Raw genomic sequence first — 56,488 nt, 5'->3', positions numbered from 1 at the left:
GGCTCTTCGCTGGCCCGCGCCCTGGTCCGGGTCGGCCATGAGGTCACCGTGATCGACCGGGACCCCAGCGCCTTCCTGCGTCTCGGCGAGGACTTTCCCGGCGAACGGGTGGTCGGCGTCGGCTTCGACCGGGATGTGCTGACCCGCGCGGGAATCGAGCGGGCCGACGCGTTCGCCGCGGTCTCCTCCGGCGACAATTCCAACATCATCTCCGCGCGGGTGGCCCGGGAAATGTTCGGCGTGCAGCGCGTGGTCGCGCGCATCTACGACGCCAAGCGCGCCGCCGTCTACGAACGCCTCGGCATTCCGACCATCGCCACCGTGCCGTGGACCACCGACCGCTTCCTCACCACGCTGATCGGCGATGGCGGCACCACCACCTGGCGCGATCCGACGGGCACCGTGGCGGTAGCCCAGTTGACACTGCATGAGGAGTGGTACGGGCGCACCGTGCGCGATCTGGAACGCAATGTGGGTGCCAGGGTCGCCTTCATCATCCGGTTCGGTCAGGGCCTGCTTCCCGAGAGCAAGACCGTGGTCCAGGCCGACGACATCGTCTATGTCGCAGCCACCTCCGGCTCCGTCGGCGAGACCGTCGCCTTGGCCGGTAAGCCCCCAGCAAGCGAGGACTGAACATGAAAGTGGCGATCGCCGGAGCCGGAGCCGTCGGCCGATCGATAGCCAAGGAGCTATTGCGCGGCGGCCACCGGGTGATGCTGCTCGAGCGCCAGCTCGACCACATCGACCCCGCCGCCATCCCTGATGCCGTCTGGGTCCATGCCGATGCGTGCGAACTCGCGCTGCTGGAGGACGCGGGTCTGCAGACCTACGAGGTGGTCATCGCCGCCACCGGCGACGATAAGACGAATCTGGTGCACAGCCTGCTCGCCAAGACCGAATTCGGCGTGCGCCGGGTGGTGGCGCGGGTCAACGATCCACGCAATGAATGGCTCTTCGACGCATCCTGGGGCGTCGACGTCGCGGTGTCGACACCGCGGCTGCTCGCCTCGCTGGTGGAAGAGGCGGTCTCGGTCGGCGATCTGGTCCGCTTGATGACGCTGCGGCAGGGTCAGGCGAATCTAGTCGAGATCACCCTGCCCAGTGATACCGCCTTGGCGGGCAAGCCCGTCCGCACGCTCACCCTGCCGCGCGACGCCGCCCTGGTGACGATTCTGCGCGGCGGCCGGGTGATCGTGCCGCAGCCCGACGACCCTTTCGAGGGCGATGACGAGCTGTTGTTCGTGACCTCCGTGGAGGCCGAGGAAGATCTGCGGGTGGCGCTGGCCACGCACGGCATCAAGCCCTGACACCCCGGCAAGGCTGATCCGGATCAGCGCCTTGCCTACTTCAGGATGCGGCCGCGAGCTTCGCGCGCAGCCTGTTCAGCGCGCGATGCTGCATCACTCGAACCACGCCGGGACTGGTGCCGATGGCCTCGGCGGTCTGCGCCGCGGTCCAGCCGAGTACGATCCGCATCACCAGTACCTCGCGGTGCGCGGGCGCCAGGATCTTCATCAACTCCCGGGTCGCCTCGCGACGTTCGGAGGCGATCGCCCACTCCTCGGGACCGGCGGAGGTCGATGCCGTATCGGGCAGCTCGGCGACCGGGTACATCGGGTGCAGCTGCGAACGCCGGAATGCGTCGGCCACCTTATTTGCCGCGATGCCGTAGACGAAGGCCAGGAACGACTTGCCCTGATCGCGGTAGCGCGGAATGGCGTTGACGGTGGCCAGCAGGATCTCCTGCACCACATCGTCGGCCGTGACGTGCAGATGTGCGGTATTGCCAAGGCGCGCACCGCAATACCGGCGCACGAGCGGATGGACCAGCCGGATGATCTCGGAGACCGCCGCACGGTCGCCCGCGGCCGCCGGAGCGATCAACTTATCCAGTTCGCCCGATACCCGACGGCTCTCCGACAGAGCCGGGTTGTGGTGGGCTTGATTCTTCGACAGTGCCGCAATGCTGTGCTCGGTAGCCAACGTCCGAGTCCTTCCTCGCCGATCGTGCTTTTTCGCTTGCACTGATCGTCTGATGAACTCGATCGCCCAACCAGGCACCCCAGGGTGGGTACTGCACCACCTCCGGCGGCGATTCGTTAACACCCCAGCGGAATTGGGGCGGGAATTCCTACGCCGTTCCGGCGGCCGTACCCCGGCTGACCGGCAGATGTCCGGCCCGGCGCACCGCCCATACGGTGACGGCCAGCGCGACGGCGGTCAGCGGCCAGCCCATGGCGATGCGCGCGAAGGCCAGCCAGCCGGTGCGATCGGTGTCGTAGAGCTGGGACTGCACCAGATAGCGGGCGCCGAACACGATCACCCAGGTGGTGGTCGCGAGATCGTAGAGGCGCACGACGCGACGGTCGGAGCGCCATTCGGTGCCGTGGCCGTTGAGCACACCCCAGATCACGCCGACCAACGGCCAGCGCACCAGCATCGACACCAGGAACACCCCGGCGTACACCAGGCTGGTGTAGATGCCGAACAGGAAGAAGCCCTTCGCCTCCCCCATCCGATAGGCGATGAACGCGCAGATGCCCACCCCGAGGAAGCCGGAGATCGCGGGCTGGATCGGGCTACGCCGCACCAGCCGCCACACCAGAATCGCGGCGGCCACGCCCAATGCCGACCAGATCGCCGCGGTGAGCCCGGCAAAGGTGTTCACGGGCACGAAAACCAGCACCGGCAGCGTGGAGTAGATCAGCCCGCTGAAGCCGCCCAACTGCTCCAGCAGGGTTTGTTCGACCTCTTCGTTTTCGGCGTCTACAGAGCGATCTACGGCATCGGACGGGCCCGCGCCGATCGGCTCACGACCTGCGGTGTGGATCTCGGCGGCGTTCTCGTTGCTCGATGGCATACGTCAGCTGTTCTCACGCAATTCGTAGTAGGGGTTGTAGATCACCTTACGACCATCCCGGTCACCTACACGACCTCGGACGAGGATCTTGCGTCCCGGTTCGATACCGGGAATGCGGCGGCGACCGATCCACACCAGACTGATGGCATCGGTGCCATCGAAGAATTCTGCCTGGACACTGGCGCCGACGGACTTCGGACATGCCTCGACACTGCGTAGTCGGCCGAGCATGGTCGCTTCGTCCCCACGCTGACAGTCCGAGGCCCGGCAGGCACCCGACGCATCGGCTGATTCGGCGAGTTCCTCGGCGTCCAACTGATCGATATCCTCGGTCAGCCTGCGGCTCAGACGGCGAAAATAACCTGAGGCGGCTGATGACATTTGACGCTCTCCTGCGTGGAGCAAGACGACGTGGGTCACACGCCATCGTGGTTGTTCCGGTGACGACCGGCTTAAGGCCGTATACCCGCCACTGTAGATGGGCAACCCTCCCCCCGCTACGCTCGGACCGGTGTTCGACTCCCCACATTTCGCGCCGGATCGCGGCGCACGGGCCCCGATCGCCGTGGCGTTGCCGGGAACCGGATCGGATGCCGATTTCGCCCGCCGCGCCTTCGGACCGGCTTGTGCGGCACGCGGAATCGAATTCATCGCTGTCGAGCCCGACCCGCGCGGAGTGGTTGCCGGATATCGGGCGGCGCTCGATGCGGCCGCTGGACGCGGCCCGGTCCTTGCCACCGGGATCTCCCTCGGCGCGGCGGTCGCGCTCGAATGGGCGGCTGAACAGCCCGGGGCAGCAATCGGCGTGGTGGCGGCGCTCCCGGCCTGGACCGGACCCGACACCGCCACCTGCCCGGCCGCACTCAGTGCCGCCGCCACTGCGGCCCAGTTGCGTGCGGACGGGCTCGACGCGGTGGTCGAACGCATGCGTGCGAGCAGTCCGCGCTGGCTCGCCGACGCGCTCACTCAGTCCTGGCATTCGCAATGGCCACGGCTGCCAGAGGCACTGCAGGAGGCCGCGGACTACAAATGGCCCGACGCGGAACGACTCGGCACAGTCGAGGTGCCCGTCGCCATCGTCACCGCCGTCGACGATCCGGTGCACCCGGTGGCGGTCGCCGAGGAATGGGCCGACCTGATCCCGCGCGCCGAGTTGATCCGAATCACCCTCGATGAACTGGGCGCGAATCCCGCGATTCTCGGATACACGGGACTCGCGGCGGTCTAGTTCAGTCCGAGCTGCTGCATGGCCGAGCCGTCCGCGCCGCGGCGCGGCTCATTCGGCATGCGCGGCGGGACCAGCGGCTGGGCTGTGGGCTGGACCGCGGCCTGCTGGGCGGCCATCGCCTGCTGCTGGGCCTCCACCTGCGCCTGATGCGCGGCGGCCAGCTGCTCGGCCAGCTCCGGCGGCAGCACGACGGCCAGCGGCTCGCGCACCGGCATCGGATCGTCACCGCGCCGAATCACGGTCTCGCTCAAGATCGCTCGCGCGGCCCGCACCAGCGGCGCACTCTCATCGGCGGCGCCCTGCGGACCCGCGGCCACCAGGCGCACCATCCACCGCGGACCGTCCACCCCGATGAAACGCAGGTCCGCGCCTTCGGTGATGGCGAGTAGTTCCCGGCCCCACGGTCCGGTCTCCACCGCGACCCTGGCACCGTCCTTGCGTAGCGATTCGGCGAGATCGGCTGCCACCGAACGCCATTGGCCCGCCGACTTGGGCGCGGCATAGGCCGCGACGGTGATCCGACCGTGTTCGGTCGCCATGTGCACCGCCTGCGGCGTGCCGTCCGGGGTCATCTCGACCTGTAGTTGGCCGCCCGGCGGTACCGGCAGGATCACCGAACCCAGATCGAGGCGCTGACCGGAGACATTGTCCAGCAGCTCGGCCACTTCGTCGTAGTCGTAGGGGCCGGATTTGGGCATTTCCACGACGTCGTCATCGGCGTAGTCGGCGGCGTCGTACTCGGATTCGTCGTATTCGGGTTCGTCGTCGTAGTGCCGTACGAGGTACTCAGCCGGGACGATCGGATTCTCGTCGGTGATCGGATCGATGATGGGGTTCTCGTCGGTGATCGGCTCATCGTCGTAATCCGTATCGCCGTAGGTGGCGTACTCGCCGTACTCATCGGCGTACTCGTCGTCGTAGCGCTCCTCGACGTATTCCTCACGTCCGCCGGACTTGCGTCTCTTTCCGAACATTCCCGTCATGCCTCCTTGCCGAGAGTGCCCGCCTCGTCGGCCGAGGCGGCCAGACTCGCATGGCCACCGCTCGACCCGTAACCGCCCGCACCCCGCGTGGTGTCGTCGAGTGCCTCGACCTCCACGAAATCGACCAGTTCCACCCGCTGCACCAGCAGCTGCGCGATCCGATCACCGCGACGCAGTTCAATCGGGGTGCGCGGATCGTGATTGATCAGGCACACCTTGATTTCGCCCCGATAGCCCGCATCCACGGTGCCCGGCGTATTCACCACCGACAGACCGGTTTTCGCGGCGAGTCCAGACCTGGGATGGATCAGGCCGACCGTGCCGACCGGCAGTGCGACCGCGACACCGGTGCCGACCAACACGCGCTCCCCCGGTTCGATGATGACGTCCTCCGTAGTGCACAGGTCCACGCCCGCGTCTCCTTGGTGGGCACGCGTTGGCACGGGAATGCCGGGATCAAGCCGCAGCAAAGGTATGGATGAAAGGGCGCTCATGACTGCGCCTCGCTGTCGCTCGGCTCCATCATGACCGCCCAGGCGGCTGTGTTGATTAATCGCTCGCTGCGCTCGCTCACATTGCCCGAGCCTACGCGTACGCTCCCGACCTCAGTGAATTAGTGTTGAGTCGTGTCGGACCAGCCCAACCCAGTGACTATGGACGAACAACAGCGAAGCTTCGAACCCTATCGCGAGCGCCTATGGGTGCCGCTGTGGTGGTGGCCCATCGCGTTCGCCATCGCCGGGTTGCTGGCCGCCGAAATCCATATGGGCGCACCAGGTCTGCGCGCCTGGTTGCCCTACGCGTTGCTGTTTCCGGTGCCGGTGTGGGTGCTGTTGTGGCTGAGCCGTCATCGGGTGGAAGTCGCCCAAGACGGCTCCGGTATCCGCGAACTCCGCGCCGATCGCGCGCATCTGCCGGTGAACTTCGTGGCCCGATCGGCCACGGTGGCCCCCACCGCGAAGAGCGCGGCGCTGGGCCGCCAGCTCGACCCCGCCGCCTATGTCCAACACCGGCCATGGGTGGGGCCGATGGTGCTACTTGTACTCGATGACCCGGACGATCCGACGCCGTACTGGCTGATCAGTACGCGCCGGCCGGACCGGGTCTTGGCCGCGCTTGGCATACCTGGCTGAGGCCGGGCGTGCCGAGCGCGGGCTGACCGTTGATCTCGGCTCGAGATCAGATCTCGCGCCGCAGATCAGGCTGCGCAGTCCATGCAGATCAGCTGACCGCCACTTTCACTGGCCAGCCTGCTCCGGTGATGGACCAGGAAACAGCTGGAACAGGTGAACTCGTCGGCCTGCTTCGGGATCACCCGAACTGTCAGGACTTCCTCGGACAAGTCCGCGCCGGGAAGCTCGAACGACTCCGCGGTATCGGATTCGTCGATATCCACGACGGCGGACTGTGCCTCGTTGCGACGAGCCTTCAGCTCCTCCAGCGAATCTTCCGACACCTCGTCGGATTCAGTGCGCCTCGGTGCGTCATAGTCGGTTGCCATGTCGTCTTCCCCTCGTCCTTACTCCGTATATCCCGGACCGGGCCACTCACACCGATTCCTTGGAATCGGAATGACCAGCACCGCCCCGCCGGTGGTGCACGTCACACGTACACCGGTCCCCTATCAGGGCGGATCATGCGGACCCACCTTTGATAGCGCTCGGTAAACGCAGGACATGCCCTTCTTGTTCCCGCGACCGACCACCGATTCGGGCTGCGGTGTTTCGATCTGGGCCGCCAGACAATAGCGGACCCCAGAGCAAAAGTCGCAATCAAAACACAGACGATTCGAAACTGAGCGGTAATCGACACCAACCGTGAACTCGCCGAGACCTTACGCACGTATTTACCCACCCTGTATTTCCCTGCCCCGGCCGACTCCGTCGGCCTGCCATCCCCCAGTCGGGAAACGTTTTCGTAGAGTGTGCACGTGGTTTCACTCATCACCGAAGGCAGCGCAACGGATCGAACGGGTCAACCCTTCGTCCGGCGACGCAACCAGCCATGGTTGATCCTGGTCGGCGTCCTACTCCTGATCTGCACCGTGGTGTGGATCAAGGCCCTGACCACCGAGGACAGCAGCGGAACCGCGATGGCGTGCAATTCGCCGAGCCCGGCCACCGACGCGAAATCGCCCCAACCGGCCCCGTTGGGTCAGCGGGTCGGCCAATCGCGACTGACCGACGTCGAACCAGCGGCGCTGGCCTCGTCCAAGGTCCGCGTGCTGAACGCGAACAACAAGAGCGGTCAGGCCTCGCACATCGCCTCGGCGCTCGGTGATCTCGGCTTTGCCAGTGCGCCCGGGCAGCAATTCGGTAACGATCCGGTCTATGTCAACGGTGACCTGACCTGTACCGGCCAGATCCGCTTCGGCGTGAACGGCCGACCGGCCGCCGCCTCGGTTCAGCTGGTCGCGCCGTGCGCAGAACTGATCGAGGATCAGCGCAACGACGACACCGTGGACCTGGTGCTCGGTGCGGTATTCGGCGAATCGCTGCGGCCGAGCCCCGACGCCGAGGAAGTGCTGAAATCGCTGAAGAATCCGGCGCCTGGCGGATCCCCTTCCATCGATCCCAAACTGTTGTCAGCGGCGCGTACGGCGCGCTGCTGACCTCTCCTGAACCGACCTTCATCGCCCCGGTGTGCCGCTTCGGCAGACCGGGGCGATCCGTTATTTCAGGCGTCCGGGATCGCGGTGGTCGCGCCGACGCGTTCGAGCAGTTCGGTCAATTCGTTCGCGACGCCCGGTGCGGCGGCGAGGACCAATTCACCTGCCGCACCGGGGCTGGTCGCCGCGGGCAAGCGCAGTTGTGCACCCGCCTCGGCGGCGATCAACGCGCCCGCGGCCCAGTCCCAGGCGTTGAGTCCGTGCTCGTAGTACGCGTCGATGCGGCCCTCGGCGACGAAACACAAATCCAGTGCCGCCGCGCCGAGACGACGGATATCGCGGATTTCCGGCAGGATCCGCGCGATCAATTCCGCCTGCCTGGCCCTGCGGTGCTTGCCGTAGGCGAACCCGGTGGACACCAACGCCATGGCCGCTGATCGCACCGGTGTACAGCGCAAATGCTCCACCGTGCCGTCACCGGTCACCTTCGTGGCTCCCATCCGGACCGCGGCGCTGTAGGTCGCCGCTCGCGCGACATCGACCACGGCACCGGCGATGGGGTGTCCGTCGCGTACCGCGGCCACCGAAATCGCGTAGCCCGGAATGCCGTACAGGAAGTTCACGGTGCCGTCGATCGGATCGACCACCCAGTGCACGGTGTCCTCGTCACCGCCGGCCAGACTGCCGCCGCCCTCTTCACCGAGGATCGGATCGCCGGGGCGCGCTTCGCCGAGCAGGCGCCGAATCAGCTCCTCGGTCTCGGTATCGACGATGGTCACCGGATCGGTGGGGTGGCCCTTGGTCTGCACGGCCCCGTCGCGCGCGCCCTCCGGACCGAATACTTCGGGACGGCGCGAGCGCACATGCGCGGCCGCGGTTTCGGCGAGTTGGACCGCGATCCGACGCAATTCGGCAACGTCCTCGGATGGCGTCGCGGTCGGTCGGGTGGTAACTGACGCTCTGGTCTCCGGCATGCCCCCATGCCATCACAGATCCTCGGCGAACGGGAACCGATGCCCGCGCATTACTCTTGTCGTGCACGACACAACGCCGTCGTCGGGCACATCACCGCATGCTCCGCGACCAGCCGGTGGTGCGTTCCTGCGCGGCGGCGCGTTCATCACATCGGCCAGCACAGGGAACGAGGGAACGTCATGTCCGCTCGGGGGCACGCATTCGGTATCGATATCGGTGGCAGCGGCGTCAAGGGCGCCGCGGTGGATCTGACCACCGGAGCATTGGTCCATGAGCGGATAAAGATTCTGACACCGCATCCCTCGACACCGCAGGCGGTCGCCGACGCGGTCGCCAAACTGGTCGCCCAGGCCGATTGGGACGGCCCGGTCGGCATTACGCTGCCCTCTGTCGTGTTGGAGGGCGTCGCGCAGACTGCCGCCAACATCGACAAAGCGTGGATCGGCACCGACGCGCGGGCGCTGTTCTCCTCCGCGCTCGACGGTCGTGCCGTCACCGTGCTCAACGATGCCGACGCGGCCGGTCTGGCCGAAGATCACTACGGGGCGGCAAAAGATTTCGACGGTCTGGTGCTGCTACTGACCTTCGGCACCGGCATCGGCTCTGCGCTGCTTTTCCACGGCACGCTGGTGCCCAACACCGAACTCGGCCATCTGGAGATCGGCGGGATGGAGACCGAACACCGCGCCGCCGCCTCGATCAAGGATCGCGACGGCCTGACCTACGAGCAGTGGGCCGCGCAGGTCAGCATTGTGCTCAGTGGGCTGGAGAATTTGTTCTGGCCGAAGGTCTTCGTCGCAGGTGGGGGCATCAGTCGAGATGCCGAGCAATGGATTCCGTTGCTCACCAACCGAACTCCGGTGATTCCCGCGCGACTGGAGAACACCGCGGGCATCGTCGGCGCGGCCATGGCGATCGATGCTGGCATCGCACCGTAGACGCGCGGAGGGTGTGGCATTAGCCGTTGCTGGGATCGTGCCGTAGGTACCCTGGTTCGATCGTTACAATGGAACGTACTCCGGCCGCGAGCCGGAAACCCGAGACCCGGCGCTCAGCCGGTGAAACCCGACAGACCGCTCCGCCGGAACACCACTCTGGCGTGACGCCGCACGAGACCGTCACGAAAGGGCGTACGTGGTAGCCACGACCCGTCAGACCGCCGAATCGGCCGATGCCGACTCCGCAGATGTAACCGAAGCACGGCCGGTCCGCAAGGCTGCCGCGAAGAAGGCTCCGGCCAAGAAGGCCGCCGCCAAGAAGGCTCCGGCCAAGAAGGCCGCCGCGAAGGCGACCAAGGGCCCGGCCAAGAAGGCCGGACCGAAGAAGGCCGGTCCCGAGGGCGAACCCGGCGGCGAAGAGAACCTCGAGACCGAGGATCTGGATCTGGAGGATCTCGGCGATCTCGAGGTGTCCGAGGACGACCTCGCCGACGAGGCCGAGGAACTGGTCGAGGAGGTCGCCGAGGAGACCGAGGCCGACGAACCGTCCGCTGCGGATAAGGCCTCCGGCGACTTCGTCTGGGACGAGGAGGAATCCGAGGCCCTGCGCCAGGCTCGCAAGGATGCCGAGCTCACCGCATCGGCCGACTCGGTGCGCGCCTACCTCAAGCAGATCGGCAAGGTCGCACTGCTCAACGCCGAAGAGGAGGTCGAACTCGCCAAGCGGATCGAGGCCGGTCTCTATGCGGCGGAGAAGGTGCGCGAATTCGCCGAGCAGGGTGAGAAGCTGCCGGTCGCGATGCGCCGCGACTACACCTGGATCGTGCGCGATGGCAACCGCGCCAAGAACCATCTGCTCGAAGCCAACCTGCGTCTGGTGGTCTCGCTGGCCAAGCGCTACACCGGTCGCGGTATGGCATTCCTGGACCTGATCCAGGAGGGCAACCTCGGTCTGATCCGCGCGGTGGAGAAGTTCGACTACACCAAGGGCTACAAATTCTCCACGTACGCCACCTGGTGGATCCGGCAGGCCATCACCCGCGCCATGGCCGATCAGGCCCGCACCATCCGCATCCCGGTGCATATGGTCGAGGTCATCAACAAGCTCGGCCGCATCCAGCGCGAGCTGCTCCAGGATCTGGGCCGCGAGCCCACCCCGGAGGAGCTGGCCAAGGAAATGGACATCACGCCGGAGAAGGTCCTCGAGATCCAGCAGTACGCACGTGAGCCCATCTCGCTGGACCAGACCATCGGCGATGAGGGCGACAGCCAGCTCGGCGACTTCATCGAGGACTCCGAGGCCGTCGTCGCGGTGGACGCGGTGAGCTTCACGCTGCTGCAGGATCAGCTGCAGTCGGTCCTGGAGACGCTGTCCGAGCGCGAGGCGGGAGTGGTCCGGCTGCGCTTCGGCCTGACCGACGGCCAGCCGCGCACCCTCGACGAGATCGGCCAGGTGTACGGGGTCACCCGTGAGCGCATCCGGCAGATCGAGTCGAAGACCATGAGCAAGCTGCGCCACCCGAGCCGCTCACAGGTCCTGCGCGACTACCTCGACTAGTTCGTTCTGCTCGATTTTCGCCAAGCGCCCGCGCCCAACAGCGCGGGCGCTTTGCTTTTCACACCCCGGTCTCCTTGTCATTGCATCGACCGGCAACTCTGCCCGCATTCGACCCGCCTGCGACCCGGCTACCGCCGAATCAGACTGTGCCTATTGCGGTTTTCCACAGTGTTGAGCCGAACTGCTTCTGCCACAGAATCTTTCGGCGTTCTGAGGGGCAATCGACCAGCCATGTGGCGGCAACCGAGACAGCGTCCGTTCCGTTAACCAATTCGGGTTTCAATCAAACCTAAAAGTGACTGAAACCACTTCTGCGAAACCAAATTTCGGCCCCGCCGGCTCGATCGCTGTCGTATCGTCTGACCCTCTGTTGTTTCAATCGCCGATGTTTTTCTTCGGCAGCGGGGGCGTGCGTGCTCGATATCTACCATTTCAGTTACGGTCTGCTGACCCCACTGCTGGCCTACACCATGTCGGTGACCGGATGCCTGCTCGGCTTGCAGTGCGCCGCGCGCGGCCGCACCGGTAAGGATCGAGTCGGCTGGCTACTCGGCGCCGCGGTCGCGATCGGCGGCACCGGTATCTGGGTCATGCATTTCATTGCCATGCTGGGCTTTTCGATCCGCGGCTCGGACATACGGTTCGACATTCCACTCACTCTGCTCAGCGCGATCACCGCGATCGCCGTGGTCGGAATCGGGCTTTTCATCGTCGTCAAACCCGAACCCTCACTGCTCGGCCTGCTCAGCGGTGGCACGATCACTGGGCTCGGCGTCGGGGCCATGCATTACATGGGCATGTACGCGCTGAAGTCGAATGCGATGATCACCTATGACGCGCGCCGCGTCGGGCTATCACTGGTCATCGCGGTGGTCGCGGCCACGGTTGCGCTGTGGTTCACGTTGCGGGTCAAGGGATTTGTGGCGACCGTCGGTGCCGGACTGATCATGGGCGTGGCGGTCTGCGGGATGCACTACACCGGAATGTCGGCGATGCACGCGCACACCGGAGATGCCCATGTCCCCGAAGGGGCCGGTGCCATGGATCTGATCGCACCACTGATCGTGGTGGCCAGCGTGGTGACCATGCTCCTGCTCATCAGCGTCAGCCTGACCGAGATCGACCGAAGTATCGAACTGCCGCCGCTGCGCATCGCATCACGCGCCAAACTCGATCCGCTACCGCCGCTGCCACCCGTGCAGTCGGAGATGATGCCGTCCGCGACGGCGTACTGGCCCACCCGGACCGAGGTGCCCGCGTCCCTGAGTTCAGCGAAATCGCCCGCGCGACAAGCTGATTGAGTGATGTTTACTCAGTCCCTTGTCGGCCAGTAGCGCGCCGGTCGCGGTCCGCGCGCACCGTCGTAGGCCGGATCCTCGACATCAGTGATGCCGATATGCAGTAGCAGCATCATGGTCACCATGCCGACGCCGACCGTCAGCGGAGTAAGCAGTTGGGTCGCGCCAGCGCCAGCGGGCGGATGCATATGGTGGCCGTTCTGCACATGCATCGCGAACATGCCGGTGTAGTGCATGCCGCAGACCGCCACGCCCATCACCAGCGCAGCACCGATGGTGGCCAGGGTGCCGCGGACATGTAGCGCGAACCACAGTGCCGCCGTCGCGGCGATCACCGCGATCACCATGGACACCAACACGATTCGTCCGTCGTATTCGATGATCGCATCGGATCTCATCGCGTACATGCCGGAATAGTGCATGGCGCCGACGCCTACACCGGTGATCGCACCGCCGATGTACAGCGCCACCGGCTCCAAGCCCGGCATCTGCGCGACCCGTAAGCCGATCCACACCACCACCATCGCGATCACCGCGCTGAGCAGGGTGATCGGCACGTCGTAGCGGATCGAGGCACCGTGGATCGAAAAGCCCAGCATGGCAATGAAATGCATGACCCAGATACCGGTGCCGCCGATGGCGACCGCGGCGGCGACGAGCCATCCGGCGTGGCCGCTACCGGCCCGCGCTCGCACCACGCACCGCAGCCCTAGCAATGATCCGGTGAATGACATCAGATAGGCCACAACCGGCGTGAGCAACCCGTGGCTGAAGTGGTTGATTTCCAGCACGCGAACTCCCTCGTTGGGCAGACCTCGGCCATTATCGCGACAGCACGAGCCCGCCCGCTTGTACAAACCAGCAGGTAGGCGATTTACAGTACTACCGTCCGCTAAATTTGTCATGGGACGAATCCAGTCAGTAAGACGGCGCCAGCTAGCCGGCGGTGAACCACGTGGCCCATACATACCGAACGGTTCCCCGCCCCCGAATCTTGTAGATTGCCGCTTCCGGCAATCGATCAGCACCGATATTGCTGGGACACAATGCATCTCGCGAATGTGACTGTCCACGGCGGGCGTTCGCACATCTGCAAGAACATCGCAGCATTTCGGTACACATGCCGAGTCACATTGCGGCCCAGGACCGCCGAGCCGGATCAGCCTCCGTCGCCAACCGGACTTGACCAGCGTCGTGTGCTCAGCACCCGTCGGCAGTATTCGCGTGCGAACCAGCAGAGGCTGCCGAAGGTGGTGGACATCAGGGGCGTGCCTTTGGCGATTCGTCGGCCGGCGTCACCGAGCACGATGTATTCGCGGTCGGAATCGTCATACCCGGCATAGAAGGCCGATCGCATGGCCGAACGAGCGGGCGTCGTCGGATTGGACGGGCAGCGTCTCGCCGGTTGCTGATCGCGCGGCAGCGCGAGGCCAGTGCGACCGCTCACGCGCGCAGCGGCGAGGACAACGGTCCAACAGTCACGCCCTTGGTCGGCGGACCGACTCTGCGGAGCCGGACATGAATCGCCAACAGATCCGAAAAGACCAGCTCAGGTGAGCCAGGACACAGACCGGGCGGGTCTGCGGGCAGAAGTGCCTCGGAACCGGCAGACTTGTGCATGTGGTTGCCCCCACTTTGCGCCGAATCCACTCCCCCTGGACGCAGACCGTCGACCTCGGGGACGAGTTGCGCGCGATCTGGTCCTGGGCGCGACGGCCCCGGTTGCTGCGCCGACTGCTGCCGGAACTGCGCCAGCACCTGTCCGGCGCACCGGCCAGCACGGCTTATGCGTTCACCTTGTTCGTCACGTGGTGGACGCTGCGCGGGGTCGGCGATTCGGTGGAACGCAGGCTCATCTTCTCGGCCTCCACCAATCTCTACAACATGCAGCACAACCCGATCCAGGTGCTGGTGGCATCGGCGTTCTGGACCCAGGGCCAATTTCCGTGGATCACCATCGCCGAGATCCTGGTGATAATGGGCTTCGCCGAGCGCTGGCTCGGCACCAGCCGCTGGATTCTGCTGTTCGCGAGCGGCCATATCGGCGCGACACTGCTCACTGTCACCGCGATCGACCATGCCATCGACCATCACGTCATTCCGGTGCGCGTGCAGTACGCGGCGGATGTCGGCACCAGCTACGGATTCACCGCGGTGCTGGCGGCCATGGCCTTCCATTTCCGTGGTGCGGTCCGCGCGCTGTGGGCGGGTGTCATCGTCGTTTTCCTCGGCTCGGCGCTCATGATCGGACCCACCTTCACCGACTACGGGCATATGTGCGCGGCGCTGATCGGTTTGGCGATCGGATTCGTCGCATCGACCTTCTGGCGACGGATCGAACGCCTGCGCGCCGAACGTGAGACTTCCGCCGCGCCGATACCGGCGACAGCGACGAATCCGCTTACGGCCGCTCGAATTCCTGCGGCCAGTGGCGATTCCGGTTCGAGGTCCGTTGCGGCGCAGCCATTATCCGGTGCTGACAGCGGGGCTGAAGCGGCGCTGCACCACGCCGATGACCGGTTCGACGACGCGGGCCGCGATCGGGCCGAGCACCGCCATCAGTAGCACGTAGGCCGAGGCCAGTCCGGCGATTTGGCCGTCAACCCCACCCATACTCACCGCCAGACCGGCGATGACGATGGAGAATTCACCATGCGCGACCAGCGCCGTACCCGCGCGGGCGCGGCCCATGCGGCGGATGCCCTGTCGACTCGCCGCCCACCAGCCGGTCGCGATCTTGGTCACCACGGTGATCACCGCGAGCAGGATCGCCCAACCGAGCACGGGCGGAATAGCACCGGGATCGGTGCTGAGTCCGAAGGCCACGAAGAAGATCGCCGCGAACAGGTCCCGGATGGGTTCCAATAATTTCGTCGCTTCGTGGGCGGTCGAACCGGAGATCGCAATGCCGAGCAGGAATGCGCCGACCGCCGCCGAAACATTCAGCGCCGACGCCAATCCGGCGACCAGCAGTGCGGCGCCCAGCAGCTTCAACAGGAACACCTCGCGATCGGCGCTGTCCACGATCGCCGAGACGTACCGGCCATACCGCAGCGCGACGACCAGCACGACGGTCACAGTGGCCAGCGCAAGACCGAGCACGGTCAGCCCGCTCAGCAGGCTCGTACCGGCCAGGACCGCGGTGAGGATCGGCAGATACATCGCCATCGCGAGATCCTCGAAGACCAGAATCGACAGGATAACCGGGGTTTCCCGGTTACCAAGGCGGCCGAGGTCGTTGAGCACCTTGGCGACGATGCCCGAGGACGAGATGTAGGTGACTCCGGCCATGGTGATGGCTCCGGTCATCCCCCAGCCGAGTACCAGGGCGACCACCACGCCAGGTGTCGCGTTCGCGACGAGATCGACCAGACCTGCCGCCCAGGAACGACGCAATCCGGTCACCAACTCGGCGGCAGTGTACTCGAGGCCGAGCAAAAGCAATAGCAGCACCACGCCGATTTCGCCTGCGATATGGCCGAATTCGTTCGCGGCGCCCAGTTGGATGAATCCACCCTGGCCGAAAGCCAGCCCACCGAGCAGGTATAGCGGAATCGGAGACATGCCGAATCGTGCCGCCACTCTCCCGAGCATTCCTAGGGCGAATAACACCGCCCCGAGCTCGATGAGGGCGAGCGCGGTTGCGTTCACGCTCTCACCCGTGCGTCAGGATCTTCGCGGCCGCCTCCAGACCGTCGGGAGTACCGACGACCACGAGTATGTCATCGGCGGTGAAGGTGAAATCCGGTCCCGGCGAGGGATGCAGCTGCCCGGCGCGCATCACCGCGACGATGGAAGCCTTGGTGCGTGTGCGCATTCCGGTCTCGCCGAGGGTGCGGCCCTCGTACGGCGAATCCTCGCCTATGGGTAGCTGGCGGGTGGTGATCCCGGGTAGGTCGCGGTGATCCTCCCGTAGCTTCGCCACCAGCTGCGGCGAGCCGAGTAGGTTCGCGAGCACCGAGGCCTCGTCCTGAGTCAGCGGCACTTGTGCGGCGCAGGAGTCCGGGTCATCGGGTTTGGAGACGATCAGATCGATGCCACCGTCGCGGTGGTCGACCACACCGATCCAGCGACCCGATCGCAGCTGGAAGTCTTTGCGTACCCCGATCCCGGGGAGGGCGGTGACATCGACGTTCACACCTCCACCCTAACCGGCAAAAAGGACTGATCGCCCGAGCTGGTCCGATCTGGTCGATCGTCTGATCGACCGGGACTCATTCCTTCGGCGGACCCGGGGACGCGCGGGCATGTGCTGTGATGGGGCGATGCGACGGCACTGGGATGCTTTGTCGGCGACCGCGCAGGACGCGCTGGTCGCCGCCTTCGCGCTCGTACTCGGTGCCGCGCTCTATCTCACCGGACTGTTCGAGATGGCCAGTGACCTGAGCCGGCACCCGTCACTTGCGGTGCGGTTCGCGGTGCTCGCGCTGGTCTGCGTGGCGACCTTCCTGCGGCGGCGCATGCCGATGTCGGCGCTCGGTATCGGGCTGATCCCCTTCGCCATCGATTTCGCACTCGGCCCGACGGTGCCGGTCTGGCTTATCTATTCGGATCTGATCTATGCGGGCGTGCTGTATGCCTCGCCCGCGCGTTCACGCTTGCTGGTCACGGTGTCGGGAGTGGTCTCGGCGGTACTGACCGTGCTGGCGCTGCTGCTCGGCGACTGGCGGGTCGCGGTGATCACTATCGCCGCGCTGTTCGCCTTCGTCGCGACCCCGCTATGGTGGGCCCTGTCGGTGCGCGGGCACAAGGAAATCGCCGAGGCCGAACGCAAACGCGCACAGGCGATGACATTGGTCGCCGAATTGGATCGGCGCGCCGCCATCGCCGATGAACGCAAGACGATGGCGCGCGATCTGCACGATGTGATCGCGGGACATCTGTCGGCCATCGCGATCCAGTCCGAAGCGGCGCTCGGCGTGCTGGCCCTGCAGGACAGCGATCCCACTGTCGCCGGGATCATGTCGTCGATCCGGTCCAATAGTGTCAGCGCGCTGCAGGAGATGCGCACCATGATCGGTCTGCTGCGCCGCGACGACGGCGCGGAGGACGATGCGTCCGCACCGCGCAAACTGGCCCAGTTGCCGATCCTCGTCGATGCGGCCCGCGCCGCCGGAATCACCGTGCACGTGCGGAATTCGCTGAACGGCACGGCCCTGCCGAGCGCGGTCGACCAGGCCGCCTACCGAATCGTCCAAGAGGCATTGACGAATGCCATGAAACACGCGCCGGGACAGGAGGTCGATATCGACGTACACACCGAGGCAACGGATTTGGCCCTCGCGGTGCGCAATCCCATACTTGTGCGCGATCGACCGACCGCCGACGCGCGCCACAGCGGCCTGATGAATATGCGGGAACGGGCCGTGGCGCTCGGCGGCACCTTCACCGCTGGTCCCGGCGCCGACGGTTGGGAAGTCCTTGCACGGCTTCCGATCTCGATGACGGAGGTGCGATGATCCGGGTACTGATCGCCGACGACCACGGCGCGATCCGGGCCGGACTGCGGATGATCCTGGAGACCGCCGATGGCATCGAGGTGGTCGGCGAGGCGGCCGACGGCGATATCGCGGTGGCACAGGCCAGGGCGCTGCGCCCGGATGTGGTGCTGATGGATGTCCGTATGCCGGGCGTCGACGGTATCACCGCCACTGGCCGCATCACCGATGACGGCCTGGCCAGGGTGCTCATTCTGACGACCTTCGATCTGGACGAGTACGTCTTCCGAACGCTGCGCGCGGGTGCGTCCGGCTTCGTGCTGAAATCCGCGTCGGGACAAGCACTTGTCGATGCGGTGCGCGCGGTGGCTGCGGGTGACGGCGTGCTCGCCCCCGAGGTGACCGCCGCGGTGATCAATGCGTTCGCCTCGACCGATGGCGAATCGAGTCAGCCCGCGCCGGATGGTCTGGACGAGCTGACAGAACGCGAACGTGAAGTGCTCGACTGCCTCGGCGACGGTCTTTCCAATGCGCAGATCGCTGCGCGGCTGTTCATCGGTGAGACAACAGTCAAAACACATGTCTCGCGCGTACTCACCAAACTCGGTGTGCGGTCTCGCGTTCAGGCCGCCATCGTGGCGCGCGAGGCCAGAGACCGGTAGGTCAGGACTCCGGAAAGTTCGGGTCGAGCGCGGCGAAGGTGCCGTCCGGACCGGGCTGGTACTCGACCACCGCCGTGACCGCGCCGACGGGCAGCGGACCATACAGATGGGGGAACAGCATCGATTCAGGATCGGTGGGCACGCCCGGTTCCCATTTCACCGGCGCGCCGACGCGGGCTGGATCGATGCGCAGCAGCACCATATCCCGCCGTCCGGCGAACAGTCGGTTGGCAGGCAGATGCGCCTGCTGTGGCGTGGAGAGATGGATGAATCCGATCTCGGCGAACGATTCCGGACGGTACTCACCGGTTTGCCGGGCGGTCAGCCATTCGGCGAGAGTGCAAATGTGAACGAGCGTGTGAGTGTCATGGATCACGGGTAATCTCCCGGTAGACAACTGGATAGGCCTGTTCGTGATCGTGGTCGAGTGGAGTTCGATACCTGACCAGTGATGTTCGCCAGTAGCGAAATCCCAGGTGGTGTTATCGAAAACACACAGAATCACTTCCGGGAACAAAGCCCCCGTCCCGAACGTCTGACAGAGTAGTCATACCCCTGCTGGGAAGTAGCGGTAGCGAGCCCGCGGAGTGACCACGGGCCCCACACCAGGTGAACGGACTGTAGTGCCGGGAGCCAGGACGGAGGAGTCATGCCAGGAACCCTGACAAGCACCCCACTGACCGCGGTCGATCGTTGCGACCGCTGCGGTGCTGCCGCACGAGTTCGTGCCGTATTGCCCGCAGGTGGCGAGTTGCTCTTCTGCCAGCACCACGCGAATGAACACATGGATCGCTTGCGTGAGCTCGAAGCCGTGATCGATACGGAATCGGCTCCCGCGCTCTGACCTATCCTCGCGTCCCGACACAACAGCATCGAAAAACAGAACAGCGCTGATAGATGACAGCGGGCGACCTACAGGTCGCCCGCTGTCGGCATGTCCGATCCCGCTATCCCGGATAGGATGCCGTCGAGCAGCTTCCCGAGACCGAAGGCGAAGTCGCCCTCCGGGTCCGACGGCGCTTGATAGCGTTCGCCTACCGCCGCACCGACCCGCGAGGCTATCGGGAACTCCTCGGCCGACATGACATCGTTGAGCAGCGGGCCGTGCTGCTCCCACCACTGCGCATCGGTCACCTCCGCGGTACCGCGAATTCCGGCGATCGCCATCCGCGCATTTCCGGTCGCGAATTCCGACAGCACCGCGATCACCCGATCCATAGCCAGATCGGATAAGCCGATCCCCTCGATCGCGCCCAGCTGTCGTTCATAGCGGCGCATCCGGCCCGGACCGAGCACCAGCCGCCACGGTGGCACCTCGAGCAGCCACGGATGCGCCATCAATTCCGCACGGACCTGTTCAGCGATCGCGGACATACGGTCACGGACCGGGATATCGGTCGGGATGGGCACGTCCGCTAGAGCAACCGTGTCGACCATCAACACGGTCAAAGCCTCTTTGCTCGGCACATAGGTATAGAGGCTCATCGGGCGCAGGCCGAGTTCGGCGGCAACCGCGCGGATCGACACCTTCTCGTACCCCTCCCGATCGGCGAGGTCGATCGCGGCGGCGATCACCGCGTCGACGCTCACCGTCTGCTTCGGGCCGCGCGTGCCCGGTCGCGGTGGCACAGCATGCCGCCAGAGCAGGCTCATCAGCTGTTTCGCCTGGTCGGTCACGTGGCCCTCTCGGAATTAATTCAGTACGGGGTACGTTGTTATAATACTCCGTACATAATACGACGATCTAGGGGACCGCTCTGCCCAGCACACAGGCCACCTACCTACCCGACCGCCACATGTTCGCGCTGTGGACTTGGACCGGCTCCACGCCCGGCCGCGCGCCCGACGGCGATTGGGAAACGCTCCCTTTAGCGGTGCCCACGGGAACTCAGGGCACGATCGCCGTCACCGATGTCGAGTGCGCACTCGTTGATCCCGACGAACTGTTGAAGCTGGACCTCGATGACGCGGGCCCGTCCGTACATGCTTGGCGCGCAGTGCTGCTGGGCGGACTCGAACCATGCGATGCGCAGACGCATTCGGGGGTGGCCACTCGGACCCAGCACTCCCCGGTACTCACCACATCTCGTCGTGAAGCCCCGGCACAATTCGACTGCGAGGCCGCGTCTGATCCGGTAGGCGGCATATCGCGGTCGGCGTCAGTGGGTCGTCCGGACGATTCGGTGCCGCTGCCCATCGCGGCGCACGCTGTCCCTGACGCCGCCGGGACCTCGATCGTGTCCGCCGAACGCGCGGCCCGGGTGTTGCGTGAAACGCGGTCCGTGGGTGCGGAATTGCGGGCGGGGCTGAAGGCGGAGTTGCGGCCGTATCAGGTGCGAGGCACGGGGTGGTTGCACGAGACGGTCGCGGCGCACGGCGGGGCGGTGTTGGCCGATGAGATGGGTCTCGGAAAGACGGTGCAGACCATCGGATTTCTGCTCGGGCGAGCCGAGCGTGGGACGCAGCTCGTGGTTTGTCCGACGTCATTGGTCGGGAACTGGGTGCATGAGATCACACGATTCGCGCCGGGACTGCGGCCGCTGCTATGGCGTGGGGGTGCGGTCGCGAATGAGGCCGGGACCGTTGTGGTGACCGGGTATCCGACGTTGCGGTTGCACGGTGGCGTGTTGGCCGGTCGATCCTGGGCGACAGTCGTTTTCGATGAGGCGCAGGCGTTGAAGAATCCGCGCACCCAGGTATCCAAGGCGGCGCGGGCATTGACGGCTGATGCGAAGGTCGCGCTGACGGGTACGCCGGTGGAGAACCATCTCGAGGAGCTGTGGGCACTGCTGAATCTGGTGGCGCCACGGCTGTTCGGGCATCGCACGCAATTCCGACGACGGTTCGTCCGGCCGATCCACGAGGGTTCAGCGGCCGCTGCGACCCGGCTGCGAGATGCACTAGAGCCGGTGCTGTTGGCGCGTAAGAAGGCTCAGGTCGCCGCGTCGCTGCCCGCGAAAATCCACAGCGATCTGCTCTGCGATCTGACAACCGAACAGGAACGGCTCTACGACCAACTACTCGATAAGGCGATCGATGACGGCTTCGGCCACGGCGCACAACGACAGAGCCGGGTGCTCGCGGCACTGACCGCCCTCAAGCAGGTCTGCAACCATCCAGGGCTGATCACCGGTGAGCTCGATGAATTGGCGGGCCGATCCGGAAAGCTGGACCTGTGCACCGATATCGTGGCCAACAATCTCGAAACCGGTGATCCGACACTGATATTCACCCAGTACCGTGCCACCGGCGATCTGCTGGTCCGCCACCTGCACGAGCAATTCGGCGTGCGGGCACCGTTCTTCCACGGCGGACTCGACCAGGCCGCGCGCGCCGCGATCGTTTCGAGCTTCCAAGCCGAAGACGGTCCGCCCGTGCTGATCCTGAGTCTGCGCGCCGCGGGCACCGGGCTCACCCTGACGCGTGCCGCCGACGTCATCCATTTCGACCGGTGGTGGAATCCGGCCGTGGAAGCCCAGGCCTCCGACCGGGTGCACCGGATCGGGCAGACCCGCACCGTCACCATTACCACCCTGACCTCGGGCACCACCGTCGAGGAACACATCGCCGGCATGCACGACCGCAAATCCGCGCTCGCGGACCTCAGCGATTCCGCGGGCATCGCCGCACTGGCCCGCCTCGACGACGACCAGCTCGTCGAGATCCTGCGCCGCAAGAGGGAGAACTGATGGCGGACAACGAATTCGGTTATACGGCGTGGGGTAGAGACTGGGTCCGGCTTGCCGAACCGCTGCGCCAGACCCGGCCGGACCCGCTGCTCCCCCGTGCTCGCAGCATCGCCCGCAACAACGGTGTCCAGGCGAGTATCGAGGGCCGCATCGTGCGTGCCACCATCCACCGCGGTGGGCAGGCCTCGGTAACACATCTAGAAGTCGCGCCGCTGCCCCGCTCGGCCATCACGGCCATCGCCGAAATCATTCCGGACACAACAGTTCTCACCGACGAAATGCATCGGGCATTGGTCGACGCTGGAATCAGTCCGGCGCCGGATCCGGCCGGAACGGACTGTTCCTGTTCGGCCCGCACTGCCCGGTGCCTGCACGTCCTCGCGGTGCACTACGACATGGCGCGACGCGTGGACGAGAATCCTCGGCTGGCACTGGAGATCCAAGGCTATTTCCAAGCCGCGCCTGAAGATTCGGCGGCTCCGGTCGAGTCACCCCGCTGGACGCCGATCAATGCACTCGACCCTGTCGAATACTTCGAGGCCGCAATAACCATGCACTGAAACGTTTTCCGGTGGCTGTCCCTGGCCGAGCCACGGATGGTCAGCTCGACGCCGAACACGATCAGGTGGCCAAGGGCCACGCGCTTGGCAGTGCTCGACCTTCTCACTCCGGACGGCGGGCGCGGAAGCGGAAACTACGTTCGCCGGTTTCGATCTCGACATTGGTGAAGCCGACTCTGGTGAGCCGGTCGGCGGCGTGCTCGGGCGGTACCGGCACACAGGTGTCGCCGAGGTGCAGCAGGCGGAATATGCGGCCGTCGAGACCGTCGCTGCCTGCGAATACACCGCCGGGACGCAGGACGCGTAGGGCTTCGGCGAATAGCGCGTCCTGTGCGCCGACAGTGGGTACGTGGTGCAGCATGGTGAAGCACACGACCGAGTCGAATTGCCTCGGCGGCAAGGGCATATCCGCGCCGTCGGCCTGGATCACCGTCATCGCGGCGCCGTGCCGAGCACGCAGTCGATCGGCGAGCACCGGATCGATCTCGACTCCGGTCAGCTTATCGGCGCGTGCTCGCAAGGCGCGGATATTGGCACCATAGCCGGGCCCGATCTCGAGTGCGGACGCACCCGGGTCGAGGCCGGACAGCGCCCACGGGACGATCCGCGTCGTACTCGTCCGTTCCCACGCCGCCGATCGGCACATCAATGTGTGGAGGTAGTTCATCGCCATGCGATTCACGCTAGGAGCAGCCGGCGGTGACCACGACAGGCTACGGTGACAAATTGTGTCGCGAAACAGCCAATTCCTGGTGCCCGGCCAACCCGGCACACCCCAGCCGGACGACGGGTCCATGGTGTTCCGGGCCGCGGTCGGTGATACCGCCATGGTCTTCGGCGCTGGCGTCATGTCCGCGGGCTACTGGTTCGACACTCATGAACATCCGCAGCACCAAATAGCCTGGGCGGCAAGGGGTGTCATCGCCGTCGAAATCGGCGACGGATACTGGGTTCTGCCACCGACCCGCGCCCTGTGGATCCCCGGCGGCACCCGGCACCGAACCGGAACCACCCAGGGCGCGACCATGCGGGGCATCTTTGTGGCACCCGATCGATGCCCGGTCTCATTGACCACGCCGACGATGCTGCGCGTATCGCCGTTGCTGCGCGAACTGTTCGACCATCTCACCGGACTCGACACCGCCCTCGCACGACGCGAACGCGCGGAGGCGGTGGTCTTCGATCTTCTCGAGCCGGTCGACGTGATTCCTGTAGGCGCGCGCCGACCAATAGATGCCCGAGCCGTCCGGGTTGCCGACGCCTTGACCCGGAACCCCGCCGACTCCCGCACCCTCAACGAACTCGCCACCGACGCCGCCACCAGTCCCCGCACCCTGGCCCGTCTGTTCCTCGACGAAACCGGAATCACCTTCGGCCAGTGGCGAACCCAGATCCGTCTAGCAGCCTCGCTCCCCCTGCTCGCCGAAGGCTTGCCGATCGCCCGCGTCGCGGGCCGCGTCGGCTATGCCACCCCCAGCGCCTACGTCGCCGCCTTCCGCCGCACCGTCGGCATCTCCCCCGGCCGCTACTTCGCCGGGTAATCGCAGCGGAATCAGGCGTTGGTGCCGCCGTCGACGGTGAAGGTCGCGCCGGTGATGCTGCGGCCGGAGGGGCCGGCGAGGAAGGTTACGGTGGCTGCGATGTCGTCGGTGGTGCCGAAGCGGCCGAGGGCGGTCAGGCCGATTTGGTGCGGGGCGTGGTCGCCGTCCGCGGGGTTCATATCGGTGTCGGTGGAGCCGGGCTGCACCAGATTGACCGTGATGCTGCGCGGTCCGAGTTCACGCGCAAGGGCTTTTGTGAATCCATTGAGTGCGGATTTGCTCAGGTTGTACAGCGCGACTCCACCGAACGCGGCGCGCTCGGACAGGTTACTGCCGATACTGATGATGCGCCCGCCCTCGGTCATATGTTCGACCGCTGCCTGCGCACCAACGAATGCCGCCCGCGCGTGGATGTTGAGCGCGCGGTCGATCTCCTCGACGGTGAACTCTTCGAACGGCTTGGCCGGGAAGATGCCCGCGTTGTTGACCAGCACATCGAGTCTGCCGAGTTCGGCCGCGGCTCGATGCACCGCCGCGACGACCGCGCCCGCGTCGGCGCTGTCCGCCTGGATGGCGATCGCGCGCCGCCCCGCCGATTCCGCCTCGGCGACCACCGATTTCGCCTGCACCTCGTTGTGCTGGTAGGTCAGCGCCACGTCCGCGCCCGCGGCGGCCAGGTGCCGGACGATCGCCGCTCCGATCCCCCGGCTGCCGCCGGTCACCAGCGCCACCTTGCCCGTCAGATCCGACATCGCTACTCCTCCGAATTCTGTGTCGATCAGTACATAAATAGCTAAGCGCATCGGCTGCGACGGCGTCAAGAGGTATATTTAACGATCGACACAGAAAGGAACGGGCCATGGCCGAACGTGGACGTCCACGCGCATTCGATCGTGAGGTCGCGCTGCGTCGCGCCATGGAGGTGTTCTGGGAGCACGGCTACGAGGGCTCGTCGATGAGCGATCTCACCGCGGCGATGGGCGTCAACTCACCGAGTCTGTACGCCGCGTTCGGTGGGAAGGAAGAGTTGTTCCGCGCGGCAGTCGGGCTGTACGGCGAGACCGAAGGCGGCTACACCGCACGCGCCTTGCGCGAGGAACCCACCGCTCGCGCGAGCATCGAAGCCATGTTGCGCGACAACGCCATGGCATATACCCACGAGGACAAACCGCACGGCTGCATGGTCGTGCTGGCAGGTTCCACCTACACCACGCGCAGCGAAACCATCCGCGACTTCCTGGTCGAAAAACGCCGCCAGACAATCGAAGACATCCGCGAACGCCTGGATCGCGGTGTCACCGAAGGTGATCTACCGCCGGATACCGATACCGCGGCCCTCGCCAGCTTCTACACCACGGTGCTGTACGGCCTGTCCATCCGAGCCCGCGACGGGGCGTCACACGCCGAACTCACTCAATCCATCGACTGCGCCATGGCGGTGTGGCCCGCACCGGCCATCGCTCGCTGATAGCTAGGACCTGTTGGCCCCAGCAATTGCACATGTGCAGTCACAGCCGTACTCGATCGCGCCGCGATTACTTCCGGCGCAGGGCGGCGATACGCTCACCCAGTTGGTCAGCGGTGGCCAATGCCGTTGGCGGACCACCGCATTCGCGGCGCAACTCACCGTGGATCACACCGTGCGGCTTGCCGGTGCGATGGTGGTGCATGGCGACCAGGCTGTTGAGTTCGCGACGCAGCTCACCGAGCTTGTCCGCGGTCGCGACCCGCTCGGCGGCCGAGGCGACCTGCGGGCCAGGATCGGGCGTCGCCGCCTCACCGCGTTCGGCTAGCTGCTTGGATTGACGTTCCCGCAGCAGCGCCCGCATCTGCTCCGCATCCAATAGTCCGGGAATCCCGAGGTAGTCCGCCTCCTCCGCGCTGCCCGCGAAAGTGGCTGTGCCGAAGGAGGACCCGTCGTAGATCACCTGGTCGAGCTCGGCGTCGGCGGCTAGTGCGACGAAAGGCTTCTCGTCCTCGCCCGGCTCGTCCTTCTGCTTGTTCGCATCGATCAGCAGGGCGTCTTCGAGGCCGTTCTGCTCGCGGTGCGGCTTGCCGATAACGTGATCGCGCTGCAGCTCCAGCTGCGCGGCCAGATCGAGCAGCACCGGCACCGACGGCAGGAACACACTAGCGGTCTCGCCGGGCTTGCGCGCACGCACGAACCGGCCGATGGCCTGGGCGAAGTACAGCGGTGTCGAGGCACTGGTCGCGTAGACGCCGACCGCGAGGCGCGGCACGTCGACGCCCTCGGACACCATGCGCACCGCGACCATCCAGGGCTGTGTGTTCTTGCTGAATTCGGCGATCCGGTCCGAGGAGGACGGATCATCCGACAGCACCACCGCGGGCCGCTCGCCCGAAATATGTTCCAGCAGTTCGGCGTAATCGCGGGCCCGCTCCTGGTCGGTGGCGATCACCAGACCACCGGCATCGGGCATACCGGTCGCACGCAACTGGCGCAGCCGGGTATCCGCGGCGACCAGCACCTTCGACATCCAGTCGCCGGCCGGATCCAGGGCGGTGCGCCAGGCACGGGCGGTGTGTTCGGCGCTCAGCGGCTCACCGAGGCGGGCCGAATACTCTTCGCCCGCACTGTCGCGCCAGTGTGCCTCGCCGGAATACGCCAGGAAGACGACCGGTCGGACGACGCCGTCGGCCAATGCCTCGGCGTAGCCGTAGGAGTGGTCGGCACGCGAGCGCGGGAAACCGCCCTCATCGGGTTCATAGGTGACGAACGGGATCTGGCTGTCATCGCTGCGGAACGGGGTACCGGTCAGCGCGAGTCGGCGGGTGGCGTCACCGAAAGCCTCGGCGGTCGCATCACCCCAGGACTTCGCATCGCCAGCATGGTGGATCTCGTCCAGAATCACCAGGGTTCTGCGTCTTTCGGTGCGGACGCGGTGCCGCGCGGGATGCGAGGCGATCTGCGCGTAGGTGACCACGACGCCGTGATAGTCGCCGGAGGTCGCACCGGTCGCGTTGGAGAAGCGCGAATCCAGCTGAATGCCCACGCGGGCCGCGGATTGGGCCCACTGGTGTTTGAGGTGTTCGGTCGGGGCGACCACGGTGATCTGGTCGACGGTGCGGTCGGCCAGCAGTTCGGCCGCGACCCGCAGGGCGAAGGTGGTCTTACCCGCGCCCGGCGTCGCCACCGCGAGGAAGTCCCTCGGCTTGGTCGACAAGTACTTCATCAGGGCCCGGCGCTGCCAAGCGCGTAGCGAACCACCGGTGGAACCCGCGGCGCTCGATTTTTGCGAATCGCCCGGTGTTTCCGCTTCTCCCGCCACAGCGGCGCCACCCGACACAGTCACGCAGACGACCCTAGCTGTCTCCCATGGTGTGTCGCCAAACCGACGCGGCGTGGGCGACCGGCATCACACGCCGAGCCGTGCGCCACGCCGTATTCATCTGCTCCCCATCGACTCGATGCCATGGCAAACCGGAACAATATGCTCGGATGCGCGATGCTTGTAGGCATCATGACCGACGACAGTGCCCTACCGCACCCCTCGGGGACCGGCGACCAGCCGATCCACAGCGGCGGAGGCTGCGCGGAACCCACCGCGGCGACCTATATCCGCAGGGTCGCAACGCGGGTTGCGCGACAGGGTGGCAAACTCGTCGTGCGGGTGGCGGTGAAGTCGTGGGATGATTCGATCTTCGCCAAATCCGCGGCCGCGGCGTTCTGGCAGACGATGTCGCTGGCACCGCTGTTGCTCGGGGTGCTCGGCAGCCTCGGTTACGTCGGGGAATGGTTCGGACCCGACACCGTGCAGATCGTCCAGCAGAAGATCATCGCGTTCAGCCGGGACCTGTTCAGTACGAGTGTGGTGAGCGATCTGATCGAACCGACCGTCACCGATGTACTCAGTCGCGGACGCGCCGCCTTCGTCTCGGTGGGTTTCGTCATGTCGCTGTGGGCCGGATCCTCGGCGATGTCGACCTTCGTGGATTCGATAGTCGAGGCGCATGGGCAGCAGGATGCCCGGCATCCGGTCTGGCAGCGCATCTTCGCCTTGCTGCTGTATGTGCTGTTCCTTGTGGTCGCGGTGTTCCTATTGCCGCTGATCGCGCTGGGTCCGACACTGATCGGACGGGTGCTGCCGGACTCGTGGCGCGAACCCGGGCTGCGATTGATCGACTCGTTCTACTACCCGGGAGTCGGCCTGGTGCTGATCATCGGGCTCACCACGCTGTACAAGCTGGCGCTGCACAAATCGCTGCCGTGGCATCGCTTATTCGGCGGGGCGCTGGTCGCCGGCGTGTTCTTCATGGCCGCCAGTGAAGGGCTGCGCCGTTATCTGGCCTGGGTCACCAGGACCGGCGTCAGCTATGGCGCGCTCGCGACCCCGATCGCGTTCTTACTTTTCACGTTCTTCCTCGGCTTCGCGGTCATCCTCGGCGCGGAATTCAATGCCGCGGTGCAGGAATTTTGGCCCGCCCGCAGCACTCGCATCGATCAAGTGAAGGAATGGTTGTCCAACCAGTTGGGCGGGGACGACTCCGATACCGACCACGATGATCCGGGCACAGAGAAACCCCCGGAGGCTCAGCGGCCGACCGAGCAGACAGAGGACAACGGCGTCGGTGCCGCCCGGGCACGGCTCAGCGCGCCGGGCGGTTCGTCACCTTCTCAGCCCTTCCGCAAGCCGTCGTAGACCTTCTTGCACTCCGGGCAGACCGGCGAGCCGGGCTTCGCCGAGCGCGTCACGGGGAAGACCTCACCGCAGAGGGCGACCACATGGGTGCCCATGACGGCGCTCTCGGCGATCTTGTCCTTCTTCACGTAGTGGAAGAACTTCGGGGTGTCGTCGCCCGTCGTCTCGTCGGTGGTCGTATCCGGGCGAACCAGAGTGTCGGTACTCACGGATTCCATGATGCCGCATACTCGCCGGCTCGGCTGACGACGGTCGGTATTAATCCAGCTGACCAGGCCATGTGCGGTGTGCCCTCGACAGTGGAAGACTCAGGGTATGCAGCAGTACGGCGACACCCCCGACGCCGACGACATCGGCAGCGGTGATCGCCCGGACGTGACAATGCCGACGTCACCCCGCAAGACCACCGGCTACTTCCCCGGCAATGACGAGAAGCACCCGGTGCTGATCACCGAGGCCGCGCCGTCACTGGACGATCAGCACCGCTCCAGGGTCCGCCGCTACACCATCATCATGGCGTTCCGCATTCCCTGCCTGATCTTGGCAGCGATCGCCTACAGCGCTTTCAGCAATGCGCTGCTCTCGATCCTGATCATCGCGGCCTCGATTCCGTTGCCTTGGATCGCGGTCCTGATCGCGAATGACCGGCCGCCGCGCCGTAAGGACGAGCCCAGTCGCTGGGACCGGCCGCGTACGGCGATCGAATCGCGGCCGCACCGGGCTATCGACTCCTGAGGACGGTCTCGGGGCGAGGTTCGATGGCCGGCAGGTCAAAGACAAGCCGCCAGCCGAAGGCCGTGCAGAGGCTCGGGCACCAGAAATAACGCCACACACGGGCGCCGACACACCGATACCGAGCTGGACGAGCGATCACCATGCGCTGTGGAGTTACCCCTTCGAGAAGGCTCGCCACCAGCGCATTCCCGGGGGCCGGATTCAGGGGTGGCGGCGAATCCCTGCGGACATGAGTGCTGCGGCGGCGCAGAGCGCACCGGCGATGTACCAGGCGAGGTTGTAGGAGCCCTGGACGTCGCGGATGATGCCGGCGCCGGTGGCCGCTATGGCGGAGCCGATTTGGTGGGAGGCGAAGACCCAGCCGAAGGCGACGGGGCCGTCGGCGCCGAAGAGTTCGCGGCAGAGCATGACCGTGGGCGGGACGGTGGCGATCCAGTCCAGGCCGTAGAAAACGATGAACACCCACATGCTCGGCTGGGTGTCCGGGGCGAACAACGAGGGCAGGATCAGCAGCGACAGTCCGCGCAGTGTGTAGTAGCCCACCAGCAGGTAGCGGGGGTCGGCCCGGTCGGTGAGCCAGCCGGAGAAGATAGTCCCGGCCACATCGAAGATGCCAACCAGTGCCAGCAGGCCAGCGGCGGTGGTTGGCGGCATGCCGTGATCGTGTGCGGCGCTGACGAAGTGGGTGCCGACCAGGCCGTTGGTCGATGCGCCACAGATCGCGAATCCGCCCGCGAGCAGCCAGAATCCGGGACTGCGTGCGATCGTGGCCAAGACCGTCAGCGCGCGGGTCGCACCGCCGGTCGCCTGTACGCGCAGTCCCACCGTGCTGCCGGGTTCGGCACCGTACGCGGAAACGCCTGCGTCGCTGGGGAAGTCGCGGATGAACAGCAGGACCAGCGGCACCACCGCGAGCGCGACACCCGCGACGATCAGCGAGGGCACCCGCCAACCGTGTGCGTGTGCCACCGCGGATACCAGCGGCAGGAAGACCAGCTGCCCGGTAGCACCCGCCGCGGTGAGCACACCGGTCACCAGTCCGCGCTGGCGCACGAACCAGCGGCCGGTGATCGTCGCGACGAACGGCATGGACATCGATCCGACTCCGACCCCGACCAACAGACCCCAAGTCGCCACCAAATGCCAAGGCTGGGTCATGAACACGGTCAGTCCGCTACCCGCCGCGACGAGTACCAGGGCGCATGCCACCACCCGGCGGATACCGAATCGGTCCATCAGCGCCGCGGCGAACGGCGAGATCAGCCCGTACAACAGCAGGTTCAGCGAGACCGCCGCCCCGATGGTGCCGTGCGACCAGCCGAACTCCTCGTGCAGCGGATCCAGCAGCACACTCGGCACCGACCGGAACGCCGCCGCGCCCAAGAGCGCGATGAATCCAACACCGGCGACGATCCAGGCGGGATGCAGCCGCCTCGGCACGGAATCGACAAGTACCGGAGGCGTCTGCAGTTCAGTCACCCGCTGAGCGTGCCGGAATTTCGCCCGTCGAACGAGTGGCCGCAATGCCATAAACCGCCAAGATCGTGCCAGATACGACCGATCCGAAACCGGCTCGACAGCTTCGCGGGCGAACACCTACTCTGTGGCGGGGGTAGGAGACGGGAAGTCTCTCAACATCAGTGATGTGCGACACATCCGCGCCAACTTGGCGCGGGCGGCACCGAATCGCCGGAAGATGCGACAACTGCACGCCGATGGCGGCGCGGGAACTCCCGCCAGGAAACAGGAGAAAGCATGATTCGGTGGGTCTGGGCCTTCCTCGACCGCCCGACGCAACGTTTCGACGAATGCGCGACATTCTGGTCGACGATCACCGACACCCAACTCTCGCCGCGACGCGGTGAGAACGACGAATTCCTCACGCTCCTACCGGATCCCGCACTCTTCGCCGATGCGGGCGTCAAGATGCAAGCGGTGACCGGACTCGGCCGGGTGCACCTGGATCTCGACGTCGACGATGTCGCCGCCGCGGTCCGCGTCGCACTCGATCTCGACGCCGAACTGGTCGCCAACCACAAGCGCTACGCGGTGCTGCGCTCCCCAGGCGGTCAGATCTTCTGCTTCACCCCGAATGGTCGCGCGAAGGGCACTCCCGCCCCGGCCGTGCGCGCGCCTGAGGGCACTCTCACCCGCCTCGATCAGGTCTGCCTCGATATCGGCCCGACCGACTACGCCGCCGAAACCCGCTTCTGGACCACCCTCACCAACTGGGACCTGACGCAGGGCCGCCTGCCCGAATTCGCCCGGCTGCGCGCGAAGGAGCCGATGCCCGTCCAGCTTCTGCTGCAGCGCCTCGGCGAGGACCGGCCCGCCAGCGCGCACATCGACCTCGCCTCCGCCGATGTCGACGCCACTGCCGCATGGCACGAGTCCCTCGGCGCGACGCTGGTCGAGCGCCATGAACAGTGGATCGTCATGTCCGATCCGGCCGACGCGCCCTACTGCATTACCGGACGCGACCCGAACGGCGTCTGAGATCGAGCGCTGTCCATGTGACACGAGGAGCACGTTTCGGTTGCCGGTGTGTCGCGGTGGCAGAGTACCGGTGTGCCTACCAACCAGACGACCACCGGATCGCTGCTCACCGCGCTGTGCCCCGATCTTCGGGCCGCGCTGACCCGCGTCGGGTACAACGCCGACACCCTGCTCGAAGTGCTCGGCCCCGACGTGCACGCCGCCCTGGGCCGCTCCGAGCCGGTACCGGTGCGACGAGCCGCTCGTCGGGCTGGCACGCTCGGCACACTGATCCGCCTGTTGCTGCTCGGTGACGCACTGCCCGAACGCGAGGTCGCGGCCGCACTGGCACCGGTGGATATCGACCGTGCGGTGGCGGCCGGCCTGCTCACCCGTGACGTCGACGATGTGCGTGCTGCACTCGACCTTCGTCCGCTCGACGCGGGCGAAGGCACTCGCTGGATCCTGTCCGACCTCGACGATTCGATGTCGCGGCGCACCCTGACCGAGGATCATGTGCTCGGCGTCGGCCACGCGTCCCTCTCGCTGCTGCGCGCCACTCCGACTCGCCGCGTCGGTTCGGTTCTGGACTTGGGCACCGGCTGCGGCGTTCAGGCGGTCCACGCCGCCGCGTATGCGGACCGGGTGACCGCGACCGACGTGAATCCGCGCGCCCTGTGGTTGGCCGAGGCGACCGCGGCACTCAATGGGCTCGACATCGAACTGCTGCCTGGTTCCTGGTTCGAACCGGTGGCGGGTCGACGCTTCGACCAGGTGGTGGCCAATCCGCCTTTCGTCGTCGGACCAGCCCGCATAGAGCACACCTACCGCGACTCCGGGCTCGCCCTCGACGGCGCAAGCGAATTGGTGATCTCACAGGCCCCCAACGTGCTCGCCCCCGGTGGCACCGCCGCGATGCTCGCCGCCTGGGTGCATGTGGACGGCGAGGACTGGCGTCAGCGCGTCTCGTCATGGCTGCCCGCGCAGGGCGTGGATGCCTGGGTGGTCCAACGCGATGTCGCCGATCCGGCCCTCTATGTCGGAACATGGCTGCGTGACGCGGGTTTGGATCCGCGCGACCCGGCCGCACAGGCTCGCGCCGAACAATGGCTCGACGCCTTCAGCGCCGCCGATGTCGATGCCATCGGCTTCGGCTTCGTCTATCTGCACGCCATCGACGGTCCGACCGAACTGCTCGCCGAGGATCTGATGCATGGCTTCGACGATCCGCTCGGCGCCGAGGCCATCGCGTATTTCGAACGCTCGGCCTGGTTACGCCGCGCCGCCGCCGAGGAAAACCTCGTCTGGTCAACACGTTTCGTGGTCGATTCCGCGACCGCGCTGGAACGGGTCTATCTGCACGGCGAATTCGGTTGGCAGCAGCAGGTCGCGCGGTTGCACCGCGGGGACGGTCCACGCTGGCAGCATGAGGTGGACGAGTCCACCATCGCACTCGTCGCGGGAATGCGCGCCGAGGGCTTGCCGTTACAAGAGCTGATAGAACTGCTCGCGCTCGCCCACGGATCGGGCGAAATCACCGAGGAGTTCGCGGCCGACGCATTATCCGTGGTGGCCGGATTGGTTCGCCACGGTTTGGTGCGACCCGGGTAACGAAGCGGCAACCACTCCCGTCCCGCCCGACGCTTCGCGCACGGGTTGTTCCGACAGGGTGGGGTTCTCAGGAACTTCTCAGACGCAAGTGACGGAAACCGCAGTTCAGAGCGGTTTATCGGAGCAATAGCGGGGAACTTTCTACCTGTCGGGTCCGTTATTCGGAGTGAGACACCACCGACAGGAGGCAAGTCATGACAAGCCCCGCCACCACTCGTGTGCGCACCAGCGATTCGGACCTCGACGCCCAGAGCCCTGCAGCCGACCTGGTACGTGTGTACCTGAACGGGATCGGCCGTACCGCACTGCTCACGGCAGCCGACGAGGTCGAGCTGGCAAAGCGCATCGAGGCGGGCCTCTATGCGCAGCATCTGCTGGAGACCGGCAAGCGATTGTCGGCCACCCGCAAGCGCGATCTGGCCATCATCGTTCGCGAAGGCCAGTCGGCACGCTCGCATCTACTCGAAGCCAACCTCCGGCTCGTGGTCTCCCTCGCCAAGCGCTACACCGGCCGCGGTATGCCGCTGCTGGACCTGATCCAGGAGGGCAACCTCGGCTTGATCAGGGCAATGGAGAAGTTCGACTACTCCAAGGGATTCAAGTTCTCCACCTATGCCACCTGGTGGATTCGCCAGGCCATTACCCGCGGTATGGCCGATCAGAGCCGCACCATCCGCCTGCCCGTGCATCTGGTCGAGCAGGTCAACAAGCTGGCCAGGATCAAGCGCGAACTGCATCAGCAGCTCGGTCGCGAGGCAACCGATGCCGAACTCGCCAACGAGTCCGGTATTCCGGTCGACAAGATCTCGGATCTGCTGGACCACAGCCGCGACCCGGTAAGCCTGGATATGCCGGTCGGCAACGACGAAGAGGCCCCGCTGGGCGATTTCATCGAGGACTCCGAGGCGACCTCGGCCGAATCCGCCGTGATCGCCGGACTCCTGCACCACGATGTGCGCAGCGTGCTGGCCACCCTGGACGAGCGTGAGCAGCAGGTCATCCGGTTGCGCTTCGGCCTGGACGACGGCCAGCCGCGTACCCTCGACCAGATCGGCAAGCTCTTCGGACTCTCCCGCGAGCGTGTTCGTCAGATAGAGCGTGAGGTCATGTCGAAGCTGCGCAAGGGTGAGCGGGCCGATCGCCTGCGCGCCTACGCCAGCTGATCCCGCAATAACTCGTGCCGGTCAGCCCGGCACGTGCCCATGACGCCGGACTACTCCGAGGCCGGTCCGGCGTCCGGCTCGGTGACCCGGGACGGTCACCTCGAAACGCCGACCGGCGACCGCGCGTCCCGTCCCCTCCGGGTTCGCGCGAGCCGGTCGGCGAACCTCATTCAAGACCCCCGAGTCCATCGTCGACCGTGAGGTTCTGCGGTGTCAGTGCGAGTGCGGAGTTCTCGGCCAGCGCATCGGCAGAATCGCGAAATCCTCTCTCACGCGGCCGGTGCCGACGCTGGCCTGGACAAGTTGTGCGCTTGCCCCAGCGAGCGGCATCGCACGTCGAGTTGGCACGCCGCGCCCCGGATCGACATCCTTACACAGCAGGATCGGGTGAAAGTCGGTGTGTAGTAGAGGTTTACGAAGGTCGGGGTCTGGTGGCGAGTGAAGGCGAATCTCCCACACCTGTCGCCACGGATCACTCGCCACCGGCGCAGCAAACAGTCGACGCAGCGGGATGCCAGAAACCACGGCGGATACCGCTGAAATAGCTATCCGGCGGGAGCGAAGATATCTCCCCCTGCGCTGGCGTATCTGCGCGCTATGGCGGGCAGGTTGCTTCAGGTGTGAACCCGCTGGCGATTCGCACCGCTGACATGGGACTTCGATGCGCGCGTTGGTGGCAGATCGGCGCATTGGGTGACGGCGGGCTCGCATGGTCGGGGGCGGACGGGAGCTCAGCCGAGGCGGCGAGGGCCGGAGTCGAAGCGGCTGGGTTGGGGGCCGAAGCGGGCTCGGGCGTACAGGATTGCGGCGGCGTTGGCGGAGGCGAGGACGGGATCGAAGGATAGTTCTCGGATTTCGGGGAGGTCGTCGAAAAGGGCCGAGACGCGTTGGACGAGTTCGACCAGGGCGGGTTTATCGACGCGGGGACTGGCGGGGGTGCCGGAGAGGAGGGGGGCCGCCCGCGGGGCGTCGATGAGAGCGGTCGCTTCGTCGGCGGTGAGTGGGAGGGCGCGGTAGGCGCGGTCCCCGAGGAGTTCGATAATCATGCCGGAGAGTCCGAATTCGATGACCGAACCGAAGGACGGGTCGTCCTGCACCCGCAGCACACAGCCGACGCCAGGGCTGGCCATCTTCTGGATGTGCACGGCGGGATCACCGCATAGTTCCACCAGATGCGAATAGGCCTGCCGAACGGCCTCCGGACGCCACAGGTCCAATCGAACTCCGCTGAGATCCGGTCGCCGCCGCCACATTTCGCCGGTCGCCTTGGCCGCGACCGGATAGCCGAGTTCCTCGGCCGCAGCGACCGCCTCATCGGCGCTGCGGACCTCGCGGAATTCGACGACGTGAATTCCGTAGCAGTCCAATAGCTCGACGGATTCGAGGTCGGTGAGCCAACGCCCGTCGGATTCGCTCATCCAGCTCGCGACCAGCCGCTCAGCCCGTTCCGCGTCGATACCCGCCGGACGCACCACCGTAGACACCGGTTTCGTGCGCCACTGTGCGTACCGATGCGCCCTGGCCAGTGCCCGTGCGGCGCGCTCGGGATCCGGATAGGACGGTATCGAGCCACGCACCGCCGTACCGGCCGGACCACGCATGGCCAGCAGATTCGGAATCCCCTGCTCGGCAACGAAAGTGGTGAGAATAGGTTTCGCCGCATCGGGCACGGCCGCCGCGGCCTCGCGAATGGCATCGGCGAATCCGGCCATCGGCAGCGGCACCGGCGGCGCGAAAACCACGATGACCGCGTCGATCTCATCCGAGCGCAGCGCGGCGACCACCGCGTCCAGGTAGGCACCCGGCGTCGCGTCCGGCCCCAGGCTCACCGGATCGCCGGTCGACTCCTCGTCCACCCCGCGCTCGGTCGGGCGCGGGCGCCGAACGCCGTCGTACGGGACGGCGGCGGGTCGTCGAACCTCGAGCCCCTCACCGCGCGCGGCATCGACGGCCAGCCAGTTCAACGCCGCACTATTGCCGATCACTGCGACCCGCGGCCCCGCCGGCAGCGGCTGATAACCCAGCAGCGCCGCACAGTCGAACAGCTCCGAAATCGAATCAACCTGAACGATTCCCGACTGCGCGAACAGGTCACGCACAATGGATCGGTCCATATCACCGGTCGGCTGGGACCGCGCTGCCAAACGTCCACTGCTTACCGCGACGATCGGTTTACTCCGCGCGACCCGACGCGCGATCCGGGAGAATTTGCGCGGATTACCGAAGCTCTCCAGATACAGCAGGATCACATCGGTAGCCGAGTCGCTGTCCCAGTACTGCAGTAAGTCGTTGCCGGACACATCCGCGCGATTACCCGCCGAGACGAAGGTCGACAACCCGAGGTTGCGCGCGGCGGCCTCACCGAGGATGGCCGCACCCAACGGACCGGACTGACAGAAGAACCCTATGCGCCCGCGCCCGGGCAGCACCGAGGCCAGGGTCGCGTTCAATGCAACCGAGGCATCGGTATTGGCGATGCCGAGCGCACTCGGCCCGACCACCCGCATTCCGTGTCCGCGCGCCGCGGCGACCAACTCGTGTTCGGCAACCACACCATCCTCGCCGGTTTCTCCGAAGCCCGCGGTGAGCACCACCAATCCCTTGACACCCTTGGCCATACAGTCGTCCAGAACCGAGCTGATCGCCTCGGGTGGCACGGCGACCACCGCGAGATCCACTTCATCGGGAACATCGCGCACCGTCGGGTAGGCCCGTACCCCGCGCACCGATCGCCGATTCGGATTGACCGGGAACACCGGCCCCTGGAACACCCCGGACAACAAATTGGCCAAGATCACTCCGCCGACCCGGGCCGAGCCCATGGTGGCGCCGATCACCGCGACCGAACGCGGCGCGAGCAGATTACCGACACTGCGCGCCTCGGAAGCGCGCTCACGCGAATCCCGCACCGAGAGCAGGGCTTCGGTGGGATCGATGGCGAATTCCAGATGCAGTACCGAACCGTCCCTAGCGCGCTCCACTTGATAGCCCGCGTCGCGGAATACGGTGACCATCACAGTGTTCTCCGCGAGCACCTCCGCGACGAACGTTTCGATCTTGTTCTCCGCGGCCGCCCCCGCCAGATGTTCGAGCAGAATCGACCCGAGTCCGCGTCCCTGGTGTTCGTCGGCCACCACGAACGCGACTTCGGCGGCTCGGGCTCCGGTGCGGTCGGTCAGCAGTTCATAGCGGCCGACCGCGATGATCGCCTCACCGAGTACCAGCAGCAGTCCGACCCGGTCGTGGTGGTCGACGTGGGTGGAGCGGTACAGATCCTTGGGGGAAATGCGGGGGTACGGACCGAAGTAGCGCAGATATCGGGAACGATCCGATAGCGCCGCGTGGAATTCCTGCAGCCGCTCGGCATCATCGGGCGTGATCGGGCACAGTCGCACCACGCCGCCATCGGAGGCGAGCACATCGGCGAACCAGTGCTGCGGCGGCGGTGGCGGCACCGCGGGCGTGCTCGGGGAGTCCGGGACGGGCGGGGTTTCAGTCACGGGGGTCCTCCGGATCCAGGCCGAGCAACCCGAAGGTCGCTCGGCGCGTAGCCAATACGGCCGTATCGATTGCACGTTGCGCACGGTCGGTGCGCGCGTCTCCAGTTTCCCCGGTGCCGCCGGGACCATCCCATGGGCGGTAGGCGGTGTCACCACCGTCACTCATGGTGCGCGGTGGGTCTACGCTCGGCGCCGCGGATCGGATCATATCGATCCAGTCCTGTGGCACCGCGGTTTCCGGTGCGATAGTGCGATCCAGCGCGGTCGCCAGCAGGTGCGTCCAGGCACGCGGCACCACCCGCACCAGGCCGTAGCCACCGCCACCCACGGCGAGCCAACGGCCTTCGGCGTATTCGTCGGCGAGATCGCGCATCGCGATGAAGGCGGCGCGTTGGCCGTCGACGGTGAGTTCCATATCGGCCAGTGGGTCCTCACGATGGGTATCGACACCACATTGGCTGACCACGATCTGCGGGCGGAAGGCCGCCAGCGCACCGGGCACGATCGCGTGAAAGCCGCGCAGCCACTGAGGATCCCGGGTGCCCGGCAGGACCGCCAGATTGATCGCGGTGCCCTCGGCGGCGCCGTGGCCGGTCTCCTCCGGCCAACCGGTATTGGGCCACAGGGTGGCCGGATGCTGATGAATCGAGATCGTCAGCACCCGCGGGTCGCCGTAAAAGGCGCGCTGAACGCCGTCGCCGTGATGCACATCGACATCGATGTAGGCAATCCGATCGAATCCGTTGTCCAGCAGCCAGGAGATGGCCACAGCCGCATCGTTGTAAATGCAGAATCCGGCCGCCGAATCCGGCATCGCGTGATGCATGCCGCCGCCGATGCTCACCGCGCGGCGGGTCCGCCCCTGGGCGATTTCGCGTGCGGCGGTCAATGTGCCGCCGACGATCACCGAGGCCGCCTGATGCATCCCTGGGAATACCGGGTTGTCCGGTGAGCCGAGGCCGTACGGAGGTGCGAGCGGCGCACCCGCGGGCGGTGTGGCATGTTCGACGGCTTCGATGTAGTCCGCGGTGTGGATGCGTAGCAAATCGGACACTTCGGCCCGCTCGGGCACCAATCGCTCGACACCGTCGAGCAATCCGAGACTTTCCGTCAAGGCCATGGTGAACTGCAGGCGTGCCGGTTTCATGGGGTGCTCCGGCGTCCACGCGTAATCGAGGAAACGATCGGTCCAGACGACGGTTCCGGATCGCGCCTCGAGATCACCTTCGTCGAGCGGCGCGGACTGTTCGCCGTGCGGTGCAGTGGCCATGATCGCAACGCTACGCGGGAAGGTAACCGCCCCGTTGGACGTTCGTATGCAGTAGAAATACAAGCAAGAGCGAACACGGTGACAGGCCGTGCGCCGACAGGATTCCCACAGCGCAGTCACGGGTGTAGCGCGAGACCACGCGGCACGCGGGGGTGCCGACGTGCGTGGGTAGAATTCGTGCCGACGAAGGGGTAACAGGTGAAGGATCTGGTCGACACCACGGAGATGTATCTCCGTACCATCTACGACCTCGAGGAAGAGGGCGTGGTGCCCCTGCGTGCGCGCATCGCCGAGCGCCTCGAGCAGAGCGGCCCGACGGTCAGCCAGACCGTCGCCCGGATGGAACGCGACGGTCTGCTGCTTGTCGCCGGTGATCGCCATCTCGAACTGACCGAGAAGGGCCGCAGCATGGCGGTCGCGGTCATGCGCAAGCATCGCCTCGCAGAGCGGCTGCTCGTGGACATCATCGGGCTCGACTGGCAGAACGTGCACGCCGAGGCGTGCCGCTGGGAACACGTCATGAGTGAGGATGTCGAGCGGCGGCTGGTCGAGGTGCTCAACCACCCGACCACTTCCCCCTACGGCAACCCGATTCCGGGGCTGGACGAACTGGGCATCATCCCGTCGAGCGGCGCCGACGAGACCTTGGTGCGGCTGTCGGATCTGCCGCACGGACAGGTGCACGCGGTCGTGGTGCGTCGCCTCGCCGAGCACATCCAGACCGATCCCGAGGTCATCGGCCAGTTGCGGGAGGCGGGCGTGGTGCCCGACGCCCGTGTGACGGTGGAGACCAAGCCAGGTTCGGTGGTCATCACTGTGCCCGGTCACACTGCTTTCGAGCTCTCGGACGAAATGGCCCACGCCGTCCAGGTGAAGTTGGTCTGAGGCGTGAAACTTCTGGTCACGGGCGGCGCGGGCTATGTCGGTGGCGTCTGCGCGCAGGTTCTGCTCGAATCGGGGCACGAGGTGGTGGTGGTCGATGATCTGTCGACCGGCAATGCCGAAGGTGTGCCCACCGAGGCTCGGTTCGTCGAGGGTGACGTCGCAGTCGCCGCGCCCGAACTGCTCGAGGCCGAATCCTTCGACGGCGTTCTGCATTTCGCCGCGCAGTCGCTGGTCGGTGAGTCGGTGCTGCAGCCGGAGAAGTACTGGCACGGCAACGTTGTGAAGACACTCGAACTGCTGGAGGCGATGCGTCGCACCGAAACGCCGAGACTGGTCTTCTCCTCGACCGCTGCCGTATACGGCGAACCCGAACAGGTGCCTATCACCGAGGACGCGCCGACCCGGCCGACCAACCCCTACGGTGCCTCCAAGCTGGCCATCGACCACGCCATCACTTCCTATGCGATCGCGCACGGTTTGGCCGCGACCAGCCTGCGCTATTTCAACGTCGCGGGCGCCTACGGCGGCCTCGGCGAAAACCGGGTGGTGGAAACCCATCTGATCCCCCTCGTGCTTCAGGTCGCCCTCGGTCATCGCAAGGCGATCTCGGTCTTCGGCACCGACTGGCCCACGCCCGACGGCACCGCGGTCCGCGATTACATCCACATCCGCGATCTCGCCGATGCCCACCTGCTGGCCCTCGGCTCGGCGGAGTCCGGTACCCATCGCATCTTCAATCTCGGTAGCGGCACCGGTTTCTCGGTCCGCGAGGTGATTTCGGCCTGCGAGCGCGTCACCGGCCTGCCCATCGTCGCCGAGGACGCACCGCGCCGCGCCGGCGACCCGGCCACGCTGATCGCGTCCAGTGATCGCGCCATCACCGACCTCGGCTGGCAGCCCAAGCACAACGATCTCGACGAAATCGTCGCCGATACCTGGGAATTCCTGCGGGATCTCGGTCCGCTGGCACACAGCGCGAAGTAAGTCGGCTCACTATCGAGCGCGGTCACATGGTAGTGCTGTACTTGCCTCAACCACCATGTGACTCACCGCTGACCGCCCGAGCCTGGGTTCACCGAACAACCGGCCCCAGTTCGATCCCGAGGTCCGCGGCGATCCCGAGCCCGCAGTAGGCAAGGCGGCGCAGCGTATCCGGGCGCATCCCGGTGCGCAGGGAGATCTCCAGCAGACTCGCCATGGAGTGAGCAGGGTCGGCGTCTAGAGCCGCTTGCAACGCGATGCCTGCGAGCGGTCCGTCACCGCGGATGTATGCGCTGTAGCCGAGAAGTGTTGCGGCGTCGGCACGGTCGCTGCCCGTCAGCACACGTGTCAATGCCACCCACAGGGTTTCGGCTGGGGCGGCGTGAGCTCCGACCGCCAGTCCGAACAGTGAGTCGCGCACTGTCCGATCACGCAATGCCGCGGCCAGTTCCGCGTATTCGCGGGCGGCGAGGGCCACACCGGAGTCGATGTTGGCGATCTGCCACAGCATATGTTCCAGCGCCCGGCGGTGATATCCGTCGGGATCACCGCGCCGGACGGCGGCCGCATATCGCTCGTGCGCGAGTGCGCGGGCGCTGTCGAGATGGACCGCGACCTGTTGGGCCAGCTCATCATCCGGTGCGACCAGATCGGTGAGTTCCGAGCGGGTTCCCCGGATCGGCCGTCCTTCGAGCACATGTGCCACCGTCACCATCGACGTCGCCGGATCCGGCAGCGTCCCACGGTGGTTCGCATCCAGCAGACTCCACCATCGCTGCTCCGCCTCGATGGCGCGCACCGCCCAGGCGCCCTCGAGGTATACCTCGGCCCGCGCCAATCGCCGAGCGAACGCCGCGATGAGCGCGCCCCACGGCCCCGTACTCCCCGTCCCGTTTCGGCGCGTGCGTCGCGGTTCGCGCGCCCGGTCATCGACGATCACGGCGAGGACTTCCGTCGCCCCCTCCGCGGCACAGATATGCGAAACACACTCGGCATACGCCGCTGCGAGGCCGCGTCGACTACCACCCTCCTGATCCAAATCGAACCGCACCACCGCATCGATGATCGGACTCTGCTCCGCGTCGGTCGCACCGTGTAGCACCGCCACCACCAGCGACCGCTCCGGCACGAATCCGACCATGGCGGGCACCGCCACAATCAATTCACCGGGATCATCGACATGCAGCGAATCTCCCGAAACTCGATCCCCGAATTCCGGCGGCGGTTCCGCACAGATTCCCGGGCGCATCTCTTTTCCGAAACCACGTGTGCATTCCGGCGATCCGTCGTCGGCATCCGGGTCGAAGAAGGACATCGAATCGATTCGGGCCGAGACCTCGTCCACTGGCCATACGGGATATGCCTGCGCCCCAAGGCTATCGCCCGCTGGTTCAGCAAAACGCGCCGCATGGGTAACGTCAGTCGAATCCGCGATGTCATCTGGCTCGTCAACCTGTACCCCAGGGTCGGCTACGCCCGTGCCAGTACCGGGATGACCGGCGGCTCGATAGTCCCCCGGCTTGCCGGTATCCATGCCATGATCCGCACCAGCATCGCTACGGGGCCATATGGCATCAGACATCTCCGGTGGTTGGCCGATTCGCACCTCGCCGCCCGTGGCCAGACCGTCGCGAGGATGCTCGACATCGCGTAGGCCCGAGTCGCCGAAACGCGACGGGTGGGCCGAATTGCGGAGGTGAACGGCGGGGCTCGGGCAAAAACCGGCGCGCTGATATGCGCCATCACCTGGGTCGCCGAAGGCGGGAGCGGCGTTCGTGGAAGTCGTCATGCATCGAGAGTGCGCGCACCCACCTCGGAGCCCGAGACGCTGACCTGGGGATATCACGGGATCGAATTGCCCTGTGGAAAACACTTGGATTGTGGACGAATCCGGAACCAGAGACCAGAACGGCGGGGGTCATGTCGGTGCCACCTGCTACTGTCCGCCGCGAGCTCCAGCGGCCACTCGCTGGAACTTCCCCGCATTCATCCCTTCTCGACCTTCCGCACCGCCGTCGTGAACAGCTCGTCCAACGCCGCTGTATCCGGCCTCGCATCGCCGAATGTCATGTACGTCACCGTGACTCGCACATCGATGACCTGCCCGGTCAGCGTCTGCATCGACTGAGTCAACCCCGCGGCGCTCACCTGTGGCGCCACCATGCGACGCAGCGCGAGCGTGTCGTCGGCATCGATCGGCGGCGGCCGCTGCAATTCGGTGGTCACTATCGTTGTCGTCCCCGCCCGGCTCACGTGCACCTGCTGGCACTGCTTCAACTGTTCGCGCAACGCCGATAATGGCTGTCCGGTCCTGGTCAATTCCACGGTCAGCGTGGCGCGCGTCCGGTTGTCGGTACCCACCGCCATGGCCGTCTGATTCTGACCGAATTGCTGAGCGGGTGGGATACATCCCTCGGGTTGCACCGTCGCACCGCGCCCGACCCCGGTCAGATCCCCCGCCGCCTGCGCGGCCGCCTCCGACGACAACACCACGGCCTCGTATTCGGCCGGAAACTTCCCCGGATCGGGCAGCAGCGTCGAAAGCTCTGCCGCCACATGCCCGGTCACCGTACTCGGCCGGGAGCCGACCGGATGTCCGGTCACCGACGACGCGCAGCCGGCGAGCAGCACCGCACCCGCGGCGATGGGCACCCAACCCGAGACCCCGAATCCGCGTGGTCCGCTGCGCGTCGAATTCGGCACAGTCACCGCTCCACTGTGCCAAACTCCCCGTGCCCGCCCGCGATGCCACGCCGATTCTCGGAGTGAGGCGGGAATGCATGGGGTACCACCGATGTTGCCCTGTCTTATGGGTCGGTGTCGCCCGTGGCAACGTGTATCGGGGCCATGGGGGACAATGGACAGTGGTTGACCGCCGCGAATTGCCCAACAGGCCTGTGAACCTGGAAGCTCGCATCGGTGAACCGCGCAGGAAGGAGACGCGATGGACCACGAGTCGCGAATGTACGAGTTGGAGTTCCCAGCTCCGCAGCTGTCGAACGACGATGGCTTGGGTCCGGTCCTGGTACACGGACTGGAGGGCTTCACCGATGCCGGGCATGCGGTGCGGCTGGCCACGACGCACCTGCGCGAAAGTCTCGAGAGTGAGCTGGTCGCCTCGTTCGATGTCGACGAGTTGCTGGACTACCGCTCGCGTCGTCCGCTGATGACGTTCAAGACCGACCATTTCTCGGATTACGCCGAACCCGAGCTGAATCTCTGGGCGCTTCGTGACACTTCGGGTACCCCGTTCCTGCTGCTTTCCGGCCTCGAACCGGATCTGCGCTGGGAGAAATTCACCACCGCGGTGCGTCTGCTCGCTGAACAGCTCGGTGTGCGGCGCAGCATCGGTCTGAGCGCCATCCCGATGGCGATCCCGCATACCCGCCCGCTCGGCGTCACCGCGCACTCCTCCGACCGCGACCTCATCGCCGACCATCAGCGCTGGCCCGGCGAACTACAGGTGCCCGGCAGCGCTTCCTCGCTGCTGGAGTACCGGATGGCCCAGCACGGCCACGAATCCGTCGGTTTCTCGGTGCACGTGCCGCACTACCTCGCACAGACCGCATACCCGGAGGCCGCGCAGACCCTGCTCGAACACGTCGCCGACAACGCGGGCCTGGAATTCCCGCTGGCCGCGCTCGGTGAGGCCGCCGCGCGCGTGCGCGAACAGGTCAACGAGCACATCGCGGGCAATTCCGAGGTCGAGACGGTGGTGCACGCGCTCGAACGCCAGTACGACAGCTTCGTCACCTCCCAGGAACGTCAGTCGAGCTTGCTGGTCGGCGACGGTGAACTACCAAGCGGCGACGAATTGGGCGCCGAATTCGAGCGCTTCCTGGCCGAGCAGGGCGGCTACGACGGTGACGAGGGCGAACAGTCCAACTGACCCGATCACCCTGACTGGGCCGTAGACGGCTGCCCGTAGGGTGGTCGGAGTGGATCTGACCGAACTGCTCGAGATACCGGGAACCGACGCCGACGCGCTCTACGAATCTTTCGGTGCGTGGGCGGCCGAGCAGGGCACCCCGCTGTATCCGGCGCAGGACGAGGCGCTGCTGGAATTGGCGTCCGGATCCAATGTCATCCTGGCCACTCCCACCGGTTCCGGTAAATCCCTTGTCGCGGTCGGCGCACATCTGTTCGCGCTGGCCCGGGGCCTGCGCACCTACTACACCGCACCCATCAAAGCCCTGGTCAGTGAGAAATTCTTCGCCCTGTGCGACGTTTTCGGCGCGGACCGAGTCGGCATGGTGACCGGTGACGCGGCGGTGAATCCGGAGGCGCCGATCATCTGCGCCACCGCCGAGATCTTGGCGAATATGGCGCTGCGCGAGGGCGCGGCCGCCGATGTCGGCCAGGTCGTGATGGACGAATTCCACTTCTACGCCGATCCGGACCGCGGCTGGGCCTGGCAGGTACCGCTGCTGGAACTTCCGCGCGCGCAATTCCTGCTGATGTCGGCCACGCTCGGCGAGGTCGATTTCTTCGCCGCCGATCTGGAGCGCAGGACCGGCAATTCGACCGCCATTGTCGCTGGTACCGAACGTCCTGTCCCGCTCAGCTTCTCCTACGCGCGCACCCCGATCACCGAAACCCTGGAAGATCTTGTCACGACCAACCAGTCACCGGTGTATGTCGTGCATTTCACCCAGGCCGCCGCACTGGAACGCGCCCAGGCGCTGACCAGCGTGAACTTCGCCACGCGCGCCGAAAAGGACTCCATCGCAACGGCACTGGGCGATTTCCGCTTCTCTTCGGGCTTCGGCAAGACCCTGTCCCGGCTGATCCGCCACGGTATCGGCGTACATCACGCGGGCATGCTGCCCAAGTACCGCCGACTGGTGGAACGCCTTGCCCAAGACGGACTACTGAAGGTGGTGTGCGGCACCGATACCCTCGGCGTCGGCATCAACGTGCCGATCCGCACGGTACTGCTTACCGGCCTCACCAAATTCGACGGTGTGCGCACCCGCAGGCTCAAGGCCCGCGAATTCCATCAGATCGCGGGCCGCGCGGGCCGGGCCGGCTACGACACTATGGGCACCGTAGTCGTGCAGGCGCCCGACCACGAGGTGGAGAACACCCGACTGCTGGCCAAGGCGGGCGACGATCCCAAGAAGCAGCGCAAGGTGGTGCGTCGCAAACCGCCGGAGGGCTTCGTCTCCTGGAGCGAGGAGACCTTCGACCGGCTCGTCGCCGCCAGCCCCGAACCCATGGTGTCGCGCTTCAACGTGACGAACTCCATGCTGCTCAACGTGATCGCCCGCCCGGGCAATTGCTTCGACGCCATGCGCCATTTGCTCGAGGACAATCACGAGCCCCGCCCCGCACAACGCCGCCACATCCTGCGCGCCATCCGCCTGTACCGCGCGCTGCGCGACGCCGGTGTGGTGCAACAGCTTCCCGAGCCCGACGCCCACGGCCGCCGCGCCAGGCTCACCGTCGACCTGCAGCGCGATTTCGCCCTCGACCAACCCCTGTCCCCCTTCGCTCTCGCCGCACTAGAGCTGCTCGACAAGGACAGCCCCGGCTATACCCTCGAGGTCATCTCCCTCATCGAATCGACACTCGAGGATCCGCGTCAGCTGCTCATGGCCCAGCAGCACAAGGCCCGCGGCCAGGCGATCAACGAGATGAAGGCCGACGGCATCGAATACGACGAACGCATGGAGCTGCTCGAAGAGGTCACCTGGCCCAAACCCCTGGCCGAGCTGATCGAACCCGCCTTCGAGACCTACCGGGCGGGGCACCCATGGATGTCGGAATTCGCCCCTTCCCCCAAATCGGTCGTCCGCGACATGATCGAACGCTCGATGACCTTCGCCGAGCTGATCTCGCACTACGAACTGGCCCGCTCCGAGGGCGTGGTGCTGCGCTATCTCGCCGACGCCTATCGCGCGCTACGGCGCACCGTCCCGGAATCGGCGCGCACCGAGGATCTCGACGATATGACCGAATGGCTGGGCGAGCTTGTGCGCCAAGTGGATTCGAGTCTGCTCGACGAATGGGAGCAGCTCACCAATCCGGGCGCGGAGACCGATGCCGATCAGCTCGCCTTCGGCGCGGAATCGGTGCGGCCGATCTCGGCCAACGAACGCGCGTTCAAGGTGATGGTCCGCAATGCCATGTTCCGCCGCGTCGAACTCGCCGCGCTGCGCCGCTGGGAGGCACTCGCCGACCTGGGCACTGGTCCGGACTGGGCGGCCGCACTGACCCCCTACTTCGAGGAGTACGAGAGCATTGGCACCGGCCCGGACGCTCGCGGTCCACAACTATTCCAGGTGGAACAACGCCCCGGTTTCTGGCAGGTGCGCCAGGTACTCGACGATCCCGCCGGGGACCACGGCTGGGCACTGGCGGCGGTGGTCGATCTGGCCGAGTCCGATGCCGCGGGCGAGGTCGTATTCGACGAGGTCACGGTAGTCGCGGGGTGATCATGATCAAGGTGTCGTCAACGAGTTGGTTACCGGGGGCATCGCGCTGATACTCTCTCGCGCGGTGCCCGAACGACGGCCGACCCCCAAATGACGGAGAGTTCCCCTAGATTGACCGGCTCAAACCTGCCCGAATCGCCCTATCTGGCCATCCACCCAGAGCGGGTGCGCGAGAACTACCGCGCACTCCAGGCCGCGGTACCGGAAGCCCGAATTCGCTTCGCGGTCAAGGCGAGTCCGGTCCCGGAACTCATCGGTCTGCTCGACCGTCACGGCGCGGAGTTCGACGTCGCCAGCGTCGGTGAGATCGAGCTGTGTCTACGTGAGGGTGTCGACCCGGCCCGCATGTGCTACGGGAACCCGATCAAGAAAGCCGCCCATATCGCCGCCGCCTACGCCGTGGGCGTGCGCCGCTACGCCTTCGACACCGAGGACGATCTGCTGCGCATCGTCGAGCACGCGCCGGACTCGGAGGTCGAGTGCCGGTTCCTGTCCTCTGCGCCGCAGTCCACGACACCCTTCGGCACCAAATTCGGCTGCTCCCCCACCGAGGCGCTGCGCCTGCTGGTGCGCGCACGCGATCTCGGGTTGATCGTCGGCGGTCCGTACTTCCATGTCGGTTCCCAGCAGACCGACCCGACGGCCTGGCGCATCGGTATCGAACAGGCAGGGCGCATCGTGGCAGCGTTGGCGGACAAGGATATTCCGGTGCGCTCGGTGAATATCGGTGGCGGCCTGCCCATTTCGTACGCCCAGGCAGCACCCGCACTCGACGATATCGGCGCGGTCATCGCGGCCGCCACCGCAGCATTCCTGCCCGAGACCGCCGGACTCGTCATCGAGCCCGGCCGTGCGCTCGTAGGTTCGGCGGGCACCATTCACGCCGAGGTCATCGGCGTGCGCATCGCGCCGGATGGACGGCGCTGGGTGTATCTCGACATCGGCCGCTACAACGGGATGGCCGAGACCGAGAACGAGTACATCGCATACCGCTTCGTCACCGAACGTGACGGAGACCCCGTGGACGAGGCGGTGGTGGCCGGACCGACCTGTGATGGCGACGATGTACTGTATCAACGCACGAAGGTCCTTCTTCCGACCTCGTTGCGAGCCGGTGATCGCATCAAGATCCTCGATACCGGCGCCTATACCGCGAGCTATTCGTCGGTGTCCTTCAATGGTTTTCCGCCCTTGACCGTTCATGTCTCGGGCGCTGAGCGAGAGTGAGTTTGCCTATGACGGCGGAATTCACCGGCTGGCATGTGCTGGCCGAGTTCGGTGGTGTCGACGCAGATCTCTGCGACGATCTCGAACGACTCGAATCGGCGTTGCGTGAGTCTCTGATCGCGGCGGGCGTCACCATCTGCGATGTCGTACACAAAAAGTTCGATCCGCAGGGGGTGACCGTCCTCGCGCTGTTGTCGGAGTCCCACGCCTCGATTCACACCTATCCGGAGTCCGGCGACATCTTTGTCGACGTATTCACCTGCGGAAGTATCGGCGCCGGCGCGTCGAAGGCCGTCGAACTGCTGCGGGATAAGTTGTCTCCCAAGACTGTTCGCATGCAGGTCATCCAGCGCGGGCACGGCTCGACGCGGATCGAGGAGCCGGTGGGCAATGGCCTGACCCGCATCTGGGATCTGCACGATGTCATTGTCGACACCCACACTCCGTTCCAGCACATGGTGATCGCACGCACCGAACAGGGCATCAGCCTGTTCTCCGACGATGATCGCCAGTCCACGGAGTTCTCCCAGCTGACCTATCACGAGGCGATGATGGTTCCCGCCTTCGCGCTGGCCGCGAAGCTGGAGAAGGTGCTGATCATCGGTTCGGGTGAGGGTGTGGCCAGTCAGATGTCGGTCGCCGCGGGCGCGACGCTGGTCGATCATGTCGATATCGACCAGCGCGAGGTCGAATTGTGCGCCGAGCACCTACCCTACGGCTACACCAGCGATGAGCTGGCCGCTGCGGTGCAGGGTGAGGGACCGGTCAAGGTGCACTACGCCGACGGTTGGGACTTCCTGGCCAACGCGACCGAGGCGGGCACCCGCTATGACGTGATCGTCATCGATCTGCCCGATGAGCGGGTCGAGGACGCGCAGCACAACCGGCTCTACGAGTCGGAGTTCCTGTCGCGATGTCGGGCACTGCTCGCATCCGGCGGCGTTCTCAGCGCACAGGCCGGATGCGCGACGATGTGGCGCAACGAGACGCTGAAGCGGTCGTGGAAGCGCTTCCACGAGCAGTTCGACACCGTGGTGCAGTACGGCAGCGATGAGCACGAGTGGACATTCCTGTTCGGATTGAACGAGCGAATCGATGACCCGGTGCAGACGATGATCGAGCGGCTGGGCACGTTGCCCTACCGCGCGCAGACGATCGATGCGCGGGCGCTGGTGCGCGGCGCGATCGAACCGCACGCGCTGCGAGTTCAGCCTTAAATCGAATCGCACCGGCTCCCCAAGGACTTCCCGTGGAGCCGGTGCGATTCGACGGAACACTCCCCGCCCCGCTCTCCGGCGCGCTGCCGGGGCCTGCTCAATATGCTTAACGGTTGCGACCGCGAGGCATTACGCGGCCCTTCCCGAGATGAACCCACCGTCGACGGGGAGGATGTGGCCGGTGGTGAAGGCGGCGTCCGCGAGATACAGCACCGCCGCGGTGGTTTCGCTCACCTCGCCGATTCGGTTGAGCAAAGCCAGTCGGCCCGAGGCACTTTCGTCGCCATCACCGAACAGCGGTGTGCGGATGATGCCGGGCGCGACGGCATTGACTCGGATTCCGTCGGCGGCGAGTTCCGCTGCCAGGCTCGTCGTCAACGCGTGGACGCCGCCCTTGCTGACCAGCGCCGCCGAGGCGGACAGCCCCGCGAGCGCGTGGTTGATCAGCACCGTTCCGATATTCACAATGCTGCCACCGCTTTTCTGCGCCCGTAGCTGGCGTACGACTGCCTGTGTGGTGAAGAAAGTCCCCTTCAGATTTGCGTTCAGGTAACTGTCCAGATCCGCTGCGGTGACATCGACGAACGGCTTCGCGCCGAAGATCCCGGCATTGTTCACCAACACATCCACTCGACCGAACCGCCGCACCGCAAGGCGAGCCAGCTCCGAACCCGTGGTGGGCACACCGATATCACCAGCGAAAACCGCCAATTGTGACGGCGCGCTCAACGAATCCGCCACCGCCACGAGCTTGTCCGCATCCCGTCCGTTGAGCACGACATTGTCACCACGCTCTACGAAGGCCCGAGCGATATCGCGCCCGATCCCACTGGAGGATCCGGTAACGATGACCGTCTTGACCATGATCTTTCTCTCTTCCTCGCGGCATATACCGATACGACCGGTCGTCTTGAAATGGGCGCACCGCCGCGCATCGCGTCCAATATCTACATGTCAGGGCCGAAAGTAGTCATCCAGCAGTCGGCGCAAACACTTGTGCAGCGGTTCGAGCGAGCGCTCGATCTTCATCCTGATCACCGCCCCCTCCCACGACGCCAACAGCAGATCAGCCAATTCGGTGGCGTCGATATCTTCGCGAATCCTCCCGAGCTCCTGCGCTCGTCGCAGCGCCGCCGCCACTCCGTCCCGCCAGGAATTCCAGGCCCCCGCCAAGGATCCCCGCAGTACATCGCTGCCCTCGAGCTCGCCGCCGAGGTTCGCGATCAGGCATCCACCACTGAACTCCGCCCGTACGAAATCGTCCATGAGCCGCTCGAAGAACGCATGCAACCCGGCCACCGGATCCGGTGAACTCCCGAGCGCCTCGGCCAAATTCCGCTGCACACACAGCGAATGGTGGTCGATGATGGCCTGCCCGAAGCTCTCTTTGCTATCGAAGTAGTTGTAGAACGAACCCTTTGGCACGCCGACCGCATCCAGGATCTGCTTGATGCCGGTCCCGTGGTAGCCGTTGGTCAGGAACCCGGCAGCACCCTGCTCCACAAGCAGCTGGCGAGTGTCATCACTGCGTCGCGGTCGCGCCATGAAGTTAATATATGACCGGTCGTCTTGGAATGGCAAATCAATTCAGATCAGCCTCCGCCACTCGGCGCACCGGGCCACGAATGTGTCCAGATGTTCGGCCACGAAGTGCTGGGCACACCAATCATTCTGCGCGACAGCGGAAGTCCACACATATGTCCACATCGACGACACCGGACCCGGCCGAACCTGCCGCAACTCGTACTCGTCATCCTCGAACGCATCCAGCACCGCCCACTCCCTCGCGTCCAGCCCCGAGAGCACCACACCCCGCGCAACCGCACCAGCGGCGGGCACCAAGCCCGGATATACACGCCCCGGCAGTGCCGCCGCGCGCCACCCGGTCAACTCCGCCGCCACCGAATCCGGACACCGCCCGATCAGTTCGACCAGCACCTCGGGAAACTGCAATGTCCCGTACACGAACAGCCGATCATCGTGAGCGAGCGAGCGCCCGAGGCGCTGTTGCGTCTCGGGCGATACATCGGTACCCAACTCGTCCACCATGCCCCTTTCCACTTGCCTACCAGCGGAGATTACGCCGAACGCACACAGAATCCGCCCGACACCGAGGCCGGGCTACCGTGAAATCGGCGTCCATACGCGTACCGTGCCACAGGAGCCGACACGCCCGCCGGGCCGCGACCGCCCGTGGCCGCTACAGGAAGGCACCCATGCTCCCGCGCATGCTCGCGACGGGGATTGCCGTCGCCATCGTTTCGGTCGCGCTGACCGGATGCACCACCACACCCGACCGCCGCCAGCAGGCGGATCGGCTGCGCACCGAGGTCGGCGCGAAGCCGGGCGTGCAAAGCATTTCGGTCGGCTACTCCAACGACTTCACCCGTGGCACCTATCTCGACCTGGACCTATCGATGCGCGCGGCCGCCGAAGCGCAGATCACCGAAGTCGTCGACCGGATCAACGCGATCAAGCAGCGCGACTTCGATTCCTACCAGCAATCGACCGACTTCGTCGTCGGCGACCGACTGGAACTGAAGCTGGGCGCCGAATTGGACCCCAACCTCATCACCGCGCGCACCCGCGAGCTACGCCAACTCGGTAGCAGCCTGCCCCGAGCAGCCATCACCTGGACCAGCTTCGGTATCGAAATCGAAAAGGCACCGCCCACAAGGGATTCTCTTGCAGTGGTACGCACGGTGCTCGGCACCGATCCGACACAGGTCACCATCCGGCCCGCCGACCGGCAGCCGGTCTGGACCGTCGACCTCCCATTCGGCATCCAGCAGGAACAAGACATGCAGACCCTGCTGACCGCGCTACCCGTTTCCGTCGCCTATGTCCGCATCGCTGACGGGTATCTCGCGAATCTCTCTGTCGAAGTGCACAGCCCGGAAACCGCCTACCAGGACCTCACCGCCGTCATCGCGGCAACCCGACCAACGCCTGGGCATCCGATAGACCTGCGGTGGAACTGGGGCGGCTATTCGCCCGATAAACAATTCACCGGAAGTGTCGACGTGGCCGGGTGCTCCGACCAAGCCACCGCCGCCGACGCCCACCCCGAGCACTACCTCACTACCGATGCCATCGCCCTGCAGCGCCGACTCCGCACCGAATTCGAAACCTGCAATTAGCGTCCGCATACGAACGCGTCGACGTTGCGCGCACACCACTCGGCGAAGGTTCGCGGACTTCGGCCGAGCAACTCTCGCACAGTGTCGGTACGAAACCCGACAGTATCTGCGCGCATCAACTCGAACCCCTCGATGATCGCCGCCGCCAACGCCGGTGGCGCACCACCCGGATAGCGCGATTCCAACGCCTCCTGCGGCGTGGCCGCCTCGTGTACCTCGATGGCGCGACCGATCGTGCGGGCAATGGTCGCGACTTGTTCTGCGACAGTGCAAGTTTGCGAACCGGTGAGGGTATAGGTCACACCGTGGTGACCGTCGCCGGTGAGCACCTCGGCCGCCACCGCGGCGATATCGGCGGGGTCGATCGGTGCGTAGCGGCCGGGACCAGTGGGGTCGAGGACCGCACCGCCGGAGCGGATCGTCTGCGCCCACGCCAGCGCATTCGTCATGAAACCACCGGGCCGCAGCACGGTCGCCGGTATGCCGGATCGGGCGACGATCCGCTCGCGCTCACGATGCCAACGCCCCATGGCCGGCACCGAATCACCCATCGCGTTGAACGACGACAACTGCACGATATGGCGCACTCCAGCCGCTCGCGCGACGTTCACGGCATCGATGGTGTGCTCCAGGCCGATGCCGGGCACCAAGAGGAACAGCGCGTCGGCACCGTCGAATGCGGGCGCGAGGGTCCTCGGATCGTCGAAATCGCCGACGAGCAACTCTGCCCTACCCGGATCCGCGACACGAGACGGATCGCGCACGAGAACGCGGAATTCCGTACCTCTGGCAGCAAGTTCGCCGACGAGTTCACGACCGATATTTCCGGTGCCACCGGTCACCACTATCATCAGATCTCCATATCGTTAGCCGTCTAGCGAAAAGAACGTTAGACGGCTAACGATCAATTCGTCAACGCGAAGGAGATCCGACAGGTGCCCGAGTTCCTCGACCTACACGGCCGCAGTTCGAAGGTGCTGCGCGCACTCGCGGACCGCGAAATGCGCACGCATGGACTGCATTTGGGCCAGAATCACGTCCTGGCACTGCTGTGGGAGCAGGACGGCCGGACGCCGGGCGAGGTCGCCGCCGCACTGCATGTCACCACACCGACCGTCGTCAAAATGGCCACCCGGATGACCGCCGCGCAGCTGCTGGAGCGCCGACGCGACGACCACGACAACCGGCTGGTCCGCCTCTGGCTCACCGACAAGGGCCGCGCCCTGCAACGGCCGATCGAGACACAACGACAAGCATTGGAGGACAAGGTGACCGCCGATCTCACCCCCACCGAGCGCCGTCACCTCATAAGCGCCCTGCACAAGATCCACCGCACCGCGACCGACCTCCTCGGCGACGCCGCACCCTGATCGCGCGCACTCAGTTTCCGGGGCGCTGGGACCGAATGATCTGCGCCAGCCGTTCGTAATCGTCCGCGCGCGCCGTCGAAGCGCGAAACACCAGACCGAGCGTTCGCCCCGGCGCTGGTGCGGCGAAGTGCGCGGTTTCCAGTGTGCCGCGCGCGGTTTCGGCCGCCACCGCCATCTCCGGAATCAATGTCACCCCGAGACCTCCCGCGACGCACTGGACCACGGTCGCCAGCGATGCGGCGCGGGTATCGCCGACCGCACCCGGATGAGCGTCGGCGGATCGGCAGAATTCCAGGGTCTGATCACGCAGGCAGTGACCCTCGTCGAGCAGCAGCAGCGGCAGCGCGTCCAAGGTGTCGGGTGCGATATCGGTGCGACCGGCCAGCTCGTGACCGCGCGGTGTTACCAGCACGAATGCTTCGGTGTACAGCGGGATCTCGACCAGCCCGGGCGCTTCGGTCGGCAGTGCGAGCAGCGCGACATCCAGGACGCCGGTGCGCAATCCCTCCAGCAGCCGGGCGGTCTGGTCCTCGATCACTTGAGGATTCAAGGCGGGCAATGTCGTGCGCAATTCCGGCAGCAGATCCGGCAGCACATACGGGGCAACCGTCGGAATGATGCCGATCCGTAGGGTGCCCCCCAGGCTGTCACCGGTCGCCGAGGCGACGAATCGATCGGCCGCCTCCAGGGTCGCCGTCGCCTGCGGCAGCAGCCGCATACCCGCCGCGGTGACGAGCACCCGTCGGGTGCTGCGCTCGATCAGTTGCAGGCCCAGCCCGTGTTCCAATGCGGCAAGAGCCTGCGATAACGTGGGCTGGCTCACATTGAGCCGTGCGGCCGCGGTGCCGAAGTGGCGGTACTCCGCGACGGCCACGAACGCACGCAGCTGCGACAGGGTCGGCTGATAAGTCTGATCAGTCACTCCTATCAGTGTAGTGCGACTGATCACGTTTACCTTTCACTGACCTTTGGGCAAGATCGTTATGAGCTTTTCGATCCACTCGCTCTAGCAAACCGACTGACGAGGAGACAAGCATGGCTTTGCTGACCATCGGCGACCAGTTCCCGGCATACAATCTCACCGCGGTAATCGGCGGTGACCTGTCGAAGGTCGACGCTCAGCAGCCTGACGACTACTTCACCCGCATCACCTCCGACGACCACGCCGGTAAGTGGCGCATCGTCTTCTTCTGGCCCAAGGACTTCACCTTCGTGTGCCCGACCGAGATCGCCGCCTTCGGCAAGCTCAACGAGGAGTTCGAGGATCGCGACGCGCAGGTGCTCGGCGCCTCGGTCGACAACGAGTTCGTGCACTTCCAGTGGCGCGCCCAGCACGAGGATCTCAAGACCCTGCCGTTCCCGATGCTGAGCGACCTCAAGCGTGAATTGGCCACCGCCACCGGCGTTCTCAATGCCGACGGCGTCGCCGACCGCGCCACCTTCATCATCGACCCGAACAACGAGATCCAGTTCGTCTC

The 56,488-nt window shown here is 65.8% G+C and carries 57 protein-coding genes and 1 pseudogene (2 of these 58 cut by a window edge); 31 read left to right on the top strand and 27 right to left on the bottom strand.

What is annotated here, in order from left to right:
- On the top strand, positions 1-633 hold the 3' portion of the coding sequence (locus ACIBG0_RS02485) for a potassium channel family protein (protein ID WP_397028512.1). Its footprint begins 33 nt before the window's first position; 633 of the gene's 666 nt are visible here — the last part of the coding sequence; its start codon lies off the left edge, out of view; its stop codon occupies positions 631-633.
- 2 nt (positions 634-635) lie between these two features.
- Positions 636-1,307, top strand: a complete 672-nt coding sequence (locus ACIBG0_RS02480) for a potassium channel family protein (RefSeq protein WP_397028511.1) — start codon at positions 636-638, stop codon at positions 1,305-1,307.
- A gap of 40 nt (positions 1,308-1,347) precedes the next feature.
- Here the strand turns inward: ACIBG0_RS02480 and shbA are convergent, their stop codons facing one another.
- The 3 genes from shbA to ACIBG0_RS02465 form a co-directional block, all read right to left on the bottom strand.
- Positions 1,348-1,983: an RNA polymerase sigma factor ShbA gene (gene shbA / locus ACIBG0_RS02475; protein ID WP_397028510.1), complete on the bottom strand. Its 636-nt coding sequence runs from the start codon at positions 1,981-1,983 to the stop codon at positions 1,348-1,350.
- A 148-nt stretch (positions 1,984-2,131) separates the two neighbouring features.
- Positions 2,132-2,860: a DUF3159 domain-containing protein gene (locus ACIBG0_RS02470; protein WP_397028509.1), complete on the bottom strand. Its 729-nt coding sequence runs from the start codon at positions 2,858-2,860 to the stop codon at positions 2,132-2,134.
- A gap of 3 nt (positions 2,861-2,863) precedes the next feature.
- On the bottom strand, positions 2,864-3,241 hold the full coding sequence (locus tag ACIBG0_RS02465) for an OB-fold nucleic acid binding domain-containing protein (RefSeq protein ID WP_040692536.1): 378 nt from the start codon (positions 3,239-3,241) through the stop codon (positions 2,864-2,866).
- A gap of 130 nt (positions 3,242-3,371) precedes the next feature.
- On the opposite strand from ACIBG0_RS02465, the gene ACIBG0_RS02460 reads away from it, so the two are divergent.
- Entirely contained in the window at positions 3,372-4,088 is a 717-nt protein-coding gene (locus ACIBG0_RS02460) for an alpha/beta fold hydrolase (protein ID WP_397028507.1), read from the top strand.
- On the opposite strand, the gene ACIBG0_RS02455 is transcribed toward ACIBG0_RS02460, so the two are convergent.
- Together ACIBG0_RS02455 and dut are read right to left on the bottom strand one after the other, a co-directional pair.
- On the bottom strand, positions 4,085-5,062 hold the full coding sequence (locus ACIBG0_RS02455) for a DUF3710 domain-containing protein (RefSeq protein ID WP_397028505.1): 978 nt from the start codon (positions 5,060-5,062) through the stop codon (positions 4,085-4,087). The genes ACIBG0_RS02460 and ACIBG0_RS02455 overlap by 4 nt on opposite strands.
- A 5-nt stretch (positions 5,063-5,067) precedes the next feature.
- Positions 5,068-5,565, bottom strand: coding sequence for a dUTP diphosphatase (gene dut / locus ACIBG0_RS02450; protein ID WP_397028503.1), 498 nt, complete (start codon positions 5,563-5,565; stop codon positions 5,068-5,070).
- A 159-nt stretch (positions 5,566-5,724) separates the two neighbouring features.
- On the opposite strand from dut, the gene ACIBG0_RS02445 reads away from it, so the two are divergent.
- Complete coding sequence (locus tag ACIBG0_RS02445) at positions 5,725-6,204, top strand: DUF3093 domain-containing protein (protein WP_063043606.1); 480 nt, start codon at positions 5,725-5,727, stop codon at positions 6,202-6,204.
- A gap of 65 nt (positions 6,205-6,269) precedes the next feature.
- On the opposite strand, the gene ACIBG0_RS02440 is transcribed toward ACIBG0_RS02445, so the two are convergent.
- Positions 6,270-6,572: a DUF4193 domain-containing protein gene (locus ACIBG0_RS02440; protein ID WP_040692543.1), complete on the bottom strand. Its 303-nt coding sequence runs from the start codon at positions 6,570-6,572 to the stop codon at positions 6,270-6,272.
- A 429-nt stretch (positions 6,573-7,001) separates the two neighbouring features.
- Between ACIBG0_RS02440 and cei the strand changes: the two genes are divergently transcribed.
- Positions 7,002-7,682: an envelope integrity protein Cei gene (gene cei, locus ACIBG0_RS02435; protein WP_397028501.1), complete on the top strand. Its 681-nt coding sequence runs from the start codon at positions 7,002-7,004 to the stop codon at positions 7,680-7,682.
- Positions 7,683-7,747: 65 nt separating this feature from the next.
- Here the strand turns inward: cei and ACIBG0_RS02430 are convergent, their stop codons facing one another.
- Positions 7,748-8,653 carry an inositol monophosphatase family protein gene (locus ACIBG0_RS02430; protein WP_397028499.1) on the bottom strand — a complete coding sequence of 302 codons (906 nt, stop codon included), beginning with the start codon at positions 8,651-8,653 and terminating at the stop codon, positions 7,748-7,750.
- Positions 8,654-8,833: 180 nt separating this feature from the next.
- Here ACIBG0_RS02430 and ppgK point away from each other — a divergent pair, with 180 nt between their 5' ends.
- From ppgK to ACIBG0_RS02415, 3 genes are all read left to right on the top strand, one after another.
- The gene (ppgK, locus tag ACIBG0_RS02425) at positions 8,834-9,592 is read left to right on the top strand and encodes a polyphosphate--glucose phosphotransferase (RefSeq protein ID WP_397028498.1); all 759 of its coding nucleotides are present in this window, start codon (positions 8,834-8,836) and stop codon (positions 9,590-9,592) included.
- 196 nt (positions 9,593-9,788) lie between these two features.
- On the top strand, positions 9,789-11,150 hold the full coding sequence (locus tag ACIBG0_RS02420) for an RNA polymerase sigma factor (protein WP_397028497.1): 1,362 nt from the start codon (positions 9,789-9,791) through the stop codon (positions 11,148-11,150).
- Positions 11,151-11,563: 413 nt separating this feature from the next.
- Complete coding sequence (locus ACIBG0_RS02415; protein WP_397028496.1) at positions 11,564-12,451, top strand: MHYT domain-containing protein; 888 nt, start codon at positions 11,564-11,566, stop codon at positions 12,449-12,451.
- An 11-nt stretch (positions 12,452-12,462) separates the two neighbouring features.
- Here ACIBG0_RS02415 and ACIBG0_RS02410 read toward each other — a convergent pair whose 3' ends face one another.
- A complete protein-coding gene (locus tag ACIBG0_RS02410; RefSeq protein WP_397028495.1) occupies positions 12,463-13,239 on the bottom strand; it encodes an MHYT domain-containing protein in 777 nt (258 codons plus the stop codon).
- 455 nt (positions 13,240-13,694) lie between these two features.
- Positions 13,695-13,842, bottom strand: a pseudogene (locus ACIBG0_RS02405) (hypothetical protein); the annotation flags it as partial.
- Positions 13,843-14,068: 226 nt separating this feature from the next.
- Between ACIBG0_RS02405 and ACIBG0_RS02400 the strand changes: the two are divergent.
- Positions 14,069-15,013 (top strand): rhomboid-like protein, encoded by a 945-nt coding sequence (locus tag ACIBG0_RS02400; RefSeq protein WP_397028493.1) that lies wholly within the window; start codon positions 14,069-14,071, stop codon positions 15,011-15,013.
- Here ACIBG0_RS02400 and ACIBG0_RS02395 read toward each other — a convergent pair.
- Positions 14,915-16,099 (bottom strand): cation:proton antiporter, encoded by a 1,185-nt coding sequence (locus ACIBG0_RS02395; protein WP_397028492.1) that lies wholly within the window; start codon positions 16,097-16,099, stop codon positions 14,915-14,917. The two genes, ACIBG0_RS02400 and ACIBG0_RS02395, sit on opposite strands and share 99 nt — an antisense overlap.
- 4 nt (positions 16,100-16,103) lie before the next feature.
- Positions 16,104-16,586, bottom strand: a complete 483-nt coding sequence (locus ACIBG0_RS02390; protein ID WP_397028490.1) for a cation:proton antiporter regulatory subunit — start codon at positions 16,584-16,586, stop codon at positions 16,104-16,106.
- A gap of 127 nt (positions 16,587-16,713) precedes the next feature.
- Here ACIBG0_RS02390 and ACIBG0_RS02385 point away from each other — a divergent pair, with 127 nt between their 5' ends.
- Positions 16,714-17,907: a sensor histidine kinase gene (locus ACIBG0_RS02385; RefSeq protein ID WP_397028489.1), complete on the top strand. Its 1,194-nt coding sequence runs from the start codon at positions 16,714-16,716 to the stop codon at positions 17,905-17,907.
- Positions 17,904-18,548 (top strand): response regulator, encoded by a 645-nt coding sequence (locus ACIBG0_RS02380; RefSeq protein ID WP_397028487.1) that lies wholly within the window; start codon positions 17,904-17,906, stop codon positions 18,546-18,548. The genes ACIBG0_RS02385 and ACIBG0_RS02380 overlap by 4 nt, the downstream gene beginning before the upstream one ends.
- A gap of 1 nt (position 18,549) precedes the next feature.
- Here ACIBG0_RS02380 and ACIBG0_RS02375 read toward each other — a convergent pair whose 3' ends face one another.
- Positions 18,550-18,921 carry a DUF952 domain-containing protein gene (locus ACIBG0_RS02375; protein ID WP_397030165.1) on the bottom strand — a complete coding sequence of 124 codons (372 nt, stop codon included), beginning with the start codon at positions 18,919-18,921 and terminating at the stop codon, positions 18,550-18,552.
- A gap of 276 nt (positions 18,922-19,197) precedes the next feature.
- Between ACIBG0_RS02375 and ACIBG0_RS02370 the strand changes: the two genes are divergently transcribed.
- Positions 19,198-19,392: a hypothetical protein gene (locus ACIBG0_RS02370; RefSeq protein ID WP_029903635.1), complete on the top strand. Its 195-nt coding sequence runs from the start codon at positions 19,198-19,200 to the stop codon at positions 19,390-19,392.
- A 68-nt stretch (positions 19,393-19,460) separates the two neighbouring features.
- Here the strand turns inward: ACIBG0_RS02370 and ACIBG0_RS02365 are convergent, their stop codons facing one another.
- Complete coding sequence (locus ACIBG0_RS02365) at positions 19,461-20,201, bottom strand: TetR/AcrR family transcriptional regulator (RefSeq protein WP_397030164.1); 741 nt, start codon at positions 20,199-20,201, stop codon at positions 19,461-19,463.
- A 221-nt stretch (positions 20,202-20,422) separates the two neighbouring features.
- Between ACIBG0_RS02365 and ACIBG0_RS02360 the strand changes: the two genes are divergently transcribed.
- Together ACIBG0_RS02360 and ACIBG0_RS02355 are read left to right on the top strand one after the other, a co-directional pair.
- Positions 20,423-22,237, top strand: coding sequence for a DEAD/DEAH box helicase (locus tag ACIBG0_RS02360; RefSeq protein ID WP_397028486.1), 1,815 nt, complete (start codon positions 20,423-20,425; stop codon positions 22,235-22,237).
- Positions 22,237-22,797, top strand: a complete 561-nt coding sequence (locus ACIBG0_RS02355) for a hypothetical protein (RefSeq protein ID WP_397028484.1) — start codon at positions 22,237-22,239, stop codon at positions 22,795-22,797. Before ACIBG0_RS02360 ends, ACIBG0_RS02355 begins: the two co-directional genes overlap by 1 nt.
- A gap of 103 nt (positions 22,798-22,900) precedes the next feature.
- Here ACIBG0_RS02355 and ACIBG0_RS02350 read toward each other — a convergent pair whose 3' ends face one another.
- On the bottom strand, positions 22,901-23,470 hold the full coding sequence (locus ACIBG0_RS02350; protein ID WP_397028483.1) for a class I SAM-dependent methyltransferase: 570 nt from the start codon (positions 23,468-23,470) through the stop codon (positions 22,901-22,903).
- Positions 23,471-23,525: 55 nt separating this feature from the next.
- Here ACIBG0_RS02350 and ACIBG0_RS02345 point away from each other — a divergent pair, with 55 nt between their 5' ends.
- Positions 23,526-24,338: an AraC family transcriptional regulator gene (locus ACIBG0_RS02345; protein WP_397028482.1), complete on the top strand. Its 813-nt coding sequence runs from the start codon at positions 23,526-23,528 to the stop codon at positions 24,336-24,338.
- An 11-nt stretch (positions 24,339-24,349) separates the two neighbouring features.
- On the opposite strand, the gene ACIBG0_RS02340 is transcribed toward ACIBG0_RS02345, so the two are convergent.
- The gene (locus ACIBG0_RS02340) at positions 24,350-25,090 is read right to left on the bottom strand and encodes an SDR family NAD(P)-dependent oxidoreductase (protein ID WP_397028480.1); all 741 of its coding nucleotides are present in this window, start codon (positions 25,088-25,090) and stop codon (positions 24,350-24,352) included.
- Positions 25,091-25,197: 107 nt separating this feature from the next.
- Here ACIBG0_RS02340 and ACIBG0_RS02335 point away from each other — a divergent pair, with 107 nt between their 5' ends.
- The gene (locus tag ACIBG0_RS02335) at positions 25,198-25,806 is read left to right on the top strand and encodes a TetR/AcrR family transcriptional regulator (protein ID WP_397028478.1); all 609 of its coding nucleotides are present in this window, start codon (positions 25,198-25,200) and stop codon (positions 25,804-25,806) included.
- Between the two features lie 67 nt (positions 25,807-25,873).
- On the opposite strand, the gene ACIBG0_RS02330 is transcribed toward ACIBG0_RS02335, so the two are convergent.
- On the bottom strand, positions 25,874-27,532 hold the full coding sequence (locus ACIBG0_RS02330; RefSeq protein WP_397030162.1) for a DEAD/DEAH box helicase: 1,659 nt from the start codon (positions 27,530-27,532) through the stop codon (positions 25,874-25,876).
- 288 nt (positions 27,533-27,820) lie between these two features.
- Between ACIBG0_RS02330 and ACIBG0_RS02325 the strand changes: the two genes are divergently transcribed.
- Entirely contained in the window at positions 27,821-28,999 is a 1,179-nt protein-coding gene (locus ACIBG0_RS02325; protein ID WP_397028476.1) for a YihY/virulence factor BrkB family protein, read from the top strand.
- Here the strand turns inward: ACIBG0_RS02325 and ACIBG0_RS02320 are convergent.
- On the bottom strand, positions 28,975-29,208 hold the full coding sequence (locus tag ACIBG0_RS02320) for a DUF3039 domain-containing protein (protein ID WP_062989131.1): 234 nt from the start codon (positions 29,206-29,208) through the stop codon (positions 28,975-28,977). The two genes, ACIBG0_RS02325 and ACIBG0_RS02320, sit on opposite strands and share 25 nt — an antisense overlap.
- Before the next feature lie 172 nt (positions 29,209-29,380).
- Between ACIBG0_RS02320 and ACIBG0_RS02315 the strand changes: the two genes are divergently transcribed.
- A complete protein-coding gene (locus ACIBG0_RS02315; RefSeq protein WP_397030160.1) occupies positions 29,381-29,734 on the top strand; it encodes a DUF3099 domain-containing protein in 354 nt (117 codons plus the stop codon).
- Positions 29,735-29,935: 201 nt separating this feature from the next.
- Here the strand turns inward: ACIBG0_RS02315 and ACIBG0_RS02310 are convergent, their stop codons facing one another.
- Positions 29,936-31,213, bottom strand: coding sequence for an MFS transporter (locus tag ACIBG0_RS02310; protein ID WP_397028474.1), 1,278 nt, complete (start codon positions 31,211-31,213; stop codon positions 29,936-29,938).
- A gap of 276 nt (positions 31,214-31,489) precedes the next feature.
- Between ACIBG0_RS02310 and ACIBG0_RS02305 the strand changes: the two genes are divergently transcribed.
- The 3 genes from ACIBG0_RS02305 to ACIBG0_RS02295 all read left to right on the top strand — a co-directional run bounded on the left by ACIBG0_RS02305 (position 31,490) and on the right by ACIBG0_RS02295 (position 34,983).
- Positions 31,490-32,230, top strand: coding sequence for a VOC family protein (locus tag ACIBG0_RS02305; RefSeq protein ID WP_397028472.1), 741 nt, complete (start codon positions 31,490-31,492; stop codon positions 32,228-32,230).
- 72 nt (positions 32,231-32,302) lie between these two features.
- On the top strand, positions 32,303-33,820 hold the full coding sequence (locus ACIBG0_RS02300; RefSeq protein WP_397028470.1) for a methyltransferase: 1,518 nt from the start codon (positions 32,303-32,305) through the stop codon (positions 33,818-33,820).
- A 194-nt stretch (positions 33,821-34,014) separates the two neighbouring features.
- Positions 34,015-34,983, top strand: coding sequence for a sigma-70 family RNA polymerase sigma factor (locus ACIBG0_RS02295; RefSeq protein WP_397028468.1), 969 nt, complete (start codon positions 34,015-34,017; stop codon positions 34,981-34,983).
- Between the two features lie 731 nt (positions 34,984-35,714).
- On the opposite strand, the gene ACIBG0_RS02290 is transcribed toward ACIBG0_RS02295, so the two are convergent.
- Positions 35,715-38,483, bottom strand: coding sequence for a GNAT family N-acetyltransferase (locus ACIBG0_RS02290; protein WP_397028466.1), 2,769 nt, complete (start codon positions 38,481-38,483; stop codon positions 35,715-35,717).
- The gene (locus ACIBG0_RS02285) at positions 38,476-39,753 is read right to left on the bottom strand and encodes an acetoin utilization protein AcuC (protein ID WP_397028464.1); all 1,278 of its coding nucleotides are present in this window, start codon (positions 39,751-39,753) and stop codon (positions 38,476-38,478) included. The genes ACIBG0_RS02290 and ACIBG0_RS02285 overlap by 8 nt, the downstream gene beginning before the upstream one ends.
- A 198-nt stretch (positions 39,754-39,951) precedes the next feature.
- On the opposite strand from ACIBG0_RS02285, the gene ACIBG0_RS02280 reads away from it, so the two are divergent.
- The gene (locus ACIBG0_RS02280; RefSeq protein WP_397028463.1) at positions 39,952-40,638 is read left to right on the top strand and encodes an iron dependent repressor, metal binding and dimerization domain protein; all 687 of its coding nucleotides are present in this window, start codon (positions 39,952-39,954) and stop codon (positions 40,636-40,638) included.
- A gap of 3 nt (positions 40,639-40,641) precedes the next feature.
- Positions 40,642-41,622, top strand: a complete 981-nt coding sequence (gene galE, locus ACIBG0_RS02275; RefSeq protein WP_397028462.1) for a UDP-glucose 4-epimerase GalE — start codon at positions 40,642-40,644, stop codon at positions 41,620-41,622.
- Positions 41,623-41,710: 88 nt separating this feature from the next.
- Here the strand turns inward: galE and ACIBG0_RS02270 are convergent, their stop codons facing one another.
- Positions 41,711-42,964 carry a DUF4192 domain-containing protein gene (locus tag ACIBG0_RS02270; protein WP_397028461.1) on the bottom strand — a complete coding sequence of 418 codons (1,254 nt, stop codon included), beginning with the start codon at positions 42,962-42,964 and terminating at the stop codon, positions 41,711-41,713.
- A 63-nt stretch (positions 42,965-43,027) separates the two neighbouring features.
- Here ACIBG0_RS02270 and ACIBG0_RS02265 point away from each other — a divergent pair, with 63 nt between their 5' ends.
- Complete coding sequence (locus ACIBG0_RS02265) at positions 43,028-43,273, top strand: hypothetical protein (RefSeq protein ID WP_397028459.1); 246 nt, start codon at positions 43,028-43,030, stop codon at positions 43,271-43,273.
- 332 nt (positions 43,274-43,605) lie between these two features.
- On the opposite strand, the gene ACIBG0_RS02260 is transcribed toward ACIBG0_RS02265, so the two are convergent.
- On the bottom strand, positions 43,606-44,328 hold the full coding sequence (locus tag ACIBG0_RS02260) for a sensor domain-containing protein (protein ID WP_397028458.1): 723 nt from the start codon (positions 44,326-44,328) through the stop codon (positions 43,606-43,608).
- A 235-nt stretch (positions 44,329-44,563) separates the two neighbouring features.
- Here ACIBG0_RS02260 and ACIBG0_RS02255 point away from each other — a divergent pair, with 235 nt between their 5' ends.
- The 4 genes from ACIBG0_RS02255 to speD all read left to right on the top strand — a co-directional run bounded on the left by ACIBG0_RS02255 (position 44,564) and on the right by speD (position 50,500).
- On the top strand, positions 44,564-45,508 hold the full coding sequence (locus ACIBG0_RS02255) for a proteasome assembly chaperone family protein (protein WP_397028456.1): 945 nt from the start codon (positions 44,564-44,566) through the stop codon (positions 45,506-45,508).
- Between the two features lie 49 nt (positions 45,509-45,557).
- On the top strand, positions 45,558-48,056 hold the full coding sequence (locus tag ACIBG0_RS02250) for a DEAD/DEAH box helicase (protein ID WP_397028454.1): 2,499 nt from the start codon (positions 45,558-45,560) through the stop codon (positions 48,054-48,056).
- Between the two features lie 126 nt (positions 48,057-48,182).
- Positions 48,183-49,283: a type III PLP-dependent enzyme gene (locus ACIBG0_RS02245; RefSeq protein ID WP_397030158.1), complete on the top strand. Its 1,101-nt coding sequence runs from the start codon at positions 48,183-48,185 to the stop codon at positions 49,281-49,283.
- Positions 49,284-49,291: 8 nt separating this feature from the next.
- Positions 49,292-50,500 (top strand): adenosylmethionine decarboxylase, encoded by a 1,209-nt coding sequence (gene speD, locus ACIBG0_RS02240; RefSeq protein ID WP_397028452.1) that lies wholly within the window; start codon positions 49,292-49,294, stop codon positions 50,498-50,500.
- Positions 50,501-50,629: 129 nt separating this feature from the next.
- Here the strand turns inward: speD and ACIBG0_RS02235 are convergent, their stop codons facing one another.
- From ACIBG0_RS02235 to ACIBG0_RS02225, 3 genes are all read right to left on the bottom strand, one after another.
- Positions 50,630-51,364 carry an SDR family NAD(P)-dependent oxidoreductase gene (locus ACIBG0_RS02235; protein ID WP_397028450.1) on the bottom strand — a complete coding sequence of 245 codons (735 nt, stop codon included), beginning with the start codon at positions 51,362-51,364 and terminating at the stop codon, positions 50,630-50,632.
- 90 nt (positions 51,365-51,454) lie between these two features.
- Entirely contained in the window at positions 51,455-52,045 is a 591-nt protein-coding gene (locus ACIBG0_RS02230; protein ID WP_397028448.1) for a TetR family transcriptional regulator C-terminal domain-containing protein, read from the bottom strand.
- 42 nt (positions 52,046-52,087) lie between these two features.
- On the bottom strand, positions 52,088-52,549 hold the full coding sequence (locus ACIBG0_RS02225) for a gamma-glutamylcyclotransferase family protein (protein WP_397028446.1): 462 nt from the start codon (positions 52,547-52,549) through the stop codon (positions 52,088-52,090).
- 167 nt (positions 52,550-52,716) lie between these two features.
- Between ACIBG0_RS02225 and ACIBG0_RS02220 the strand changes: the two genes are divergently transcribed.
- Positions 52,717-53,640, top strand: a complete 924-nt coding sequence (locus ACIBG0_RS02220; RefSeq protein ID WP_397028444.1) for a hypothetical protein — start codon at positions 52,717-52,719, stop codon at positions 53,638-53,640.
- Here ACIBG0_RS02220 and ACIBG0_RS02215 read toward each other — a convergent pair.
- On the bottom strand, positions 53,637-54,491 hold the full coding sequence (locus ACIBG0_RS02215) for an NAD(P)H-binding protein (protein ID WP_397028442.1): 855 nt from the start codon (positions 54,489-54,491) through the stop codon (positions 53,637-53,639). The two genes, ACIBG0_RS02220 and ACIBG0_RS02215, sit on opposite strands and share 4 nt — an antisense overlap.
- A gap of 84 nt (positions 54,492-54,575) precedes the next feature.
- Between ACIBG0_RS02215 and ACIBG0_RS02210 the strand changes: the two genes are divergently transcribed.
- Positions 54,576-55,010: a MarR family winged helix-turn-helix transcriptional regulator gene (locus ACIBG0_RS02210; protein ID WP_397028440.1), complete on the top strand. Its 435-nt coding sequence runs from the start codon at positions 54,576-54,578 to the stop codon at positions 55,008-55,010.
- A 10-nt stretch (positions 55,011-55,020) separates the two neighbouring features.
- Here the strand turns inward: ACIBG0_RS02210 and ACIBG0_RS02205 are convergent, their stop codons facing one another.
- Positions 55,021-55,932 carry a hydrogen peroxide-inducible genes activator gene (locus ACIBG0_RS02205; protein ID WP_397028438.1) on the bottom strand — a complete coding sequence of 304 codons (912 nt, stop codon included), beginning with the start codon at positions 55,930-55,932 and terminating at the stop codon, positions 55,021-55,023.
- A 113-nt stretch (positions 55,933-56,045) separates the two neighbouring features.
- Here ACIBG0_RS02205 and ACIBG0_RS02200 point away from each other — a divergent pair, with 113 nt between their 5' ends.
- A protein-coding gene (locus ACIBG0_RS02200; RefSeq protein WP_062989062.1) for a peroxiredoxin crosses the window boundary here: on the top strand, positions 56,046-56,488 show its 5' portion. 145 nt of this gene lie beyond the right edge of the window; the window shows 443 of its 588 coding nt (coding positions 1-443); its start codon is at positions 56,046-56,048; its stop codon lies off the right edge, out of view.

This window comes from Nocardia sp. NPDC050630 (assembly GCF_044457245.1).
GTDB lineage: Bacteria > Actinomycetota > Actinomycetes > Mycobacteriales > Mycobacteriaceae > Nocardia.
Note: the sequence above shows the minus strand (reverse complement) of the source record. Positions and strands in the feature narration are given on the sequence as shown.

Excerpts from the sequence above, each read along its gene's own strand:
- ACIBG0_RS02480 (WP_397028511.1), top strand. The coding sequence starts at position 636 with ATGAAAGTGGCGATCGCCGGAGCCGGAGCCGTCGGCCGATCGATAGCC.
- ACIBG0_RS02470 (WP_397028509.1), bottom strand. The coding sequence starts at position 2,860 with ATGCCATCGAGCAACGAGAACGCCGCCGAGATCCACACCGCAGGTCGT.
- ACIBG0_RS02465 (WP_040692536.1), bottom strand. The coding sequence starts at position 3,241 with ATGTCATCAGCCGCCTCAGGTTATTTTCGCCGTCTGAGCCGCAGGCTG.
- ACIBG0_RS02455 (WP_397028505.1), bottom strand. The coding sequence starts at position 5,062 with ATGTTCGGAAAGAGACGCAAGTCCGGCGGACGTGAGGAATACGTCGAG.
- dut (WP_397028503.1), bottom strand. The coding sequence starts at position 5,565 with ATGAGCGCCCTTTCATCCATACCTTTGCTGCGGCTTGATCCCGGCATT.
- ACIBG0_RS02445 (WP_063043606.1), top strand. The coding sequence starts at position 5,725 with ATGGACGAACAACAGCGAAGCTTCGAACCCTATCGCGAGCGCCTATGG.
- ACIBG0_RS02440 (WP_040692543.1), bottom strand. The coding sequence starts at position 6,572 with ATGGCAACCGACTATGACGCACCGAGGCGCACTGAATCCGACGAGGTG.
- ACIBG0_RS02430 (WP_397028499.1), bottom strand. The coding sequence starts at position 8,653 with ATGCCGGAGACCAGAGCGTCAGTTACCACCCGACCGACCGCGACGCCA.
- ppgK (WP_397028498.1), top strand. The coding sequence starts at position 8,834 with ATGTCCGCTCGGGGGCACGCATTCGGTATCGATATCGGTGGCAGCGGC.
- ACIBG0_RS02385 (WP_397028489.1), top strand. The coding sequence starts at position 16,714 with ATGCGACGGCACTGGGATGCTTTGTCGGCGACCGCGCAGGACGCGCTG.
- ACIBG0_RS02380 (WP_397028487.1), top strand. The coding sequence starts at position 17,904 with ATGATCCGGGTACTGATCGCCGACGACCACGGCGCGATCCGGGCCGGA.
- ACIBG0_RS02370 (WP_029903635.1), top strand. The coding sequence starts at position 19,198 with ATGCCAGGAACCCTGACAAGCACCCCACTGACCGCGGTCGATCGTTGC.
- ACIBG0_RS02365 (WP_397030164.1), bottom strand. The coding sequence starts at position 20,201 with ATGAGCCTGCTCTGGCGGCATGCTGTGCCACCGCGACCGGGCACGCGC.
- ACIBG0_RS02355 (WP_397028484.1), top strand. The coding sequence starts at position 22,237 with ATGGCGGACAACGAATTCGGTTATACGGCGTGGGGTAGAGACTGGGTC.
- ACIBG0_RS02350 (WP_397028483.1), bottom strand. The coding sequence starts at position 23,470 with ATGGCGATGAACTACCTCCACACATTGATGTGCCGATCGGCGGCGTGG.
- ACIBG0_RS02340 (WP_397028480.1), bottom strand. The coding sequence starts at position 25,090 with ATGTCGGATCTGACGGGCAAGGTGGCGCTGGTGACCGGCGGCAGCCGG.
- ACIBG0_RS02335 (WP_397028478.1), top strand. The coding sequence starts at position 25,198 with ATGGCCGAACGTGGACGTCCACGCGCATTCGATCGTGAGGTCGCGCTG.
- ACIBG0_RS02330 (WP_397030162.1), bottom strand. The coding sequence starts at position 27,532 with ATGAAGTACTTGTCGACCAAGCCGAGGGACTTCCTCGCGGTGGCGACG.
- ACIBG0_RS02325 (WP_397028476.1), top strand. The coding sequence starts at position 27,821 with ATGACCGACGACAGTGCCCTACCGCACCCCTCGGGGACCGGCGACCAG.
- ACIBG0_RS02315 (WP_397030160.1), top strand. The coding sequence starts at position 29,381 with ATGCCGACGTCACCCCGCAAGACCACCGGCTACTTCCCCGGCAATGAC.
- ACIBG0_RS02305 (WP_397028472.1), top strand. The coding sequence starts at position 31,490 with ATGATTCGGTGGGTCTGGGCCTTCCTCGACCGCCCGACGCAACGTTTC.
- ACIBG0_RS02295 (WP_397028468.1), top strand. The coding sequence starts at position 34,015 with ATGACAAGCCCCGCCACCACTCGTGTGCGCACCAGCGATTCGGACCTC.
- ACIBG0_RS02285 (WP_397028464.1), bottom strand. The coding sequence starts at position 39,753 with ATGGCCACTGCACCGCACGGCGAACAGTCCGCGCCGCTCGACGAAGGT.
- ACIBG0_RS02265 (WP_397028459.1), top strand. The coding sequence starts at position 43,028 with ATGGGTAACGTCAGTCGAATCCGCGATGTCATCTGGCTCGTCAACCTG.
- ACIBG0_RS02255 (WP_397028456.1), top strand. The coding sequence starts at position 44,564 with ATGGACCACGAGTCGCGAATGTACGAGTTGGAGTTCCCAGCTCCGCAG.
- speD (WP_397028452.1), top strand. The coding sequence starts at position 49,292 with ATGACGGCGGAATTCACCGGCTGGCATGTGCTGGCCGAGTTCGGTGGT.
- ACIBG0_RS02235 (WP_397028450.1), bottom strand. The coding sequence starts at position 51,364 with ATGGTCAAGACGGTCATCGTTACCGGATCCTCCAGTGGGATCGGGCGC.
- ACIBG0_RS02230 (WP_397028448.1), bottom strand. The coding sequence starts at position 52,045 with ATGGCGCGACCGCGACGCAGTGATGACACTCGCCAGCTGCTTGTGGAG.
- ACIBG0_RS02225 (WP_397028446.1), bottom strand. The coding sequence starts at position 52,549 with ATGGTGGACGAGTTGGGTACCGATGTATCGCCCGAGACGCAACAGCGC.
- ACIBG0_RS02220 (WP_397028444.1), top strand. The coding sequence starts at position 52,717 with ATGCTCCCGCGCATGCTCGCGACGGGGATTGCCGTCGCCATCGTTTCG.
- ACIBG0_RS02215 (WP_397028442.1), bottom strand. The coding sequence starts at position 54,491 with ATGATAGTGGTGACCGGTGGCACCGGAAATATCGGTCGTGAACTCGTC.